The organism is Arthrobacter sp. 05L417, from assembly GCF_056397865.1.
Genome location: NZ_JBFTOG010000014.1, coordinates 57,672 through 112,487 on the forward strand (window position 1 = coordinate 57,672; position 54,816 = coordinate 112,487).

The window sequence follows — 54,816 nt, forward strand, 5'->3', positions numbered from 1 at the left end:
GGCCATGGGAGCCATGTTGCAGGCGCGGCGCCGTGGCGTCCGCGTACCGGAAGAATTGTCCATCATCGGCATTGACAACCATGAATTCGCCGAGGCCATGGGCCTGACAACCGTGGCCCAGGACCCCGTTGAACAAGGCCAACTGGGCACGCGCATGCTGTTGGACGAATTGGCCGGGGCCGCGGGTTCCGTGCGGTCCATGAAAGCACCCCACCGGCTGATCGTGAGGGAAACCACCGCACCGCCCCGCCCCAGGGACTAGCCCGCTCCGCGAGCCAAGACGACGCGAACAGAGCTAGGAAGCCCGGGCCAGCTGCCTGATGGGGATCCAGCGGGAAGCCAGCCTCCGATAAGCAGCGGCCGCTCCCGTCATGTCTCCCTCGGCCAGGCATTCGATGCCGAGCCTGACATCCATAGGCGATTCATCCGGGTACACCTTGTCCGCCACGGCGCCATAATCCAGCTCGACCATTGACTGCACATGGAACAACTCAAGCCATTCGGTGAGCTGGGTGAGGTCGTCCAGCATGTCCAGGTCCGGGGCGGCGAGGGCGAGGTTGGCTACGGCAAATCGTGCACGGTCCAAGGCATCCGTCAATGAGGCCCAGACCCTGACCGTCAGGATGCGGCCGCCTGATTCCACCACATCCTTGCGGTCCGATTCCTGGAACAGCGAGAACCAGCTGAAGGGGATGCCCCACGTTGAAGCCCTGGTGTGCACGCGCTTCGCGTCATGGCTGGCGTTGATTCGGTCGATGCGTGCCTGATGGCGGTCTCGCTGGTCCACAGGGATAAGAAGGTCCGCAAGCGGTCCGTGGATACCTTCCATGAGGGCGTTGGCCGCCAATCCTGCCCGGATGACCAGCTGGCTGGGGCAGTAAAGCAGCCGTCCGGCGTCGGGGTCGTTCCGATCTCCGGAAGGAACCCGGGTGATGCGGACCAGATCGGTGCTGCCGGTGGGGAAAGGGTCCCCGCCCTTGCGGGTGACCCGTCCGAGGGAAGCGAGCAGCTCGGCATTTTCGACGGCGGCCCGCGAACCGCTGCGGGTACCGCTCGCCACGAGCTGCTGCCGCTGGTCCTCGGGGAACGCCTCGAGCGGTTCGTAGACGCGCAACGCTGAAGAGAAGGGCAGCCCTGCCTGGCTTCCATATAGCTTTCCGCTCATAGCGGGCCCGCCTCCTCCGTCATTGTTGCTGCTCAGTCCGTAAGCTCCACGATCACAGGAGCGTGGTCCGAGGCGCCCTTGCCCTTGCGCTCCTCGCGGTCGATCGACGCTCCCGTGACGCGCGCGGCCAGCGCGGGGGAGGCCATGACGAAGTCGATGCGCATGCCCTCTTTCTTGGGGAACCGCAGCTGCGTGTAGTCCCAGTAGGTGTAGACGCCGGGACCTGGAGTGTAGGCGCGGGCGACGTCGGTGAAACCGGCCGCTTCGAACGCCCGGAAGGCCTCGCGCTCGGGTTCGCTGACGTGGGTGAGTGCGTTCGCCCTGAAATAGTCGATGTCCCAGACATCCTCGTCCAGCGGCGCGATGTTCCAGTCGCCCATGAGCGCCACCTGGGTCTCTGGGTTCTCCGTGATCCAGCCGGCGGCATGGCCCTTCAGGGTGTCCAGCCACTTGAGCTTGTACGGCATGTGTTCGTCATCCAGGGAACGGCCGTTGGGAACGTACAGGCTCCACACCCGGACCCCGCCACACGTTGCGGCAATGGCACGGGCTTCCTGGACAGGATCCTTGCCGGCCTTTCCGAAGGCGGGCTGGTCAACAAAGGTGCGTTCGACGTCGTCGAGCCCTACACGCGAGGCGATCGCCACACCGTTCCATTGGCTCAGGCCGAAGTGCGCAACCTCGTAGCCCATGCGCTCGAAGAGCTCCCACGGAAAGTTGTCATCTTTGCACTTGGTTTCCTGCATGGCCAGGACGTCGCAGTCACTGCGCTGCAGCCAAGCCTCGACGCGGTCGGCACGTGCGCGGAGCGAATTCACATTCCAGGTAGCTATCTTCACAGCCACTAACTTACCGAACTTGGGACCTGGCGCATCCCCTGGGGTGGATTGCTCCCGCAGGGGCTAATGGGCGAGCATCACCGAAGAGGAAGCGCGCCTGCGGAGTTTGATGCCGGAGGCGATCAACAGAACGCCACTGACCGCGGCATATGTCGCGAGGAGCGCCACCACGCCCAGGAATCCCGCGCCCGGATTGACGAGCACAAAAAGTCCAAAAACGGTGGTGACCAACCCGGTCAACATCCAGATCCACCAAGCCCTGACTGTCGTCCTGATGTCCCTCGCAAGGATGATCTGCGAAATCCCGAGGATCAAGGCCCATGCTCCGATGAGGAAGCCAAGCGACGCGGCGGTGATGCCAGGCCAAGAAACCGCCACGAGCCCGGTCGCGACGGAGATGAAGCCGCCAATCATGCTCCAGCGGGAGTGGCGCGCAGGGTCGTAGAAGTAGTGGGCCATGTCAGTGAGTCCGTCGGTGATGGCGTAGACACCGAACACATAGACGAGGGCAAATACCGTGGCGACCGGCAGGGAAGCAACCAAGAAGGCCAAGAGAAGGGCCAGGGCTCCCCGGAAAATGAGCGCCGTTCCAGAATGCTGGAACAACTTGCGTCCTGCGGTGTCGGACATAGGGTCAGTTTAGACCCGGCGCGGTAGCTGGTGAAGTGGCCAGCGGTCTTCGTCTACTGCACGGAACCACCGCTTAGTTATCGGCGGGTGTAGTGGGCGATGATCACGCCCTTGGTGGTGGTGACGGAGTCGGTGAGCTCGAACTCGGTCAGCGGGGCTGGGCCTTCGAACAGCCGCGTCCCGGTACCCAGGGTCAGTGGGTGGATCAGCAGCGTGAAGTTGTCTATGAGCCCGGCGGCGTGCAGGGAGCGGACAAGCGACGCGCTGCCGATGATCGTCAGATCGTTGCCCGGCTCGGCCTTGAGCTTGGCCACCGTCTCGGCGGCCTCGCCTGAGAGCAGAACGGAGTTCTGCCAGGCATCGGCGTTCTCCAGCGTCCTTGACACAACGTACTTCGTGGCTGCGTTCATGTACGCGGTGAACGGGTTGTCGTCGGCGCGGGTGCTCCAGGCGGTGATGAAGTCGGTCCAGGTCCGGTGTCCGAACAGCATGTCCGTGGGTTTCGCCATGCCCTTGCCCATCTCACGGCCCATGACCTCGTCGTTGTACTTGCCGCCCCACCCACCGTGGGTGAAGCCACCGCGGGTGTCCTCGTCCGGACGGCCCAGTCCCTGGATGACTCCGTCGAGGGTAATGGACAACGAGGCATTGATCTGGCGCATGACATGCTCCCTTGCTTCTGCGGACCGCTCTCTGCGGCCCGGTCACCCCCTATACGAATGGCGACCGGCCAAATCGACACCAGCATCCGAATTTTTTCTTAGCGCATCCCCTCGCGGCGAATGGCCACCGCAATCGCGGCCGCCCGTGTCTCGACGCCGAGCTTGGCGTAGATGTGCGCCAAATGCGTTTTGACCGTGGCCTCGGAAATGAACAGGCGTTTGCCGAGCTCACGGTTGCTGAGGCCTTGGATGAGGAGACTGAGCAGTTCGGCTTCCCGCGGGGTGAGGACCTCGTCCGGGTTGCGCAATTGCTGGAACAACTTGCTGGCCACAGGTGCGCTCATGACGCTCTTGCCTTGCGCCGCGCCCCGGACCGCAGCGAAGATCTCCTCCGGCGCGGCGTCCTTGAGCACGTAGCCCATGGCACCTGCGTCCACGGCCCTCACGATGTCGGCATCGGAATCATAGGTAGTGAACACCAGCACCGCTTGCTGCTTGCTCGCTTCACGCAGGCGCTTGATCGCCTCGATTCCGTCCATGCCCTGGCCCATGGCGAGGTCCATCATGACGACGTCGGCCGGGTGCTGTTGCGCTACAGCGAGGGCTTCCTCTCCGGATGCGGCTTCTGCGACGACGGTGATGTCCGGCTGGGTGCCGAGCAAGGCCTTGAGTCCGCTGCGGACCACCAAATGGTCATCGACGAGCAGGACCGAAACGGGGTTCATGGAGTGTCTTTCTTGATGGGCGCCTGGTTTGCCCTGCTGGGTTCCATAACGGGCAGCGGCAGTTGCGCGGCCACGACGGTTCCTTCTCCAGGGGAGCTCTCCACTGAAAATACTCCGCCGAGTCGTTCCACCCGTTGGCGCATGGCACGTAGACCGTAACCTCCCTTTTCCGACGGCGGAGGTACCGCAGCGGGATCAAAGCCGCGGCCGTCGTCGAACACGTCAAGGGTGACAGCCCCGGGAAGGAATCCCAGCGTCAAACTGGCGTGCTCAGCGTCGGCGTGGAGTTTGATGTTGGCCGCCGCGCTCTGGGTCACGCGCACCAGGGCATGGCGGACCTCGTCGGGTACCGGGCGGGGATCGCCGGTGACGTGGAGGACTACGGAGCCGAGGTATTGGCGCGCGGCCTGTTCGAGGGCCTGGGGCAGCGGTCCGTTCTCCAGCCCGGGAGCGGAAAGTTCGTGGACCAGGCTGCGGGTGTCGGCCAGGTTCTGCCGTAGGAGCGTCCCGGCCCTCTGCACTTCCGCTTTCGCTCCCTCTTCAGGCCACGACCGTTGCGCGGCTTCGAGCAGCAGCAGGCTGCTGGCGAGGCCTTGCGTGACGGTGTCATGGATTTCCCGCGAAACACGCTCGCGCTCCGCGGTGATCCCGGCTGCGCGTTCGCTGGCGGCCAGGCGTTCCTGTGCTTGGGAGACGTCGGCATGGAGTCGGCGTTGCAGCGCGGCGTCCTGCTCGATTCGGTCGTAGACCAACGTGAGCAGAACCGCAGCGGCTATGGGCCCGAGCAGCATAGCTACGTCGGTGTCGCCGCTGAGGCGGAACAGCCCGATGGCCGTTGCAATTGCCGTCAAACCCGCGGCCAGATAGGCGATCCAACCGCTGAAGGCCGCGCGCGACAGGAAAAACAAAGCCAAGGAGCACCACGCAAAACTCGGTGCGGCGATGACCAGCACAGCCCAGGCGAGCACGAGCGCCACCATCCACAACAGCCACGGCTGGCGCCGCTTGGCCAGCACCGCCACCACTGCATAGAGAATGCAGACCGCGGCCGCCAGGGCCACTGTCCAGAGATTGTCGGCCGGGCTGTGCCGCAGGACGTAGCGCACGCCGGATGCCACCATGAGCACGGCGAAGCTGAGGTGAACCACTGCATCAATCGGGCCCAGGGTGGGGCGGAAGGCAGCGGCGCGGGAGGCCGTCCCGTTCGGAGATTCCGGCATTCTTCCCATGCTAGGCGCGTTCCGGTCGCCGGTCTCTCCGCCTTTTGGCTGATACCGGGAGCGGAAAGGATGAGGCCAGGCGCGACGAGCGCCGGATGTGCGGAGGAAGCCCTGCCGGAAGCATGGAAATGTACCCGTTGCCGACCTCCCGGAGGACCACCATGAAGAAGTCCAACAAGATCTTCGCCGTCGCTGCCGCAGGAGCTTTGCTCCTGACCGGCGGGGCAACCGCCGTCGCGAATGCCGTGACGCCCGCCGCCGCAAAGATCGCGACTGCCACCGTCGACGTCAATCCCTCGGCGGAAAACGTTGTCTCCCAGAATCGCATCACCGTCGGGGCATCCAGCCAGGCTGTCAACGCTGCTTTGGCGAAGTGCCAGGCCGACAAGCTTCCGTTCGTCACGGTTGCGCTCGTGGACCGCTTCGGAACAGTGCAGGCCTTGCTCCGCGGCGACAATGCGGCCGAACACACCATCGAGGCCGCCAAGCAGAAGGCCTACACCGCAGCCGCCTTCGGTGCCCCGACGAGCGAACTGGCCAAGAGGATCAATGGCAACGGACCGTCGATCGCCGACCTCCCGGGCACTCTTTTCCTCCCGGGTGGCGTGCCGCTCAAGGTGAACGGCGTCTCGGTGGCGGGAATCGGCGTCGGCGGCGCACCGGACGGCGCCCTTGACGAAGCGTGTGCAGCAGCCGGTGCGGCGGTGCTTGCGGCGCAGTAGGGAAGCGGCGTCAAGTTGGGGGCGAGGGCGCCGGCCCCCGCCCCGCCCGCTTCGCGGTGCCCACCACACCCGGGCAGGGGCCGCCGCCCTCGCTTAGACAGCCTCCAAAACTGAGACGTAGTTCGCGATGCCAACGCCGCCCATGTTCTGTACGGCGCCGCGGCGGGCGTTGGGCAGTTGCATGGCGCCGGCGGTTCCGGTGAGCTGCATGGCCGCGATGACGTGCTGCGATACGCCGGTGGCGCCCACGGGGTGGCCCTTGGCCTTCAGGCCGCCGGAGACGTTGATGGGCAGCTTGCCGTCCTTGTAGACCCAGCCCTCCTGCACTGCCCTGGAGCCTTCGCCGCGCGGCGTGAGTCCCATGGCCTCGTACATGATCAGTTCGGCGATCGTGAAGCAATCGTGCACTTCGGCGAAGTCCAGTCCGTCGATCCCGATGCCCGCCATCCCCAGCGCGCGCTCCCAGGAGACCCGCGTAGCGGCGAACTCCGTGGGGTCGCGGCGCTCTGGCGGGAAGAAGTCGTTCGCGTGCCCGAAGCCCGCCAACCGTACGGGTTCGGTAGCAGGGCCCGACGCCGTGCCGAGGGATAGCACGACGGCGGCGGCGCCGTCGGACACGGGGGAGCAGTCGGTGCGGCGCAGCGGTTCGGCGACCATGGGGTTTTTCTCGGAAACCGTCCGGCAGAACTCCTCGCCGAAGTCCCGATGCATCTGCGCGTAGGGGTTGTCCATGCCGTTGCGGTGGTTCTTGGCGGCGATGGAACCAAGGATGTCGCCCAAGCCGCCGGCAAAACCAGAGCCTTCGATGCCCGCGGCATACCGCTTGTCGTAGTGCTTGGCCACCTCGGCGAACAGTCCCGTGAAGCCAGTGGTGGATGCCTTGCCTGCCATTTCGTAGGACGCGCCGAGGAGGGCTGCGCCAACGACGTCCGCCCCCGCATCCGTCATCTTCTCGGCCCCGATCACCAGGACGTTGCGGGCAGTGCCGGCCAGCACGGCCTTCACGCCCTGCTGGAACGCTGCGGAACCGGAAGCGCAGGCGTTTTCGGTCCTGGTTGCGGGCACGTTGGAAAGATCTTCGGACAGCTGGAGGGCAAGCGAGGACGTGAAGCCCAGGGGCTGCATGCCGGAGTTGAACTGGCCGAGGTATATCTCGTCGATGTCCCGGGGCTCAAGGCCCGAGTTCTGGATGGCCTCCGCGGACACCTGGACGATCAGGGACTCGAGCGTCTCGTCCGTGAGCTTGCCGAACTTGCTGTGTCCCCAGCCGGTGAGCAGGACATCTTTGCCGAACTGGTCTTTCAGGCTCATGCTGTGGCTCCTTCGAGAGCGGGTTCCTCCAAGGAGACCGTGAATGCGGCCTCCGTCTTGCTACGGATCTCCTCCACGGTGACCCCGGGCGCGAGGCGGCTCAGCGTGAGCTGCCGCCCGCCGTCTGTTTCTTGTACGTTCCGCACGAGATCAAATACCGCGAGGTCGCTGACAATCCGGTCCACAACCCCCAACCCGGTCAACGGCAGGGTGCATTCCCGGACGATCTTGGCGCTCCCGTCCTTGGCGTTGTGCTCGGTGAGGACCACGACGCGCGGGGTCCCGGCGACCAGGTCCATGGCGCCGCCCATGCCCTTGACCATCTTTCCCGGAATGGTCCAGTTGGCGAGGTCGCCGTTGCCGGAAACCTGCATGGCGCCGAGGATGGCAACCTTGACGTGTCCGCCCCGGATCATCCCGAAAGACGTCGCGGAGTCGAAGATGCTGCCGCCGGGCAGGACCGTGACGGTCTGCTTGCCGGCGTTGATGAGGTCGGCGTCTTCCTCGCCTTCATAGGGGAAGGGCCCCATGCCGAGCAGTCCGTTCTCGCTTTGCAGGACAACCCGCACACCTTCAGACAGGTTGTTGGCAACAAGGGTGGGAATGCCGATGCCGAGATTGACGTAATCACCGTCGTTGAGTTCCTGGGCCGCAATGGCGGCCATCTCGTCGCGGGTCCATGCCATGGTGGTACTCCTTCGCTGGGTTGTTTGCGGTCAGGCCAGGGCGTCAGCGCGCTGGCGGACGGTGCGCTGCTCGATGTCCTTCGCCCGGCCGCTCGCCTGGACCAGCCGTTGGACGTAGACGCCGGGCGTCACGATGTTGTTGGGGTCCAGCTCGCCGGGCTCCACGATCACTTCGGCCTCGGCGATGGTCACGATTCCCGCTGTCGCCACGACCGGGTTGAAGTTCCGGGCCGTGTAGCGGTAGATCAGGTTGCCGTCCGTGTCCGCGGTGTGGGCGTGGACCAGCGCGACGTCGGCGACGATCCCACGCTCTCGGACGTACGTGACGCCGTCGAACTCTTCGAGCGGCTTGCCTTCGGCAACCAGGGTTCCGACGCCGGTCCGCGTGTAGAAGGCGGGGATTCCGGCGCCTCCCGCGCGGAGTCGCTCCGCGAGGGTGCCCTGGGGAGCGAACTCGACCTCAAGCTGGCCGGAGAGATACTGCTCGGCGAAAAGCTTGTTCTCGCCCACGTACGAGGCGATGACCTTGCGGACCTGGCCGGCTTCGATGAGGACGCCGAGTCCCTTGCCGTCAATGCCCATGTTGTTGGAGACCACAGTCAGGTCCTTGACCCCCGAATCGCGGACGGCATCGATGAGGTCCGCAGGGATGCCGCTGAGCCCGAAGCCGCCGACGGCGATCGTCTGGCCGTCGCGCAGGACGTCCTGCAGTGCAACGGCTGCGCTGGGATGGATTTTGGCCATGGCGTTGTCCTCGTCTTTGAGTAGGGTCACTCGGCAGTTATCCACTTTGTGGACACTGTGCTGAGCTAGTCGTCTGGGCTGGTCGTTTGGCAAGGAGCATATGGTGGCCTGGGCGAAGGGTCAACGGCGTCCTATGGGCAGTGAGGCTGAATTCGCACAGTGTGGACGCTAGTCTTTTAAGTGTCCACATTGTGGAGGAAATCTTTGGAGAGGGGTGGAGTTGCCGACTCAGCAGCCACAAATCAAACCCGTGCAGGGCGCCCAGGTGGTGGGGCGGGTCGCCGCGCTCCTCAGGCTCGTGGGACGCAAGCCGGAGGGCATGTCCATCGCTGGCCTGGTCCGCGAGTCGGGGTTGACGCGCCCGACGGTACACCGCTTGCTCGCGTCCCTTGCCGCCGAAGGCCTGCTGGACCACGAGCAGGGGACCGGCAACTGGATCCTGGGGCCTGAGATTTTCCTGTTGGGGTCCGTGGCGGCGGCGCGTTTCCCGTTTGAGGGTTTGGCCCGGCCCAGCCTGCGCCGCCTGGCCGGGGAGAGCGGGGAAAGCGCCTTCTATTCCATCCGTCGTGGCCACGAAACGGTATGCGTGCTCCGCGAAGAAGGCAGCTTTCCCGTGCGCTCGTTCGTGTTGCACGAGGGCGTCAGGTTCCCGCTCGGCGTGGCGTCGGCGGGCACCGCGATCATGGCTTTCCTGCCGGACGAGGAGCAGGAACTCGTCTTGTCCAACTGGGGACAGCACGCTGGAGAATTCGCTACAGGCCATACCGAGAGCGTGGTGCGTCGGAACCTTGAGCAGACCCGAATGGTCGGGTATTCGGTGAATCCCGGGTTGGTGCTTGAAGGAAGTTGGGGGATGGCCGCCGCCGTTTTCGACCAACTGGGCCGGCCAATCGGCGCCTTGTCCCTCACGGGCATCGAGCCGCGGTTCCGTCCTGAACGCCAGGAATTCCTCGGCAAGTTGCTCATGGAAGAAGCGCACCGGATGAGCTCCGCTTGAGGCCTTCCAGATTAAGTTTTGAAACTCACCCATCCCCGCAGCCCGCACCTCCGAATAGCTGGCATAAGGACTTAGCCCCGCAAAGGTGAAGTGCTTTCACGCCGGAATCAACCGGCACCGAATGTCAGTCCGTTTGAAGGAGAAATGTCATGCTTGCTACAAAGCGCACGTCTTTTGCGATCGCCGGTCTCGCCGCTTCCGCCCTGCTGGGCCTCACCGCTTGTGGCGGCTCCGCCTCCACGGCTTCACCGTCGTCGGCCGCTCCGAGCTCGTCGTCCACCATGGCGGCGACCCCCTCCGCTTCTGCAAGCGCCGCGATGGACCCGAGCAAAGACCTGGTTGGCCCGGGCTGTGCAGCTTACGCTTCCCAGGTTCCCAGCGGTGCAGGTTCCGTTGCCGGCATGGCTCTCGACCCCGTAGCCGTGGCCGCTTCCAACAACCCGCTGCTCAAGACCCTCACGGCCGCTGTGTCCGGCAAGCTGAACCCCAAGGTGAACCTGGTGGACACGCTCAACGGCAGCCAGTTCACTGTCTTCGCTCCTGTGGACAGCGCCTTCGCCAAGATCCCCGCCGCCACCATCGACAGCCTCAAGACCGACGACGCTCTCTTGAGCAAGATCCTCACCTACCACGTCATCCCCGGCCAGTTGACCCCGGACCAGATCGTGGGAACCCACAAGACGGTTGAGGGTGACTCCGTGACCGTTACGGGATCCAAGGACGCACTCAAGGTTGACGGAGGCTCTGCCGTGATCTGCGGTGGCGTCCACACCGCCAACGCCACGGTGTACCTGGTTGACAGCGTCCTGATGCCGAAGTAAATATCAACACAGATCATGCCCCTTAGGATTCGTCTTGAGGGGCATGACCTTTGCAGCAAACCCGAGGGGAAATAGTGAAGCCGTCAATCGTGTGGTTCCGGGACGACCTCCGGGCCACGGACAACCCGGCGCTGCGGGCGGCAGCTGACGACGGTGCCGCCGTCGCGCTCTATGTCCTCGACGAGGAATCGCCGGGCATCAGGCCGCTCGGCGGCGCTTCCCGCTGGTGGCTGCATCATTCCCTGCTTTCCCTTCGCGAAGACCTCGCGGCCCTGGGCGTGCCGCTCTTGTTGCGCCGCGGACCGGCGGCCGAGATCGTCCGGGAAACCGCGACGGCGGTGGGATCTGGATCGCTGTACTGGAACCGCCGTTATGGCGAGCCAGAACGAATGCTCGACGCCGGCATCAAGACCTGGGCGCGAGAGTCCGGGATACACGCGGAGAGTTTCCAAGCCTCCTTGCTGCACGAGCCGTGGGCCGTCACCACGAAGCAAGGTGGACCCTTCAAGGTCTTCACGCCTTTTTGGCGGACCGTGTCCGGCTTGGATTTCCGAGAACCGCTGGAAGCCCCGGAACCGGGCCGGGGATTCTCCGGCCAACTGCCTGAATCCGAGGAATTGGACACCTGGGGATTGTTACCGCGGAAACCGGATTGGTCTGCCGGATTGTCCGAAAGCTGGCAGCCGGGTTCGGCCCAGGCCCATGAACTTCTTGATGACTTCCTGGAGCGTGGGCTGGCGGACTATTCGGTGAACCGGGATCGTCCGGACCTGCCGGGCAGTAGCCGATTGTCGCCCTTCTTGCGCTGGGGGCAGCTCAGCCCGTTCGAGGTATGGCATGCCCAGCAGGGCCGGCGTCGGGAACTGGGCGATGGCGCCGCCGTCTTCGCCTCGGAACTTGGGTGGCGTGAATTCTGCTGGCACCAATACTTCCATCACCCGGACCTGGCAACGGCCAATTTGCGGCCGGGGTTCGACCACTATCCGTGGGCTTGGCCCGGTGGCCAGGGTGCCGGCTCGCCAGATGCCGCCGCCCAGGAAACCACCTTCCTCCGCGCATGGCAGGAGGGCCGCACCGGGTTCCCCTTGGTGGACGCCGGCCAGCGGCAATTGTGGCACTCGGGATGGATGCACAACCGGGTTCGCATGGTCTCCGCCAGCCTCTTGGTGAAGAACCTTGGCGTGCACTGGCAAGTGGGCGAGCAATGGTTCTGGGACACCCTGGTGGATGCCGATCCTGCCTCGAATCCTGCGAACTGGCAGTGGGTAGCGGGTTCCGGTGCGGACGCTTCACCCTTCTTCAGGATCTTCAACCCGGAGACCCAGGCCGCGAAATTCGATCCCCACGGCAGCTACGTTGGCCAGTGGATCCCCGAGCTGTCCACGGCGGACTATCCGGAGCCGGTGGTTGACCTTAAAGCCTCGCGGCGGGAGGCGCTGGATGCCTACGGCTCGCTCCCGCGTTGAGCCGGGCCGCCTGGGCAGCAACTGAAGTCCTCTAGAAATTAGTAGGAAGTCCGAGTATATTCGGGATCAAAGACGTCCCGGAGCGCAGTTGGACATGTGCTTTCGAGGCCGATGGCGGGCATTCCCCCTATGCAAAGGAGCATTCCATGGTGCGCGAACTTTCCCACTACATTGACGGCCAGAGGATCGACGGGACCTCCACTCGCTTTGGCGATGTCTACAATCCTTGCACCGGCGAGGTCCAGGCACGGCTTCCCTTGGCCAGTGCTGACGAGGTCAGGAACGCCATAGCGAGCGCGGAGAAGGGCCAGCTCGAATGGGGCGCCATGAACCCGCAGCGCCGCGGCCGGATCCTGCTGAAGTTCGTGGACTTGGTCAACGAACACATGGACGAACTCGCCACGCTCCTTTCCTCCGAGCACGGCAAGACCTTCCCCGATGCCAAGGGTGACATCCAGCGCGGCATCGAGGTGGTGGAGTTCGCCGCCGGCGCGCCCCACCTGCTCAAGGGCGAATTCTCGGACAACGCAGGCACGGGCATCGACGTCCACTCATTGCGCCAGCCGCTCGGCGTCGTCGCGGGCATTACGCCTTTCAACTTCCCTGCCATGATTCCACTCTGGAAGTCCGGCCCCGCGCTGGCTGCCGGCAACGCCTTCATCCTCAAGCCTTCTGAGCGTGATCCGTCCGTGCCGCTGCGCCTGGCAGAACTTTTCACCGAGGCGGGATTGCCGGACGGCGTCTTCAACGTCATCAATGGCGACAAGGAAGCCGTGGATACCCTCCTCGAGGATCCGCGCGTGAAGGCCATCGGCTTCGTCGGATCCACGCCGATTGCCCAGTACATTTACGCCACCGCCGCGGCCCACGGGAAGCGCGCCCAGTGCTTCGGCGGCGCCAAGAACCACATGGTGATCATGCCCGACGCCGATCTCGACATGGCCGCGGATGCCCTCATCGGTGCCGGCTTCGGCTCCGCCGGCGAGCGTTGCATGGCGATTTCGGTGGCCGTATCCGTTGGCCAGGAGACGGCTGATCAGCTCGTCTCCAAGTTGCAGGACCGCATCAAGGCCCTGAAGGTGGGTCCCAGCCTGGCCGCGGATTCGGACTTCGGACCTGTCGTCGCCGCCTCGGCGAAGCACCGTATCGAGGGATACATCCAAGCGGGCGTCGACCAGGGCGCCACACTCGTCACCGATGGGCGCGACCTGAAGGTGGACGGATACGCCGGAGGTTTCTGGGTTGGCCCGACACTCTTCGACAACGTCACGAAGGACATGTCCATCTACAAGGAGGAGATCTTCGGCCCGGTCCTGAGCGTCCTCCGCGCAGCTGACTACGAAGAAGCGCTGCGGCTTTGCTCCGAGCACGAGTTCGGCAACGGCGTCGCGATCTTCACCCGCGACGGCGACGCCGCCCGCGACTTCGCGAGCCGCGTCGAGGTCGGCATGGTGGGCATCAACGTCCCCATTCCCGTCCCGATTGCCTACTACACTTTCGGTGGCTGGAAGGCCTCGGGCTTCGGCGACCTGAACCAGCACGGCGCGGACGCCTTCCGCTTCTACACCAAGACCAAGACGGTCACCACCCGTTGGCCCTCCGGCATCCGCCAGGGCGCCAGCTTCGTGATGCCGGCCGGCAGCTAATGGCGGAGGTTCTGTTCGAGAAGCGGGGCCACCTCGGCGTCGTTACTTTGAACCGTCCCCAGGCGGTCAACGCGCTCACAGCCGGCATGGTGCACGCCATGCTGGAGCAGCTCACGGCCTGGGTGGTCGACGACGACATCAAGACAGTTTTGGTGCACGGCGCCGGGGATCGCGGGTTATGCGCGGGCGGAGACATCGTGGCGATCTACGACGACATGCTGCGCCACGGCAACCAGACCGCCGACTTCTGGGCAGCGGAGTACCGCCTGAACTCGCTCATTGCCAGGTACCCGAAGCCGTACGTGGCTTTCATGGACGGGCTGGTCCTTGGTGGCGGGGTCGGGATCTCGGCCCACGGCTCCGTCCGTGTGGTCACCGAGCGGACCCGTACAGGCATGCCGGAAACAACGATCGGTTTTGTGCCCGACGTCGGCGGAACCCTTCTGCTGTCCCGCTCACCGGGCGAGTCTGGCACCCACGCAGCCCTCACGGGTGCCCACTTGAGCGGGGCCGACGCCCTGTTTCTTGGGCTCGCGGACCACTTCGTCCCGTCCGAAAGCCTGTCCGCGCTCGCGGAAGCGCTGGAAAGCTCGACGGCGGAGGCCGCCGTCGGGCGCTTTGTGCAGGAACCGCCGGCCTCGGCACTGTCCGGCCAGCGCGAGTGGATCGATGCCGCCTATGCCTCCGACGACGCTGAGGAAATTATCGCCAGGCTGCGCGACGCCGAGGGGGATGCCGCTGCCGCCGCGGACACGATCGAGACGAAGTCGCCCACGGCCGTGAAGGTCACCCTGGAATCGTTGCGGCGCGTCCGGGGGCTCTCCCTCGAGGAAGCCTTGGAACAGGAATACCGCGTTGGCTTGCGATGCCTGACCGGACCGGATTTTCGCGAGGGGATCCGCGCCCAAGTGGTGGACAAGGACCGCAACCCCCAGTGGAAGCCAGCCTCCCTGGCGGAGGTGTCGCCAGCCGCCGTCGAGGGCTTCTTCGCATCGCTCGGCGACCGTGAACTCAAACTTCATTCAAAGGAGTCCGACCATGTCTGAAAACGCAGCTTCCGGCACCATCGCTTTCCTCGGCCTTGGCCACATGGGCGGCCCCATGGCCGTGAATCTTGTCAAAGCCGGGCATCAAGTGGTGGCGTACGATCCCGTCACGGCAGCACTTGAGGCGGCCCGTGAACACGGCATTGCCACGGTGGATTCCGCTTCCGAAGCCGTTGCGGGGGCATCCGTTGTCCTGACGATGCTGCCCAGTGGCAAGCACGTCCTGGACGCTTACCGGGGAGTGGACGGGGCGCCCGGCCTGCTCTCCGTGGCTGCCCCGGACACACTGTTCCTCGACTGCTCCACCATCAACGTCGACGAGGCCCGCGAGGCAGCAGCCATTGCCCTGGACGCCGGCCACCGCTCCGTGGACGCGCCCGTTTCCGGAGGCGTGGTGGGTGCCGAAGCAGGAACCCTGACCTTCATGGTGGGGGCGCTGCCCGAGGACTTCGAAACGGTGAAGCCGATCCTGGAACTCATGGGCCGGAGGATCGTGCACTGCGGAGACCACGGAGCCGGGCAGGCCGCCAAGGTCTGCAACAACATGATCCTGGGCGTGTCCATGATCGCCGTTAGCGAGGCGTTCGTCCTGGGCGAGAAGCTGGGCCTGACGCACCAAGCGTTGTTCGATGTCGCCTCCAACGCCTCCGGGCAGTGCTGGGCGTTGACCACCAACTGCCCGGTTCCCGGACCGGTTCCCACGAGCCCGGCCAACCGCGACTACCAACCCGGATTCGCCGGAGCGCTCATGGCGAAGGACCTCCGGCTCGCGGTCAACGCGCTTGAGAGCACCGGAGTCGACGGGCAAATGGGGCACCTGGCATCGAAGATTTATGACGCTTTCGCCGCCGAAGGCGGAGCCGGGCGTGACTTCTCCGGCATCATCACGGACATCCGGGACAAGTCCGCCAAGTAGCCTTGGCGGATAGGACACAACTGGGCAACCGACAAAACTGAGCAACCGACAAAAGGGGCACGGCTTGGCGCAGCAGTATGAAAACATCCTGGTGGAACTCCGTGGACGGGTGGGTTTGGTGACCCTGAACCGGCCGAAGGCGCTCAATGCGTTGAACCAGGCCACCATGAATGAGATCGTGGCCGCCGTGTCGGACATGGACGCGGATCCCGGAGTGGGTGCCGTGGTGATCACCGGCTCGGAAAAGGCCTTCGCGGCCGGAGCCGACATCAAGGAGATGGCATCCAAGGGGTACATGGAAATGTACGCCGCCGACTGGTTCCGTGGTTGGGAAAACCTCACCCGCCTGCGCATTCCCGTGATTGCCGCAGTGTCGGGCTTTGCCTTGGGTGGAGGTTGTGAACTTGCCATGATGTGCGATTTCATCATTGCCGGGGACAACGCCAAGTTCGGCCAACCGGAAATCAACCTCGGTGTCATTCCCGGCATGGGCGGCTCGCAGCGGTTGACCCATGCCGTGGGCAAGGCCAAGGCGATGGACATGGTCCTCACGGGCCGGTTCATGGGCGCCGAGGAAGCGGAACGGGCAGGACTTGTTTCCCGCGTCGTGCCGGCCGATTCCGTGGTGGAAGAGGCACTGAAGGCCGCCGAAGTGATCGCATCCAAGTCCAAACCGGTTGCCATGGTGGCGAAGGAAGCCGTCAATGCCGCCTTCGAAACCGGCCTCTCCCAGGGCGTTTTGTTTGAGCGTCGGATCTTCCACTCATTGTTCGCCACCGAGGACCAAAAAGAGGGCATGGCTGCGTTCAACGAGAAGCGTCAGCCGGAGTTCAAACACCTTTAGGGTCCGCCCAAAACGGCGCTGGGCCCACGCCGGCAGGGTTCCCTAGCCGAACTTGTGAGGCGAGGGGGGCCGGTGGGGAGCAGTGGATGGCCCATTTGCGGCTCCGAGCTCGACCGGGAGTTCGAGCGCGTGGCCGTATTGGGACCAGCCGCCCGTGAAGAGCCGGCCGTGTCCAAGACCGGCATACTCCAAGGCCAAGAGATTGTGGCAAGCCGTCACCCCGGAGCCGCAATAGCTGATGACGTTCTCTGCAGACGTGATACCCGCCTTGGCGAAGATGCGCAGCAACTCGGCCTTGCTGCGCAGTTTCCCGGCGGGGCCAAGGTTCTCCCTGCACGGGACGTTCCTCGCGCCGGGCACATGCCCCGGCCGTGGATCGATGGGGTCCTGCCTGCCCTCGAAGCGGTCACGGTTGCGTGCGTCCACCGCGAGGTTCGTTTCGATCGAGAGTTCGTGGATCTCCGCCAGTCGGTTGCTCGGCCACGGTTTGGCAGTGAAATCACCCGCGGGCCTCGAAGGGTGTTCGGTTTCCAGGGGCCCTTCGTAGCTGCCCAGCCCACCATCCAGAAGAGCTGAGCTGTGGCCTGTGGCGCGCAGCATCCAGACCAAGCGTGCGGCGATGACCCCGCCGGCGTCGTCGTAAGCCACCACGATATTGTCGTCGCTGATTCCCAATTCCCGCATCCCCAGGGCGAAATCATGCGACGCGGGCAGCGGGTTCCGTCCTTCGAGTGGCGATCCCTCCGCCGAGAGCCATCGATCCAGATCGACAAAGACGGCGCCGGGGATGTGCCCGCGGTCGTAAGCTTCCCGGCCGGAGCGTCCGTCGAGGTACCAGCGCACATCGGCCAGCACCACGCGGCGACGGTTTTGAGACAACCATTCGAGATCGACAAAGGGTTCCACAGCTGAATTCTGCATAGCCACAATGCTAGGACCGAGTCTCACTATTTGATATATGAATCTCATAATGTGGTCGGCCGGTGCAATTAGAGCCTTGTGGCCATCGCAAGCCCGGCGTAGAGTCCAGCTGCCAATCGATGCGAGGAGTGGACCATGGGGCAGCTGGTTGTTCAGGAATTCGTGACGGCGGACGGTTTTGCAGCCGATGCCAACAATGAGTTCAGAGCCTACGAATTGCTCGAAGGAGGGACCGCCGAATTCGACCGCAACCAACTGGAGTGGCTGGACTCCGTGGACGCCATGGTGCTTGGCGGCTCGACCTACCGCATGTTCGCGGAGTTCTGGCCGACGCCGGCATCGGCAGGGGAAATCATCGCACCTGCGCTGAACGGGCTGCGCCGATACGTGTTTTCAAGGACCCTTGAGAAGGCGCCATGGGGCGATTTTCCGGAGGCCACCGTTGAAGGCGGTGATGCTGTGGAGGCGATCCGCAGAATCAAGCGCGAGACCGACGGCGCCATTGTCCTCTGGGGCAGCCTCACCTTGAGTGAAGCGTTCTTCAAGGCCGGCGAAGTGGATGTCCTGCGCCTCGTGGTCATGCCTGTGGCGATCGGGGCGGGACGCGGCGTGTATCCCGCCGGCCAGGCCCCGGCGTTGCTGAGCCTGACGGGCGCGAAGACCTACGATCAGGGGTTGATCGAACTCGAGTACAGGGTCCGCCCCAAGTAATCAGTCGGTAAAGTCGCCCGCGGCCTTGCGGAAGTCTCCGAGCACGCGGATCAGGTGCTCGACGTCGTCGTCCCCGAAGCCGGACTGGCCGAACACCTCGCTGTTGAGTGCCGTCGTCGCGCGCTTCGCGATGGTGCGGCCCTCCGCGGTGAGCTCGATCAGCGTGGTGCGCCCGTCAGTGGGGTGCGGGGAGCGGACCACGAGTGCCGCCTTTTCGAGGCGGTCGACGGCGTTGGTCACCGACGTCGGATGCACCTGGAGCAGCGCGCTGGCTTTGTTCATGGGCAACGCGCCGCTGCGCGCGAAACTCAGCAGCGCCAGGAGCTCGTAGCGCGCGAAGGTCAGGCCGAACGGCTTCAACACGCCCTCGATCCGCGCCAGCAGGATCTGCTGCGTGCGCATGATCGCGGTGATGGCCGCCATGGGCGCGGCGACTTCGCCCCAGCCGTGGCGTTCCCAGTTTCGCTGGGCGTCGGCGATGGGGTCGCGGGGGAGCGGGCTGCCCACGGTGCCTCCTGACATTGCTTGGCTGCCTATTCTTTCAGACTCGGGAACTCGTCCTCGGTGTACTCGACGCCCAGTCCGGCGGGCAGCGGCCCGTCGCCGTGGCGGGCCACCTCCGTGCCTCGAAGTTCGACACGCCGGATTTTGCCGGAAATCGTCTTGGGCAACTCGCCGAATTCGAGCCGACGGATGCGCTTGAACGGCGCCAGGTGCTGCCGGCAGTACCTGAGGATGTCCTCCGCCACGGCCGGGCCGGGCTCGTACCCGGCGGCGAGCACTACGAAGGCTTTGGGCACCGAAAGCTTGACTGGATCAGGAGAGGGCACGACGGCGGCCTCCGCCACTGCGGGGTGTTCGATCAGGACGCTTTCGAGTTCGAAAGGTGACAAACGGTAGTCGGAGGATTTGAAGACATCGTCTCCACGGCCCACGTAGGTAATGACGCCGTTCCCGTCCCGGCTGGCCATGTCGCCCGTGTGGTAGTAACCCTCGCGGAAAGCCTCGGCCGTCTTTTCCGGGTCGCCGAAGTAGGACTTCATGAGCCCCACGGGGCGGGGGTCCAAGCGCAAGCACAGTTCGCCGTCGTCGGCCTCTTCGCCGGTGGTCGGATCAACGAGCACCACGTCGTAACCAGGCAGCGGCCGTCCCATGGAGCCGGTCTTGACCGGTTGCCCCGGGGTATTGGCGACCTGGACGGTTGACTCCGTCTGGCCGAAACCGTCGCGGATGGTCTGACCCCAGGCCCTCTCCACTTGCCCGATTACCTCGGCGTTGAGGGGTTCGCCCGCCGAAACCACCTTGGTGGGCGGGGTTTTGAGCAGGGTCAGGTCAGCCTGGATGAGCATCCGCCACACGGTGGGCGGGGCACAGAAACTCGTGACGCCTTCGCGCCCCATCTGCTCCATGAGGGCCTTGGCATCGAAGCGATCGTAGTTGTAGACGAAGACGCAGGCCTCGGCGATCCACGGCGTGAAAACGTTGGACCACGCGTGCTTGGCCCAGCCGGGTGAAGCCACATTGAGGTGGACGTCTCCGGGTTCCAGGCCGATCCAGTACATCGTTGAGAGGTGCCCCACCGGGTATGAGGTGTGGGTGTGCTCCACCAGCTTGGCCCGCGACGTGGTGCCCGAGGTGAAGTAGAGGAGCATGGTTTCGTCGGCGGCGGTGGGGGCATCCGGGACGAAAACGGTCTCCGCGGAATCCGACTCGGCGTATTGAAGGGCGCCGGTGTTCTGGCTGCCGCCCACTTCAATGAGGGTGTAATCGCCCGGGACCTCGGCGAACTTGGCAATATTGGCGCTCCCGACGGCGGCCCAGCGGGCGCCGCCGCGTTCCACGCGATCCGTGATGTCGCGTGGGCCCATGAGCGTGGTGGTGGGAATCAGGACCACGCCGAGTTTGATTCCGGCCAGCATGAGTTCCCACAGTTCCACCTGGTTGCCAAGCATGATGATCATGCGGTCGCCGCGGCGGACGCCCTTGCCGCGGAGCCAGTTGGCGATCTGCGAGGACCGTGCGGAGAGTTCGGCGAAGCTTCGGCGGGTGGAGCTGCCGTCCTGCTCGACGATCACCAGCGCAGGGTTATTGGCCGTGCCAGGGTTGGCCGCGATCTGGTCGAACCAGTCGAGGGCGAAGTTGAACTCGGTGAAACGGGGCCACTGGAATTCGCTGTGTGCCTGGGCGTAGTTGGTGCGCAGCTCAAGGAGCCGGTCGCGGGCTGCACGGAAGTCGTCGGTGACTGTCATTGTCTGCCTTTCGCCCTGCGTGGATGGGTCAGCGCGGACCGGGAACGAGCTGGCCGTGTGATCCGCCTCACCTGCAATATACTAGGACATCCAAGGGTTTGGAAGAGGCGACGAGGTGCGGCCGCGTTCCGTCACGCCGGACACACTCTTGAGGGATTACGACGGCGGCGCCCCCGCCACGGCGCGGCAGGCCGCCGTCGTGCGCTGCAAAAAGTCGCTCAGCGTGACGGTGGGGCCCCGGTTAGGGCGACTGCTACTTCCACCACGTGTCGAAAATCGTGACCGGAACAGTGCGTTTGTGCCGCGTGCGCAGGTACTTCTGCTCGATGGTCTCCGCCACCTCGTCGGAGACTTCCCGGCCTTCGAGGTAGTCGTCGATTTGCTCGTACTTGATGCCGAGTTCGTCCTCGTCGGTGCGGCCGGGCTTGCCGTCCAGGAGGTCGGCCGTGGGGACCTTGTCCCAAATACGGGACGGGGCGCCCAGCTCCGCGAGGAGTGCACGGTTCTGCCGCTTATTGAGGCCGAAGAGCGGCAGGATGTCCGCGCCGCCGTCGCCGAACTTGGTGAAGAATCCAGTGACGGATTCGGCTCCGTGGTCCGTGCCGATCACCAGGTAATTGTGCTCGCCTGCGAGAGCGTACTGCGCGGTCATGCGGGCCCGGGCCTTGGTGTTGCCCTTGTGGAAATCCGAGATGCGCGCACCCGTGGTCTTTTCGAACTCATCCTCGAAACCGTCTACTGCGCGGGAGATGTTGAATGTCCACTCGGTCTTGGCCTGGATAAAGTCGAGCGCGGCCTGGGCGTCGTCCTCGTCGTGCTGGGCTCCGTAGGGGAGCCGGACCGCCACGAAGTTCGCTTCGACGCCCTCGGCCTCAAGCTCCTCGACCGCCAGTTGGGCAAGACGTCCGGCGAGGGAAGAATCGAGTCCGCCGGAAATGCCCAGGACAAAACCCTTGGTGTGCGTTGCCTTGAGGTATTCCTTCAGGAACGTAACGCGTTTGCGGACCTCCTCGGCAGGGTCGATCCGGGGCTGGACGCCCATTTCGGCAATGATCGTGGCCTGGAGTGTGCGCATGTCCCCAACACTAGTAACCAGCGCTTGAAACACTCAACTGTGTCACCTCAAGTGTCACGCCAATCGAGGAACGCTCGCTCAGATATGGGCGCCAATCGACGATCGCTCGCTCAGATGATGTGAGCGAGGGTCGCGCCAAAACGCGCTATAAGTGAGCGAGCGTCGGTGGGGATTACGACGGCGCGGCGCCCGTCGATGCCCTGACGGTGAGGTGCGTGGGCATGACCGCAAGGCGCCGGCTGGTGCCGCCGTACTGGGGATTCAGCCGGGACAGGAGCATGGAGACGGCTACCCGCCCGGCTTGTTCAATGGGAGACGCCATGGTGGTCAACGGAGGGTTGCAGAAATCGGCTCCGAAGATGTCGTCGCAACCGACGATGCTCATGTCGTCGGGCACCCGGATACCGCGTTCGCGCAAGCGCTGCAGCATCCCGATGGCCAGCAGGTCATTGAAGACGATGCATGCAGTGGCGCCCGTATGCACTGCGGCGTCCGCTGCGGCTGCGCCGGATGTGGTCTTGGGCGCGAACGGCCCCACGCTGAACGTGGTCAGCTTCCGTTCGGCGGTTTCTTCCTGGAACGCTTGCCACCGCTTGGCGTTGGACCAGGAGGTGGCCGGGCCCCCGACGAAGCAAATCCTCGTGTGCCCCAGCGAGACCAGGTGTTCCAGCGCCTGGATGATGGCCGACGGCGTATCGATCACCACAGTGGGTGCGATTGCCGGAGCCCGGTTGATGGTGACGAGGGGCTGCTGCGTCGCGGCCTCGGCCAGTTGCGCGTCCGTCAGGCGGGAGGCGGCAAGGATGAAACCGTCTGCTGAACGCCGCATTTTCTGCAGGGCATCCGCCTCCATTTCCGCGGATTCCTCGGTGTCCACGAGGAGTTGCGTGTAGCCGGCAGCCTTCAGCTGGTGCTGCGTCCCGCGGATGATGTCGAAGTAGAACGGATTGGTGATGTCCGGAACCAGGACGGCAACGGTCTGGGTGCGTCCGGAGCTGAGCCCGCGGGCCTGGGAGCTGGGAATGTAGTTCAATTGCGCAGCCGCTTCTTCGATCCGCTCGCGCGTCACGTGGTTCACCCGCCCGGGATTACTTAGGGCCCTCGAGACTGTCGATGTTGCCACTCCCGCAAGCTCCGCGACGTCGCGGATCGTGGGCTGCCTGCCCGGTGACTGGAGCTGGAGTTCTGCCATGTCTAGGTGTTCCTCATCTGCCGCAGCCCCTCAACAACGAGTGACTTGTCCCACAATTGCAGCACCAATGACAATTTTTGGCAATCGCTTGTCATCCTTGTTGCGCATGCCTAGACTCGGAGAAATCACCCGATGTGACGCGCACCACGCCAACGAGGCCATCGGGTCTCCAGGGAGGAAAACAATGAAGTTTGCATCGTCCGCCAAATTTGCCGCTGTTGCCCTAACAGCCGCCTTAGCTTTGACCGCCTGCGGAGGCGGCAGCACCAGCTCCGGGGGGAGCGCCGGTCCCGTTGACGGGAAGGGCAAGAAGCTGAGTGTCCTGGTCAACTCCAACGCAAACTATCCGGCACAGCAGAAGCAGTGGTTCACGGATATTGCCGCCAAGTTCAAGGCACAGACCGGTGCCGACGTTGAATTCGAAACGTTCGCGTCGGGAAATGACGAACTCACACGGATCCAGACCTCCGTGGTGTCGGGTCAAGGCCCGGACGTCTATAGCCTCGGTACCACGTTCACCCCCACGGCCTATGCAACCAAGGCCTTTGTGACGTTGTCCGATGACGACTGGAAGAAGGTGGGCGGTAAGGACCGGTTCAACCAGGCAGCCCTGGGCATCTCCGGCCCGGATGCACAGCACCAAGCGGGGATTCCGTTCGTCAGCCGGCCGTTCGTGATGGCCTACAACAAGGACATCCTGAAGGCGGCGGGGATCGATAAGCCCGCCACCAGCTGGGACGAGCTCGCAGCCCAGGCCAAGAAGATGACCAACCCGGCCACCGGAACTTTTGGGCTCGCTACCGGGTACAAGGACAACTTTGATCCGTGGAAATTCATCTGGGCTATGTCCGTCCAGGCAGGCAACCCGCTAGTGGACGGCAAGACACTCAAGCTCGACGACCCGACCGTCAAGAAGGCCTACGAAACCTACTTCGGCTGGCTCACCAAGGACAAAGTTGTCGATCCGGCCTCAGTTGGCTGGAGCAACAGCAACGCCCTGGCAGCATTCGCGAGCGGCAAGGCCGGCTATCTGATGATGACGACGTCGAGCTCCGTCCCGACGCTCGAGAAGTCGGCTGTCGCCGGCAAGTACGCCTACACAGCCATGCCGACGACCGCCCCGGGCCAGACGTCTCCGCAGGGCGACGCCGCGAATGCTGCCAGCATCCTCTCCGGTGACAACGTGGTTGTTGCTGATTACTCGAAGCAAAAGGACTTGGCCTTCGCTTACATCAACCTCATCACGTCCAAGGACGAGCAGCTGAACTACCAGAAGATCTTCGGAGATCTGCCCGCCAATGCCGAGGCGCTGAAGTCTCTGAATAACCCGATACTCCAACCGGTTGCCGATACCGCCGCCAAGTCCAAGGCAACGCCCTTCACCGGCGCTTGGGGCGACATTCAGTTGGCCCTCGTCAACGTAGTGGTCCAGTCGATCCCGGACCTCTCCAAGGGTTCCGTGGACGACTCGAGCCTCCAGGCGCGCCTCAAGGACGCACAAACCAAGGGCCAGGCCTCACTTGACCGGGCATCAAAGTAAGTAGGAACTGACATGTCCACCGATTCATTGACTGCGGGCAAGTCCACGCGCCGCAAGTCGTCCCGCGCTGCAAAGCCGGACCCGCAGTCGCCGGACGACACACCCCGGCGCCGCAAGGGGCTGAGCGAACGCAACCGCCCCTTGTGGATGCTGATTCCGGGCGGCCTGCTGATGGTGATCATCATCGTGGTGCCCCTCCTGCTCGGCATCTTCATGTCGGGGCTGGACCTGGACCAGTATTCGCTGCGCAAGTGGGTCAGCGCTCCGTTCATCGGAGTCCAGAACTTCGTCGAAGCGCTGACCGCATCGCCTCTGCTGCACGCCATCTGGCTCAGCGTCAGCTACTCCTTGCTCGCCATGGTGGTGACCATCCCGCTCGGCATCGCCGGTGCCGTCGCCACCCAGAACGCGTTCAAGGGCCGGGCTGTGATCCGCTCCGTGTTCCTGATCCCCTACGTCCTTCCATCCTTCGTGGTGGCGACGGTGTGGCGGACCATGTTCCAGCCGGGCAGCGTCGTCGACTCCGTGCTGCATTCGGTGGGCATCGACCCGGGCCTGTGGCTCAACGGTCCCCAGTCTTATTGGACGCTGATCCTGGTCCAGATCTGGGCATCGTGGCCGTTTGTCTACCTGCTGGCGTTGTCCGGGCTCCAGTCTGTGGACCATGAGGTCCACGAAGCCTCGGCCCTTGACGGTGCCCTGTGGTGGAACAAGCTCCGCTACGTGGTCTTCCCTTACCTCAAGGGTCCGCTCTCCTTGGCGTTCCTGATCGGCATGCTGCACCACATCAACAACTTCACCTTGCCGTTCGTCCTGTTCGGGGTACCTGCTCCTTCCGATGTGGAGCTGCTCCCGATCCTCACCTACGTCACGAGCTTCCAGAGCTTCAGGTTCGGGCTCAGCGCGGCCATGGCGTTCATTTCGCTGATCCTGATCGCGATCCCCTTGTTCGTCTATCTGCGGGCCGTCAAACTCGACGACGCCGAAACCCCCGGAGGCAAAAAGTGAGCACCGCAACTACCGCCGTCGGACGCCGAACGAGCGAGAACTTCCGCCCGGGCTCCAAACGCCAGCACGAAGTCACCAAGCTCCTGCCAGGGCCGATGCTCGCCATCATCCTGACGGTGTTGTGTGCCCTGGTGCTCATTCCGGTGGCGTACATCTTCCTGGCGTCCGTGAACTCGGACATCGGCGTGGCTCGGGGCGAGTTCTTCCCGTCCAGCTTCTCCTTTGAGAACTACTCCACGATCTGGACGAGCGTTGGACTGGCCACGGGCCTGGCCAACAGCGTTCTCGTGGCCGGTTCCACCGCCGTGGTCTCCGCGCTGATGTCGATTGCCACCGCCTACGTCCTGGTCCGCTACCAGTTCCGTGGCCGCCTGACGATCCTTCGCGGGCTGCTGGGACTCCAGTCGGTTCCCGGCACCCTCATGGTGCTTCCGGTCTTCGTGCTGTTCTCATCGTCCGCGACCTACCTGGGCATCCAGGTCATCGGCACGCAATGGGGCTTGTTCGTCACCTACCTGACGTTCGCGATGCCATTCTCCACTTGGGTGATGGTCACCTATCTGCGCGGCCTGCCGCGCGAACTCGAAGAGGCGGCAAGGATCGACGGCGCCAGCAACCTGGGCGTGCTGGTGCGGATCATCCTCCCGCTGAGCTGGCCCGGCGTCGTCGTTTCCGGTATTTTCGCCTTCCTGCTCGGCTGGAACGACGTCTTGTTCGCCTCAGTCATGACGCGGCCCGAAAGCCAGACGGCCGCCGTCGCGCTCCAGGTCTTCGGTGCCTCGCAGGAAGGCGGCGCGATTCCCTTCTACGGCCAGATGATGGCGGCCTCCCTGGTGTGTGCTGCCCCGGTGGTCATCCTGTATCTGATTTTCCAGCGTTACCTAGTGGGCGGCCTGACCGCCGGAGGAGTCAAGTAACTTATGAGCACGCCAGCTGTTGAATGGGAGCTCTCGGGCTTCGGCGACGAGATCGACGACGACCCCAAGATCCAGATTGCCGTGATGCAGGCACTGGGAGCCAACCACATTGAAGTCCGCAGCGCCTGGGGCACCAACATCGTGGATCTGGATGAGGCGCAGCTCCGTGAACTGAAGTCCTTGCTGGATGCCGCGGAGATGAAGGTTTCCGCGATCGCCTCGCCGATCGGGAAAGTGGACGTTTCCCTCCCCGTCGAGCACGAGGTGGAACGGCTCCGCCGCGCAGTCAACGCCGCACAGGTCCTGGAATCCCGCTACATCCGGATCTTCTCCTTCTACTACGGCGAGGACGTGGCGGTGGAGAGCATCCGGGAAGCGGTCATCGAACGCATGCGTGCCCTCGCGGACGTGGCGGAAGAGTCCGGCGTCGTCCTGCTGCACGAAAACGAGAAGGACATCTATGGGGACATCCCCGAACGGGTCCTGGACATCATCGAAACCGTCTCCTCTCCCGCGCTCAAGGTGGCCTGGGATGCTGCGAACTTCGTCCAAGTGGGCGTCAAGCCTTTCGAGGACGGCTACGCCAAGCTCCGCCCACACCTTGAATACCTGCAGGTGAAGGATGCCTTGTTCTCGAATGCCACGGTGGTCCCGGCGGGCGAGGGCGACGGCGATGTCCTCCGCACGGTTGAGGCCTTGAAGGCCGACGGGTACACCGGCTTCGCGAGCCTCGAACCGCACTTGGCCGGCGCCCATGGGCTGGGCGGATTCTCCGGCCCGACCGCGTTTGGCATTGCAGCGAGGGCGTTCGCGAAAGTCCTCAATGAAGCAGGAGTGGAGACGAAGTGAGCGATGTCGCAAACGCTCCAGGCACTCCCGGCGCCGAGATCCGCGCCGCAATCGTAGGGTGCGGCGTCATCGGCCGCACCCACTCGGCCGCGGTCCGCGAGTTCCCGGAGCTCGTCATCACGGCCCTTGTGGATGTAGTTGCCGAGGCATCCGAGGCGCTTGCCGCCAAGATCGAAGCCCAAGGCGACCCGAAGCCGGCAGTTTTCCCCACGCTGGCCGAGGCGCTCGCCGCCGCACCCGTGGACCTGGTCATCATTTCGACGCCCAGCGGCCTGCACATCCAGCAAGCGCTGGAAGCGCTCGACGCCGGCAAGCACGTCGTGATCGAAAAGCCCCTTGACGTTGACTTGAGCAAGGCGGACGAGATCCTGGCTGCGGCCAAGGCCGCCGAGGCCAAGGGTTTGGTGGCCACGGTGATCAGCCAGCACCGTTTCGATCCGGCCAGCCGGGTGGTGGACGAGGCCCGCCGAGCCGGACGCTTCGGTACTCTAACTTCTGCCGTGGCCTCGGTCAGCTGGTGGCGGAGCCAGGGCTACTACGATTCGGGCGCGTGGCGCGGAACCTGGGCCATGGACGGCGGTGGCGCCATCATGAACCAGGGCGTCCACACCGTGGATCTGCTCTTATGGTTCCTCGGCCGGCCCATCGAGATCAGCGCCAAAACCGCGCTTCTCGCCCACGAAGGCGTTCAGGTGGAGGACACCGCCGTAGCGACGGTCACCTTCGAGTCCGGTGCCCTTGCCGTGTTGCACGCGACGACGGCGGCGTACCCTGGCTTGACGGTCCGCCTCCAGGTGATGGGCAACAAGGGATCCGCAGTGATCGACAACGACGACCTCGCGTACTTCCACGCGTCCGACGCCGCCGATCCATCGGAAAGCAGCGCCATGGGCATCCTCGGCGGTGGCAACCAGGCCGCCGTCGAGCTCGCCAAATACCCGGACGATACCGTCGAGGCACTGGATCCCACGGTGTACCCGGCTGGACATGTCCGGCAGTACCGCGACATCATCGCGGCGATCCGCGCAGGACGCCCCGCCGGCGTCACCGTCCGTGACGCCGTGACCGCCTTGGCTACCGTGCGTGCCCTGTATGTCTCGGCCACCTTGGGCCGGCCTGTGCTGATCGACGATGTCATAGCCGGCAAGTACAACAACGTGGAGGTCCGCACCGGCGGGACCGCTTCCCACCCGGACGCCCGCGAAGAGGTATCGGCATGAAGTTCTCCGTCTTCACCGCATCCACGCCCGAGTGGTCGCCCCAGGAAGCCGCCACGAAGCTTGCCGCCCAGGGGTGGGACGGCATCGAATGGCGCGTCACGGACCAGGCGGAGGCGGCAGAACCGGGCTTCTGGGCAGGGAACCGTGCTACCTGGCCCATGACGGGCCTGGAAGATTCGATCCCGGAGATTGCCCGCCTCACCGCCGAATCAGGGCTGGAATTCTCCGGCCTCGGCGGCTACGCCCGCTGCGACAACCACGACGACGTCGATCGAGTCCTCGCGGCGACCGCAGCCTTGGGTGCCAAACAAGTCCGAGTGAACGTGCTGCCGCTCGGCAACTCGAACATGGGCGGCCAGGAACCCACCGGTCTGCCCTACCCGGAGCTCTTTGCGGCAACCCGGGAACACTACGAGTGGGTCGCTTCCCGCGCAGCACACCACGGCGTCAAAGCCCTCGTGGAACTGCACCATGGAACAGTGACGGCCTCGGCCTCCTCGGCCCGTCGGTTGCTGGAGGGTCTGGATCCGCAGCACGTCGGCGTTATCCATGACCTCGGCAACCTACTGATCGAGGGCTGGGAATCACCGTTGCCCGCACTCCAGCTCCTGGGCCCCTATTTGGCACATGTCCATGTGAAGAACGCGCGCTGGGTCCGCACCGGGTCGAAGGACGAATCGGGTGCGGCTGTGTGGGTCAACGAATGGGCTCCCCTGGCCGAAGGCCAAGCAAGTGTCCTCGCCTACTTCCGGGCGCTCGCTGAAGTCGGCTACGACTCGTGGGTCACGCTGGAGGACTTTTCCACCGAGCTTCCCTTGGAAGAACGGACGGCCTCGAACCTGGCGTACGTCCGCAAGGCAGCCGCGTTGGCGGGGTTCGCCGTCGTCGACCCCGCTTCGGCACCCTGACGGGTCCGGTCTTCGGCCCTTAAACACAGCAGCAGCCGCTTGCCTTCTGAGGCAAGCGGCTGCTGCGCTGTGTTTCTAGATGGTGCGCAGTGCCTTGGCCAGGTTGTCCTTCAGTTCCGCAGCGTTCTGCCGCACCACATAGGCCGGGCGGTCACGCTCCACGCGCCAGCTCTCATCAAGCTGCCCGATGTTCACGGTGTCGAAGCCGAACTCGTCGTAGAGCTTCGCCACGAGCTCGGCGGCCTCGGGGTAGTCGCTGGCGGTGGCCAATGCGCGGCGGTTCTCGGTGCCGGACGGGGTTCCGTCTGTGCCGATCTCCTTCGCCATGATGTGGTTGAAGCCCTTGGCGACCTTGGACGTGGGCAAGTGCTTCTGGAGCAGGCCGGACGTGGTGGCCTCTCCCTTGTCCAGCTCCGGGATGCGGCCGTCCCGCTCCCAGTAATAGTTGTTGGTGTCGATCACAATCTTGCCCGCGAGCGGCTCCACGGGAATGTCCTGGTAGCTCCTGAGGGGAACGGTCACGACGGCGAAATCGCCCGCCGCTGCTGCCTCGGCCGGTGTTGCGGCCCGGGCATGTTCGCCAAGCTCCGCCACCAGTTCCGCGAGGGTTTCCGGTCCCCGCGAGTTGCTGATCACTACGTCATAGCCGAGTTCGACCGCTTTGCGGGCGACTTGGCTGCCAATGTGTCCTGCACCGATGATTCCGATTGTTGTCATATTTCCGGCAACACCGCCTCCCGCGCAGATATTTCACAGGTTACGGCGAGTGACGCGGGTCTTCGCGGGGCGCTGGCGACGCGGAATTTTCTCGGCGTCACCCAAAGAGCCTCACGCCCCCGGGATTCCGGTGTCGCCAGGGATTCATCGAGGCGCAGGGCAGGATGCGCGTCGCGGACTTTCCATGACGCTCGCCATTCCCTTGCGTCGAACGGCTTTACGTAGAATGGGCACCATGACTGTCGCCTCTGATGCTGCCACCGCCACTGCCGCTGCCCGTGCCCGCCTCCTTGAATTGATCAAAGAACTGGCGGTTGTCCGCGGCAAGGTGATCCTTTCCAGTGGTGCCGAGGCGGACTACTACATCGACTTGCGGCGCATCACCCTCCACCACGAGGCTTCGAAGCTGGTCGGCCAGGTGATGCTCTCCATGATCGACGACGCCGGAATCGCCGTTGAGTGCGCCGGCGGCCTGACCATGGGTGCGGACCCGGTCGGTACTGCCGTGATGCACGCCGCCGCCGACGCCGGCCGTGCCGTCGATGCCTTCGTGGTGCGCAAAGCCCAGAAGTCCTACGGCATGGGACGCCAGGTTGAGGGTCCCTCGGTGGAAGGCCGCAACGTCGTGGTCCTCGAGGACACCTCCACCACCGGCGGCTCGGCACTGACCGCCGTCGAAGGCGTCCGCAAGGCCGGTGGCAACGTGGTGGCCGTGGCCGTCATTGTGGACCGCAACACTGGCGCCAAGGAAAAGATCGAGGCCGAAACCGGCGTGCCGTACCTCTTCGCTTTCGGCAAGGACGAGCTGGGACTCGACTAACTCTCCCAAGCCTGAGCGGGTTTCAAGGGGACCGTGTGCCCGTTGTCCGAAGCGCCTAAGCTGGCTGCGTGAACTATCGGGCGGGGAAATTCCCCCGGAATCAGCAGCGCTGGCAGGACCCGGGCTCCCTTGCCCGGGTTCTCCGCCAAGCCGCCGAGCTGAAGAGCTTTTCCCGCCGTTCCTTCCTGATCGGAGCGGGTGCTTCCACGGCCCTCGCAGCGGATATGCTGTTCACCCGCCAGGTCCAGGCGGAACGCCGCACCACCAAGATCCTTCCGGTGGGGGACGATTTTGCCGAGTCGTACTACCCCAACTCGAGTTGGATTCTCTTTCCGGGTTACAAGACCAGCTGGGAAGAGGCCCAATGGATCCTCAACTCGCTCCGCGGTTCGCTCCGGCAGCGGGGCCAGATGGCCGCCGTCGGATACTCCAACCTGGGGTTGGAAGTCGCTGACGTGGCGGACACAGTGCTGGCCTACATCAATGAGCGAAAGCTGAACACCCTCTATTTCTATGGCCACAGTTTCGGCGGGATGTTGGCCACCGAAGTGGCAGCGCTCCTGCGTGAACGGAACGGCATCGGCGTCAAGCTGATCCTGTTGGATTCTTCGCCGTTCAGTAAATACGACATCCTCGACCAAAGCTGGTTCGACGGCGTGGTGTTCTTGTACGAGAGCGGCTTCCAGGTTCCATCGGTGCTCCGCGGTGGCTATGAGCTGGGCGAGCGCGTGGTGAACAAGCACGAACGCACTTGGGGGCAGATCTGGGACCAGACCCTGGAGCAGCTCTCGCCGATCGCGCCGTCGAGCGTCCTGATCCAGAGCGAATCGGACTACATCTACCATTTCGACGGCACGCGGTTTGTCGACAGGCTGGGGGATACCCGCATGGCGTTCATTGGAAACCCGAATGATGACACGGTGAACTACGCGACGGCCCGGGCAGCGTGGGCCAAGACCTTCCCCCTGAACATCGCGTCCACGGGCCGCAGGACCGACGGCGCCCGACCCGCCCATGCGAGCCCCCAGTGGAATCCCTTTATCTACAATCCGATCATCGAGGACCTGGAAAACGATCTCTTTCCGCTGCCCCGGGCCGGCTCGCGGGTGGTGTTCTACTGACCGGCGCTCGCTAAAGACGCCGCTACCTGGGCCGCAGTCCATCCAGCTCGGAACCGCTGAGTCCAGCGTCGCGGAGGTAGTCCGCGGCGCTGCCGAACTCGTGCCCGAAACGGTCCAGGAAGTATTCCATCGCAGCTTCCGGGGATTGCAGCAGCATGAGCGAGGGACTGAATGCTTCCTCCGGAACCTCCGGGACTGCCAGCCGCCACGCCGCCGCCATGGTCTCCAACATCGTGGGGAGGGCAGCGGTGCTTGCGGCGTAGTCGGCCACGACAGCCGCGTGGTCAGCGCCCGTCGCGAGGAGTGCCAAAGCGGATACGACGCCGGTGCGGTCCTTGCCGAGCGAGCAGTGGATGAGCGTCAGCTTGCCTTGGGCCGCGGGGCGCAGCGATCCGGCCACCCAATCCGGGCGGGTGCGCACCCAGCCAAGGTAGAGCTCGCCAAGGTCTTCGGCCGTGTGGATCGATTGGAGCCCAGCAGAGGCGGTCCGTGGATCGAGGGGGTTCTCCACGAGCTCCACCGCGCCGTTGGCCAGTTGCCACGGCACGATGGCGCGCTCGTACTCGCTCCGGAGATCCACAACCGTCTGGATGCCGTGAAGTTCCAGGAAGGCGAACGTCGCCGCGGTGTCCATGCCAAACGGCTGGCTGCCCCTCAGGATACGGCCACCGGCCAGGGACCGGAGGTTCAGCACAGCCATGGCACCAGCCCCTTTTCCTTAAATTTGGTTCTTGAGGTCCGCTACCGAGTTCAGGACCTGGTTAGGCCGGAACGGGAAGGCCGCGATGTCCTCGCGCTGGGTGATGCCGCTGAGCACCAGGACGGTGTGCAGCCCGGCTTCCATGCCCGCGATGATATCGGTGTCCATGCGGTCACCGATCATTGCCGTTGTCTCCGAGTGGGCGTCGATCTGGTTCATCGCGGAACGGAACATCATGGGGTTCGGCTTGCCCACAATGTATGGCTCGCGGCCGGTCGCCTTGGAGATGAGCGCGGCGATGGCGCCGGTGGCGGGCATCGGTCCGTCCTTCGAGGGGCCGGTGGCATCCGGGTTGGTGGCGATGAAACGCGCCCCGGCGAGGATCAGCCGGATGGCCATGGTGATCGCTTCGAACGAGTAGGTACGGGTTTCGCCGAGCACCACGAAGTCCGGGTTCTGGTCGGTGAGGATGAAGCCGGCCTCGTGCAGCGCCGTCGTGAGCCCTGCCTCTCCGATCGTGTAGGCGCGGTTCCCGGACTCCGAGCCCTGCACTTGGTCCTTGAGGAATTGTGCCGTGGCCAAGGCCGACGTCCAGATGTTCTCCTCCGGGATTTCCAAGCCGGAAGAGCTCAGCCGGGCCGCCAGGTCCCGCGGCGTGAAGATGGAGTTGTTCGTGAGGACGAGGAATCGCTTGGAGGTGTCCACCCAGCGCTGGATCAGTTCAGCCGCTCCGGGGACCGCCTGGTTTTCGTGGACGAGGACACCGTCCATATCCGTCAGCCAGCATTCGATTTCATGTCCGTTGCGGTAAAGGGTTGAGCTCTTGGGGGCCTCGGTTGCGTTCTCCATGCTTTTCCTCCGCGTAGTGGCTGTTTCTCGTCCCAAGTCTTTCATCTTTCGGTCTCCGAGACACCCGGGTGTCCTGCGTTACAGCACTGGGTTTCGGCGCCGCGGGCAGTGCTGCCCGGGCTAGGGTTGAGTAGTGACTGACCGGCCCCAGAACCCTGCCCCCACCGACTCCACTCCCGTCGCGTCTGCCGAGGGTGAGTCCGAAGCGAAACCCGAGGTCGGCGTCGGGCCCTGGGAAGGCGACTGGCCGGAAGGCGAGCATTGGGACCCGGACCTCCTGGCGGACGGCGACCGCCGGAACGTGGTGGACAAGTACCGGTATTGGAAGCACGAAGCGATTGTCGCGGACCTGGACGCCCACCGGCACGATTTCCACATTGCCATTGAGAACTGGCAGCACGACCTGAACATCGGCACCGTGGTGCGTACCGCCAATGCGTTCCTCGCCAAGGAGGTCCACATCATCGGACGACGCCGGTGGAACCGTCGCGGGGCCATGGTCACCGACCGCTACCAGCACGTACGCCACCACCCCACCGTGGAGGACTTCGTGGAGTGGGCGCAGGGGGAGGGGCTGGCTATCATCGGCATCGATATCTTCCCGGATTCAGTGCCGCTGGAAACCTACGACCTTCCGCGCAACTGCGTGCTCGTGTTCGGGCAGGAAGGCCCCGGCCTGACTCCCGAGGTGCACGACGCCGCCGTCGCCACCCTTTCGATCGAGCAGTACGGCTCCACGCGGTCCATGAACGCGGCCTCGGCCGCTGCCATTGCCATGCACGCCTGGATCCGCCGGCATAACTTCGACCAGAGGGTTTCCTCAGAGGGCACCTCTTAGGGGGCACCGCAACAGTCCGCAAGTGTTACCCGTCTCCGTGACCGGAAACACGATGTCGGATTCTTCAGTCGCTAGGATGGTGCCTAGCCGTATAGGTCTACTCCAGGGTCAACAAAACCCACAGACGAAAATCAGCATAGGAGTCAGCATGCCCATCGCAACCCCAGAGATTTACTCCGAGATGATCGACCGCGCGAAGGCCGGTGGATACGCGTTCCCGGCAGTGAACGTCACCTCGTCGCAGACCCTGAACGCCGCCATCCGCGGCTTTGCCGAGGCCGAGTCGGACGGCATCATCCAGGTCTCCACCGGTGGTGCGGCTTACTGGTCCGGCGCCTCCGTCAAGGACATGGTTGCCGGCTCCCTGGGCTTCGCGGCTTTCGCCCGCGAGGTCGCCAAGAACTACAACGTGAACATCGCCCTGCACACGGACCACTGCCCGCAGGACAAGCTGGCTGATTTCGTACTGCCGCTGCTGGCTGCTTCCGAGGAAGCCGTCAAGGCCGGCAAGGACCCGATCTTCAACTCGCACATGTGGGATGGCTCGCACGAGACCCTGGAAGACAACCTGCGGATCGGCCGTGAACTCCTGGAGCGTGCGGCTGCGGCCAAGATCATCCTCGAGGTTGAAATCGGCACGGTCGGCGGCGAGGAAGACGGCGTCGAGAACGAGATCAACGAGAAGCTCTACACCACCACCGCAGACGCCCTCGCCACCATCGAGGCACTCGGAGCGGGCGAGAACGGCCGCTACCTGACCGCCCTGACCTTCGGCAACGTGCACGGCGTGTACAAGCCGGGCAACGTCAAGCTCCGCCCGGAACTGCTCAAGCAGATCCAGGCCGAGGTCGGTGCCAAGATCGGCAAGGAAAACCCGTTCGACCTCGTCTTCCACGGCGGCTCCGGTTCCACCGAGCAGGAAATCGCGGATGCTGTTTCCTACGGTGTCATCAAGATGAACATCGACACCGACACCCAGTACGCGTTCACCCGCCCGGTTGCCGGACACATGTTCTCGAACTACGACGGCGTCCTCAAGGTCGACGGCGAAATGGGCAACAAGAAGACCTATGACCCCCGCGTCTGGGGCGCCTCCGCCGAGGCCGGCATGGCCGCCCGCATCGTGGAAGCCGCGAAGCAGCTCGGTTCGGTCGGCAAGACCTTCTAATGTCCGACGAATTCCGCAAGAACCTGATGGGCCCGGAGCCCACGCTTCTTCCTGCCGAGACCGAGGTGTACCAGCACCTTGCGTTGGGGCAGGAGGCCCTGGACCTCGTAGCCAAGTACCCTACATCTTCGTTGCTGTGGGCAATCCTGGCCGAGGAAGCCTGGGCTGAAGGCAGGACCATCGATTCCTACGCATATTCCCGCGTGGGTTACCACCGCGGACTGGATTCGCTGCGCCGTAACGGTTGGCGCGGCGTCGGGCCCATCCCGTGGGAGCACGAGCCCAACAGGGGATTCCTGCGCGCTCTGTACTCCCTCGGCCGGGCATCTGCTGCCATCGGCGAAGCTGAGGAACCGGAGCGGATCCAGAAGTTCCTGAACGACTCCGATCCCGCCGCGAAGGCAGCGATCGAAGGCTAGGACAAACTGCGTTAAACGCCGACGGCGGCCGCCCACCGGGAAGGTGGGCGGCCGCCGTCGCGCTTTCCCCACCCAACTGACTCGCAGTTAACGTCGTTATGAGGCGTCAAAACGACAACAAATGCGAGGTAGTTGGGTCGGGCTTTAAAGGTCCTAGGAGACCGGGGTGAGGCCCGTCCGGGCCATGGCCTCGGCGTAGGCGCCATGGATGATGTCGAGGTATTCCTGCTGGCGCGCGGGGGAGCCGGCGAAGGAGCGTCCGCCCAGCGAGCGGACCTTGAATGTCTTGAAACCACGGCGGTGGATGCTCTGCGGCGCGGCCTTCATGAGCTGGTCTGCCAAACGATGGGCTTCATTGCCGTGGGCCACCAGGGCGGAGGTGCGCGGCGCGATCGCGAGCAGGCGGAGGAGCGGCTTGAGGCCTTCGGTGATGTTGGCGGGAGTCAGCTTGCCCGGTTCGCCGTCGGGCTCGATCCACGGGTAAACGTTCCACGGCATCATGAGTTCCGGACGCAGGCCCAACTGCCACTGCATTCCCAGCATGCGGGCCGTGGCATCCGCGTCACCCGGGACGATGAAACCCGAGCCCTCCGTGGTGCGGGTGTTGGAGAAAAGGCTGATGATGCGGCATTCGTCAACGCTGTGGGCGGGGTCCACGTAGAGGACTTCGCTGCCCGGCTTCTGTTCTTTGAGGGAATCGCAAAGCCCGGTGACCTCGGCAATGTGGGGTTCGAAACGTCGGTTCCAGAGCTGCTCTTCGGGTAATTCAGTCGCCAGGTCTTGCATATGGGCTTGGGTCTCCTACGTGTAGCAAGGCGCACTTATCCGGCCGGGAGCGGTTGGCCACGACCGGTCAGATTGGGTGCAGTGTTGGGGGCTGGTTAACTCTACCGGAACGGCGATGACCTGTGGGGTGAATCGGGAGATCTGTGGTGGGTCTCTCGACGGCGGGAGCCGGCTTCCGGCATGATGCGGCACCGCATTAACTGAAACGGCACCGCCCCGATGGATTCGGGACGGTGCCGTTCCGGAAGCGCTTGCTACTGCTTGTTCTCGTTCTGGTCGTCGTTTTCCTTGGTCCGGGAAACGACGGTGCCGTTCGATTCGTTGAGGATGAGCTTCACGTCCCGCTCGTTGTCAAAGTTGAACATCGCGTTGATGGATCCGGCCTTGGCGTCTGCAGAGGAGTCGCCGATCTGGCCGGTGTGCCAGTTGTCCTCGATGAAGCGAAGGATGGATGACTGGTCCGTCTGGGTGTGGTCCACGAAGTTCTTCTTCGCGAAGGGCGAGATCACCACGAGCGGCTGGCGGGGGCCGGGGCCGCAACGGTCGGCATAGCCTCCGGCCATCGGGACACCCTTGTTGTAGGCGTTGAGGCACCACGCGGCGTCGTCGGTGGTGTTCGAGGAGTTCTTCACGCCGGCCGCGACGTGGTCGTACCAGCCGTCAGAGTCATCGTAGGCCAGGACGATGGCAGTGTTTTCCCAGTTCTTCGAGTTCTGGATGGCGTTCACCTGCTGCGTGATGAACTTCTGCTCATCCAGGGGATCGGAGTAGCCGGCGTGGCCGTCCTGGTAGTTTCCCGCCTTCAGGAAGGAGACGGCAGGCATGTTGTCCGAGTTGACCACTTTGGCGAAGTCCGTGGTGTCGTACTGGTGGTTGGCCTGGCCGTTGTGTCCGATCTCGTCCACGCTGGCCGGAGCAAGGTGGTGCGGGTTGGACGTTGACTTGTAGTACTGGAACGGCTGGTGGTGCGGGTTGTAGTCCGTCACGGTGGCACCGGCAATGTTGGTGTGGGTGGTCATGCAGGCTGCAGGGGTGGTGTCCGTGGCCGGCGTCGTCGGGGCGAAGCCGCCCTGGAACCAGCCCCAGCTGACGCCCTTGTCGTTGAGCAGGTCGCCGATGTTCTTGCCCTGCATGCCGGCAAGGTTGTTCTTGCTCGCGTGGCTCTTGTTGGAGCAGTCGTCGTAGACCGGATCCGGGTCTTCCGTCATGGTGCCGACGCCGTTGGCGTCAGGGAACTTGACTGTGTAGTCGCTGCTCGCAGGTGTGACCGGCTGTCCGGTGGCGGTGAATTCGGTGACGCCGTGGGCCTGGCCGGACACGAGGTTGAGCGCGCCAGGGCTGGACGGGCCGAAAACGGTGCTGAAGTGGGAGTCGCTCATGGCGAAGTTCTGGGCATAGTTCCAGATCCCGGTCACAGTGTTGCCGTCGTAATAGTCCATGGTGAGGCCCGGACGGCCGAACTGGCCACCAGAACAGGTATCCATGCTGGTGTTCTCGACGAACTTGTTCATCAGGCCACCGTTGTAGGCCTTCTGCTCCGCGGTGTATTCATGGTCCTGGTCGCACGTGATTGCCTGGCCGGGCGTCAGACGCTGGGGCTGGACCGAGTTGGGATTGTTGGGTGCCAACAGCTTGTCGTTGGCGAGGGTGGCGATGTTCTTCGGCGTGTTCTTGGCCGCCGTGAACGCCGGAGCCGCTGCGCCGTTGCCTTGCTGGGTTTCGCCCGGGGTGTTGGCCGCTTGCGGATATGTCGCGAAGTAGTGGTCGAAGGAGACGTTTTCGCCGAAAATTACGACGACGTGCTTGATGGGAGTCGCGGTTCCCTTTTGGTCGCTATTGGCAGAGGCCGGCGTCAGGCCGAAACCGATCATGCCGGCAGCGATCGTGGATGCTGCGAGTGCTGTCGCCCCGCTGGCCAGCAAAAAGCGCTTGTTTCGAGTTTTCAAGGGGTTCCCTTCGGATTCACGAGCAGTGCCCTCCCAACTGACTCGCATTTGTTGTCGTTTAGAGGGCTCATAACGACAACAAATGCGAGTCAGTTGGGAGTGTTGGGGGTAAGGATTCACAAAGAATGTAGCCGCTCGCCTGGGGCCCGAAGGCCGATTTGGGAGCTCAAAGCGGACTGTTTGGGAAGAGTTCATATTCTGCTAACAGGGAACTTCGAGTGCGCCATCACTGTGTTCATGTCGCCCTCCGGTCGTGTGACAACGGGTCCCAGAGCCACATCGGCTAAACTTGGCTGGTAAGAGCCCCGGAACTCTTGCTGATCCCGCCGGTGAACTTTTGCGAAAGTCTGCGGGCAGGGCCGAAAGATTCGGGGCGTTCTCATGTACGGCGCTGAGCCTTGGTGATCCCGCCAGGACCGGCCCGAAAGAATGGGGGAGGATCCCATGCCAGCTATCGTGATCGTCGGAGCCCAGTGGGGCGACGAAGGCAAAGGCAAAGCAACCGACCTGCTCGGTGGCCGCGTTGACTACGTGGTCAAGCCCAATGGCGGCAACAACGCCGGGCACACCGTTGTGGTGGGCGGTGAGAAGTATGAGCTCAAGCTCCTTCCTGCCGGCATTCTGAGCCCGAACGCGATTCCGATCATCGGCAACGGCTGTGTGGTGAACCTTGAGGCGCTGTTCCAGGAGATCGACGGCCTGGAAGCCCGCGGCGCCGACACGTCCCGTTTGCGCGTCTCGGCCAACGCCCACCTCGTAGCGCCGTACCACCAGGTGTTGGACAAGGTCACGGAGCGCTTCCTCGGCAGCCGCGCCATTGGCACCACCGGCCGGGGCATTGGCCCGGCCTACATGGACAAGGTGGCCCGCCTGGGTATCCGCGTCCAGGATGTCTTCGATGAGTCGATCCTCCGCCAGAAGGTGGAAGGCTCCCTGCGCCAAAAGAACGAGCTCCTGGTCAAGGTCTACAACCGCCGCAATGTGGTGGTGGACGAGATCGTGGAGTATTTCCTGTCCTACGCCGAGCGCCTGCGGCCGCTGGTCATTGACAGCACCTTGGTCCTCAACAACGCACTGGATGAGGGCAAGGTGGTCCTCATGGAAGGCGGCCAGGCCACGTTCCTGGACGTCGACCACGGCACCTACCCGTTCGTGACGTCATCCAACCCGACCGCCGGCGGCGCGTCTGTTGGCTCGGGTATCGGACCTACCCGCATCTCGCGCTCCATCGGCATCATCAAGGCCTACACCACCCGCGTCGGCGCAGGTCCGTTCCCCACGGAACTCTTCGACGAGATGGGCATGTACCTGCAGAAGACCGGCGGCGAGTTCGGCGTCAACACCGGCCGCCCGCGCCGCTGCGGTTGGTACGACGCCGTCCTGGCCCGCCACGCCTCCCGCGTCAACGGCTTCACGGATTACTTCGTCACTAAGCTGGACGTTCTCACGGGCATCGAGCAGATTCCGGTCTGCGTGGCCTACGACGTCGACGGCGTCCGCCACGACGAAATGCCCATGACCCAGACCGAGTTCCACCACGCGGTGCCGATTTTCGAGTACTTCGACGGCTGGACCGAGGACATCACCGGCGCTAAGACGCTGGAAGACCTGCCCGAGAACGCCCGCAGATATGTGCTGGCCCTCGAGAAGCTCTCCGGCACGCGCTTCTCCGCGATCGGCGTCGGCCCGGACCGGGACCAGACGATCGTGGTGCACGACCTCATCGAGGACTAGTCACCAAAGCCGAATCACGACGACGGCGGGTCGCCCTTTCAGGGGCGGCCCGCCGTCGTCGTTTCCGCGCCAAACGAGCCAAAAAACAGGCGTGAAAAAAACTTTTGGAATCCGCGTAACCCTTTGGGGTGCCCCGACGATTACCTCTTTGAAAGGCCGAGCTGAAATTTGTCCCCCATCATGTTTCAGCTCGGCCCTTTTTCATGTCTGAGGGGGTTTCGTGGATGTGCAGAATGTCTTGGAGAGGCAGGCCTCCGCAACCGAAGGCTGGCCCTTGGGCATAGCGGGAGCAGCGGTTAAGCTAGGTGGGGTTGCCCGGCCCTGCGGCGTTTGGGCGGCACCGAGGATCTCGCTTGGATCCGGACGATCGCTCCTCAACGAAAGCCACGCTTCAGTGACCGACGCCTTGACCGATGCAGCATTGCTGGCCCTTCGAGGCCGGGAAGTTGAACTGTTCAGCGCCGTCTATCAGGCCTTCGCGGGCCAGGTGCTCGGCTACCTGACAGCAAAAGGTGTTTCGGATCCCGAAGCTGTCACACAGGACGTTTTTCTTGCCGTCCTGCCGCGCGTTGACACGATCACGGGCGGCGTCAGCGGTCTGCGCACCTTCGTATTCTCGGTGGCCCACGCCCGGATGGTGGATGACCACCGCCGGCAAAGCAGGGCGCCTGAGCACCACGAGTTTGAACCTGAGCGTGACACGCGCCAGTCGAGTTCGGCGGAATCCGAAGCGATGGACCGTGTGGCGCCCGGCGAAGTCCTGGCGCTACTGGATCTCCTTCGAGAAGATCAGCGGGAAGTCCTGACGCTTCGTATCGTTGCCGGTCTGACCGTGGACCAGGCAGCCGAAATCATGGGGAAAAGCCAAGGCGCAGTCAAGCAATTGCAGCGCCGGGCGTTGAATGCACTCCGCGAGCACTCGGTAGTAAAGGAATACGTGGCCCCATGATGCGTTGGGATTGCAAGGATATTGACCGCGACGCGGTCATCCTCGAGCTCATGCTTGAGGCTGGCCTCACGGACACCCCCGAACTCACGGACTCGTTGAAAGCGCTGGGATCGTTTGCGTCCATGCCCGCGCCGGTCCCAGGGCCCGCACTCGCGGCGATGCTGGCTGGCCCGGCAGCGGGTGACAACCCTCCCCTCGACGAGCTCGGCAAACGGCGTCAGTTGCGCAAGCATCGCCCCGTCGTCATTGGTGCAGCCGTCCTGACCGCCATGGGCTTGGGTGTTGGTGGCGTTGCGGCCGCGAGTGGCGGATTCAGCAAGGGAACCCCGGAATTCATGCAGACGCTGATCTCCGGCTGGGCGCCTGGTTGGACTAGTGCTCCGCCGTCGCTGGTTCCTCCAGCCCCCGCCCAGGACTCCCCGAAGGTCACGACGCACCCGGCTCCCGTCGATGTGCCGCCGGCGGCACCCCTGGCGGCAGGCCCTTCGGCCGACCCAGGGGCGTCCGCTCCGGCCAGCGCCGGCGAGGCGGTGCACGAGCCAGCAGCGCCAGAAGCCGTTCCCGCTCCCGGACGCCAGCAGGCCGAGGGGCAGTCCGAAGCCCCGAAGGCAGCAGCACACACGGAGCCTAAGAACGACCCCCAGGGAATCCTCCCGCCGTCCAACATCCCCTCCACCGCGACTGCGAAGGATCTCCAAAACGGGGTGCAACAAGCCGTGCAGGGCACCCAGGACGACGTGTCCCTGAGGCCTGCCGGGGCTTCGCTGCGTTGGCTCCTGGGACTGCTATCCCGCTAGTAGGCTTGAGCTATGACACATGTCAACGATCCGGCAGTCATTGACCGGCTTATGCGAACAAAGGGCCGCTGGGCAATCGTGGGACTCAGCACGAATGAGTGGCGCTCGGCGTTCGAAGTAGCCCTCTACGTTCGCGACACCATGGGCATGGAGATCATCCCGATCAACCAAAAGGGCGAAGACGTCCACGGCGAAACCGGCTACAAATTCCTTGCCGACGTGCCGTTCGAGAAGCAGCCCATCGACGTCGTCGACTGCTTTGTGAACTCCTCGCGCGTCGGTGCGGTAGTGGACGAAGCGATCGCCGTGGGAGCGAAAGCCGTATGGCTCCAGCTCGGAGTAATTGACGAGGACGCAGCGGAACGGGCCAAAGCTGCTGGCCTGGACGTTGTGATGAACGCTTGTCCAGCACAGATGGGCTGGCGGAGCGGCATCTAGTGGCAGCCGACGGCGGCGCCAGCACCGCAGGTCCAGTTAGCATCGCTTTCTGTTAACCGGCCGCTGGTATGTTTCGGGTGCAATCACCCTTCGAGACCAGGAATCCCCATGTGTGACGACCACCCCTCCACCGCCAGCCGACGCACCGCGCTCGGGCTCCTCGGGGCTTCCCTCGTAGCCGGGCTGGGAGCATGCGCCGCCCCCGGAACCCCGTCGGCAGAAGGCCCGACGGCGGCCCCCGGCGCGGCGGGCCCGTCGCCGTCGTCGTCCGCAAGCACCGCAATGAGCCCCACGCCGAGCCCCGCAGGCCCCGGGCGGCTACGGAACCCCTTCGACCCGGACTTCACGTTGCCGCCGATCCAAGGCGGACTGGCGCCCGTGATTACCAAGATCCCCACCAAACATCCCGTGGTGTTCCTCACGATCGACGACGGACTGGTCAAATCGCCGGAGAGCGTCCGGCTCCTCAAGGAGAACGACTACCCGGCGACCCTGTTCCTGACGAGCAACACGGTCCGCGACAACCCTGCATTCTTCAAGGCGTTCATGGCGCAGGGGAGCCTGGTTGAAAACCATACGGTCAGCCACAACGTCAACATGACCACGCAATGGGGTTACCAACGGCAGCTTGATGACATCGCAGGCATGCAGGATTTCGCCGTCCAGCAATACGGCCGCAAGCCCACCCTGTTCAGGCCTCCCGGAGGTGCCTATTCGACGGCTATGCGGCAAGCCGTGGCCGCCGCCGGCCTGAAGGCGATCATCACGTGGGAGGCAAAGGCCAATGCCGGGCGCATGGACTACCAGTACGGAAATTCCCTCCGTCCCGGCGACATCGTCCTGATGCACTTCCGCCCCGAATTCGCCGCGGACTTCGAGGCGTTCCGCTCGGCACAAGTGGCTGCCGGCCTGGAAGTGGTGCTTCTCGAGGACTTCCTGGGCGTTGCGTGACCTGGGCGTTGCGTAAGGCGGTCGGTCCGCTAATCGTCCTACTCCGCTAGTCTCGCTACATGGACGCTGCCACACTCCGCCAAATCTGCCTTGGCTTCCCAGGGAGTTATGAAGACTTCCCGTTCGGCCCGGAAACGTCGGTTTTCAAGGTCCGATCAGCCGTGTCCGGCGGATCCAAGCAGGAAGGCAAGATGTTCGCCGCGTCTGCTTTGGATGACCAGAACTTGGCAGTAAGCCTCAAATGCGATCCCGCCCTGGCCGCGCAGCTTCGCTCGGCCCATCCTGAAATCACCGGGGCCTGGCACATGAACAAGACGCACTGGAACGGGGTGCGCTTGGACGGTGACCTCCCCGACGCCATGATCCGGGACATGGTGGAGGACTCGTACGACCTGGTGGTTTCTTCGTTGACCCGCAAGCAGCAGGCGCAACTGGGCTGGGCCCGGCTGGCCAAGGACTGACACGCGCGGACCCTGTCTGCTGCTTCGGCTAGATTGTGAGTGGACCGCGCCTTCCATCCCTCGAAGCAATCAGGAGGAGCCAGATGCTGGAACAAAAGACCCTCGATGAGCTGTGGAATTTTGAGGACCCCGCGTTGTCGGAAGCCCGCTTCCGCGAAGCCATGACTGGTCCGGCCTACGACGCCTTTGAACGGGCCGAGCTCGCCACCCAATTGGGCCGGGCCATCGGACTCCAGGGCCGCTTCGAGGAGGCGGATGCCCTCCTGGACGCCCTCGACGCCGAAGAGGAGCCAACCATTGCGGTGCGGATCCTCCTGGAGCGCGGCCGCCTGCTCAACTCGGCGGGCCACCCGGCCATGGCCGTTCCGCTCTTTGAACAGGCCGCCGAGATGGGAGACCTTCTGGGTGAAGATTTCCTCGCTGTGGACGCACTTCACATGCTGGCCATCGCGGACTCCGGGCACCAGGAATCATGGACGCGCAGCGCGCTTGAGTACGCCTCCGCCGTCGACGATTCCCGCACCAAACGGTGGATGGTTTCACTGCACAACAACCTCGGTTGGGCGATGTACGACGACGGGCGGCGCACCGAGGCGATGGTGGAGTTCCAGCTCGCTGAGCAGTGGGCCGAGCGGGTAGGAACCGAGCAACAGCAGCAATGGGCGCGCGAGGCCATCGCCCAGTGCGCAAAATCCTTGAATTTACGGGGCTAAACGGCCCAAATGACCCCTCTGGAACGGAAGGATTGTCAGATCACATTTTGACAAAAGTTGATTGAAACTGCCCCAAAATATTGCTTTTCAATCACTCGTGGTGAAGTATGTCACACGAAGGGCGCGTCGCAGCGGCGGTGCCCGGACCGATCGACTGCCGGCCGAGGCGCCGTCAGAGTTCGGTACTACGAGTCTCTGGAGGGTTTTAGGATGAACGTTCAGCAGCAGTCCTTTGCACGGCGCGGTTTCCTCCGCGGCGCGCTTGCCGCGGCCGTGCTTGTGCCGTTGGCCGGCTCGATGGCCTCCTGCGCAGCCGGTGGCGGCGGAGGATCCACCGGTCCTACGGGGACCGTTTCAGATACCAATCCGTTCGGCATGGCAGACAAGTCCACCGTTGACGCCGTGATTTTCAAGGGCGGCTACGGAATCGACTATGTTGACTTCGCGGGCAAGGCCTTCGAAAACGCACATTCAGGTTCCACCGCCAAGATTTCCCCCTCCACCGATATCGCGCAGGAGCTCCAGCCGCGATTCGTCGGTGGCAACCCCCCGGACCTGATCGACAACTCCGGAGCCAAGGCAATCGGCTTCAGCACCATCCTGGCCCAGCTCGAAGACCTCACCAGCGTGGTCGAGGCCAAGAACCTCGAAGGCAAGGTCATCAAGGACACCCTCTACGCTGGAGTGCTCGCCCCGGGTACTTTCAATGGCAAGCTGGCCGCCCTGAACTACGTGCTGACTGTTTACGCCATGTGGTACTCGGATTCATTCCTCAAGGACAACGGCTGGACCGTGCCGAAGACCTGGGATGAGATGTACGCACTCGGCGAACAGGCCAAGGCCAAAGGCAAGTACCTGTTCGTCTGGGGCAAGGAAGCAGCCACCTACTACCAGGAAATGGCTATCGCCTCCGCCATCAAGGAAGGAGGCAACGACGTTCGCCTTGGCCTCGAAAACCTCAAGGCGGACGCTTGGTCCCACCCGGCGATCCAGAGCGTCTTCACCGCCTTGGGCAAGATCGTCAAAGCGGGCCACTTCAAGCCAGGTGGCTCGGGTACGCAGTTCACCGCAGCGCAGGCGCAGTGGAGCAACGCCCAGGAAGCCGTGTTCTACCCGTCCGGATCGTGGATCGAAAACGAGATGAAGGACCAGACCAAGTCCGGATTCAAGATGACCGGCGTTCCTGTTCCTACCGTGACCTCGGGATCCAAACTTCCGTACGAGGCCATGCACAGCGCTTCCGGCGAGCCCTTCGTTGTTCCCTCCCAGGGCAAAAACGTTGCTGGCGGCAAGGAATTGCTGCGTGTCATGCTGTCCAAGGATGCTGCCACCAACTTCGCCAAGACCAAGCTGGCCCCCACCATCGTCAAGGACACCGTTCCCGCCGATGGCTTCGGTTCCACCGCCCTGGTTTCCCAGACCAAGCTGCTCAGCGATGCTGGATCGAACATCTTCACGTGGAACTTTGTTGACCTCTATGGGATGAACAAGGACCAATTGGTTGTGTGGAACACGTTCCTCGATGGAAAGTCCGATGTCGCCACGCTGACGTCGGACCTGCAGAAGATTACCGACAAGGTCCGCAACGACAGCTCGGTCACGAAGATTGAAGTGAAGTGACTTTAGTGAAAGCGAAAACACTCCGGGTCGGCGACGGTGCGTCCGCCGTCGTCGTTCCGGATACCGCACCACCCGTCTACAAGAGGCGGCGCAAGCCCCTGACGTTCGACAAGATCAGCTTCTTTGTGGTCTTCCTTGGCGTACCCCTGGCCATCTACCTCCTGTTTGTGATCTGGCCATTCATCCAGGCCTTCGGCTACTCCCTGACCGACTGGTCGGGCTTCTCACCCAAGCAAAACTTCATCGGACTTCAGAACTACCAGAAGCTCTTCACGGACGACATCTTCATGAAGGCCATGGGGAACAACATCCTGTTGGTCATCTTCCTGCCCATCATTACCATCGTCCTCAGCCTGGTGCTGGCCACCTTGGTGACCGTGGGGGGCAGCAGCAAAGGCCAGATCAAGGGCCTGCGCAACTCCAGTTTCTACCGGGTTGTCTCCTTCTTCCCCTACACGATTCCCGCAATTGCCATCGGCATCATGTGGGGCCAGATCTACGATCCTTCCGGAGGCCTGCTGAACGGCATCCTCACGTCCCTGGGCATGGACCAGTTCAAGTCCTACGCATGGCTCGGCGACAAGAACACCGCCATGATCGCCACGATGTTCGTGATCGTGTGGGGCTTCATCGGCTTCTACATGGTGCTGTTCGTCGCGGGCATCAAGGGGATACCTGCCGAGCTGTTCGAGGCCGCCAGGATTGACGGGGCAGGGCGTTTCCGCACTGCAGTGTCCATCACTATCCCGCTGATCCGGGACAACATCCAGACCGCCTACATCTACATGGGAATCCTGGCGCTGGACGCCTTCGTCTACATGGCGGCCCTGAACTCCGGCGGTGGACCGGACAACTCCACCTTGGTGATGTCCCAGCAGCTCTTCTTCACCGCCTTCACCAAGGGCCAGTTCGGCCTGGCCAGCGCCATGGGCGTTGTGCTCGCCGTAGCCACCCTGATCTTCTCCGGCCTCGTGTTCCTGGTCAACAGGCTCACTGGTGGCGACAAGGATGTGTCCCTCTGATGACTACAAAAATTGCCAGCCAGGAAATGAAGTCCTTGCACTTCAACCCCCGCAAGCCAGCCATGACCAAGGGAGACAGAGTGGTGGGCGCCGTTTCGCATACGGCCCTCAGTATCTGGTCGCTCATCGTGATCCTGCCACTGCTGTGGACTTTCATGTCCTCCTTCAAGACATCGAGCGAGATCTTCGCCTCGCCGTTTGCTTTGCCCTCGCAGTGGCGTTTCGACAACTACGTCCGGGCGTGGACCGAGGCTGGAATCGGGAGCTACTTCCTCAACTCTGTGATCGTCGTCGGGTCCGCTTTGGTGATTGTCATGGTGCTCGGCGCCATGTGTGCCTATGTCCTGGGGCGTTATGTCTTCTTCGGCAGCAAAGCGATCTACTACCTCATGCTTGCCGGGCTCACCTTCCCGATCTTCCTAGCCATGGTGCCGTTGTTCTTCGTCATGCGGAACATCGGCTTGTTGAACACTTTGCCGGGCCTCATCCTGGTGTACGTCGGGTTCGCGCTTCCGTTCACGGTGTTCTTCCTTTTCTCCTTCTTCAAGTCGCTCCCTCACGAAATCACGGAGGCGGCCGCTTTGGACGGAGCAGGCGAGTGGCGGACGTTCTTCCAGGTCATGTTGCCGATGGCCAAGCCGGGACTCGCCTCCGTGGCCATCTTCAACTTCCTGGGCCTGTGGAACCAGTTCCTGATTCCGGTGGCCATCAACGCGGCCGGACCGCGCGTGCTGTCCCAGGGCCTCGCGGCCTTCGCTGGCCAGATGGGTTACGCGGTGGACTTCGGCGCCCTGTTCGCGGCCGTCACCGTCACGGTTGTTCCGGTGCTGATCGTCTACATCATCTTCCAGCGCCAGCTTCAGGGATCCGTGTCTCAAGGCACATCCAAGTAGCACAACCTAGCTAAATAAGCGCCCGACGGCGGTTCCCACCTTTGGTGCGGGCCGCCGTCGGGCGTTTCTGCCAGCTGCCGGCAGGCGCAGCGCCCGCCTTCAGAGCCGCTGGTAGCGGGAACGGAACAGGGAGTAGAGACCGTAGGCCATGAGTCCGAGGCTCACGAACACCAGGACCCATCCGCCAAAGGGCTGTTTGAGGAAGGCCTTGAGGGCCGAGTCGAGGCCGCCTTGTTGGGAAGGGTCGTGCGCCGCTGTGGCGATCAGGATGAGCAAGCCGACGGCGCCGAGCGCCACTCCTTTTGCGCAATAGCCCAGTACGCCCAGCACCGTGAACGCATCTCCCAGCAGTCCGGACGGCTTTCCCCTCAGGTTCTTTTCGTACTTGCGAGTGATCCCCAGGAAAATGTACGTGCCGGCGGCTGCCAGCAGCGCCACCCCGATGATCACCAGGAGGACGGTGCCGGGAGTGCTGGACATGAGGTCCGCACTGGCCGAGCGGGATTTCTCGCTGCTGCTGCTCGGACGGCTGAGCGCAAAGCTGCCGAAGGTCGCCGCCGCCACAGCGAAGACGATCGCCTGTCCGGCAGCCTTGAGCCGATTCATCCAAGGCTTTGAGCTGCCGCCCCCGCTCCACCCCATCACGGCGTCGCTCGCCATATAGAGCGCGAGGACACCGCAGGCCAACAGTCCTGCCCACAGAAGGACGACGCCGCCAGGCGTGGCGGCCAACTGGCCGACCGCACCGCTTTGGTCGGCTTGGCCGGATGCGCCCAGCGCGATCCCCAAAGCAATGGCCCCGATCAGGAGATGTATCAGTCCTAAGGCGACGAAGCCGGCCCGCGCCACTACCCGGACGGTCCGCGAATCCTTGGCGTCGTCTACCGCGTCTTCTACCGAGTCGGCGCCCCGGGAAACTGCGTTGCGGGCCTTGTTCGTATGATCGTCTGCGCCCATGTGAACTCCTTTGGTCTGCCCTCATCTTGCCACCGCGGGCTCCGGTGCGGGAGGGCGCGCGACTAGTGGATACGATGGGCGCATGTGGATCGCCTGGATCGAGTTCGACATCCTCCTCGGCGAGGTGCACAGCCTGAAGGAGAAACGCTCCCTCGTGCGTCCGCTGATCGCCGAGTTGAAACGGCATTTCGAGGTCTCTGCCGCCGAGACCGGGCACTTGGACCAGCACCGCCGTGCGCTCATCGGCGCAGGCGCCGTGGCAGCAGACCGCGCGCATCTCGTGGAGGTGCTCGACGCCGTCGAACGCTTCGTTGCCGCGCGCCCCGAACTGGAGCTCCTGAGCGCCCGGCGCCGGGACCTCCACAGCGAAGACTGAAAACACAACGCGGGGTCACTTACGGCCCATCCCGAGGGGATTCTTGGGCCGTAAGTGACCCCGCGTTGGGGGTTGCCAGGTGCTAGCCGAAGTACTTCGGCAGCGTGGCCTCGTGGGCTTCGTTGAGAGCGTCCACGGACAGTTCGTCCACGCCGTTGATCTCCAGCTTGCCGCCGGCAGCGTCGACGACGCCGATCCGGAGGTGGGCGAAGCCGCGGGCGGTGCACATGTCCTTGAAGCGTACTTCCTCGGAGCGCGGAACGGACACAATGGCCCGGCCCTGGGACTCGGAGAACAGCGCCGTGAACAGGTCCACGCCGTCGCGCTCCAGGAGTTCCTCCAGCGCAATCCGGGCGCCGACGCCGTAGCGCAGTGCGGATTCCACCAGCGCAGCGGCAAGGCCGCCCTCGGAGAGGTCGTGCGCGGCGTCGATCATGCCGTCGCGCGAAGCGTTGATGAGGATTTCGCCTAGCTGGCGCTCGATGGACAGGTCAACCTTCGGCGGCAAGCCACCGAGGTGTCCGCGCAGGTTGGACCATTCCGAACCGTCCAGTTCCGCGGCCGTGGTGCCCAGCAGGTAGATGGCCTGGCCATCTTCCTTCCAGCCGGACGGGGTGCGGCGCGCGACGTCGTCGAGCTTGCCCAGCACGGCGACCACGGGGGAGGGGTGGATCGGCACGGTACCGGTCTGGTTGTACAGCGAGACGTTGCCGCCGGTGACCGGGACGCCCAGTTCCATGCACGCGTCCGACAGGCCACGAATGGACTCGGCCAGCTGCCACATGACGTCCGGATCCTCGGGGGAGCCGAAGTTGAGGCAGTCGCTGACGGCCATCGGGACCGCGCCGGAGGTGGCGACGTTGCGGTACGCCTCGGCCAATGCCAGCTGTGCACCGTGGTATGGGTCGAGGTAGGTGTAGCGGCCGTTGGCATCGGTAGCGAGAGCCACGCCCAGGCCGGTTTCCTCGTCCACGCGGACCACGCCGGCGTCGTCCGGGAACGCCATGGCGGTGTTGCCGCCGACGTAGCGGTCGTACTGCTTGGTGATCCAGGCCTTGCTGCACATGTTCGGCGAAGCAATGAGCTCTGTGATGGCCGCGGCCAGTTCCCCCGAGGTGGAGGGTCGGCCGGCGTCCTGCACGGAGCCCGTGAAAGTATCGGCCTGCACGGAATCCTGCCACGAGGGGCGGGCAAACGGGCGGTCGTAGACCGGACCGTCGTGGGCAACGGTGCGCGGGTCGACGTCGACAATGACTTCGCCTTCCCACGTGATGATCAGGCGGCCGGTGTCGGTCACTTCGCCCAGCCAGGAGTACTCCACGGCCCACTTGTCCATGACAGCTTCGAACGCGGCGATGTTCTCAGGAGTGACAACAGCCATCATGCGTTCCTGCGACTCGGACATCAGGATTTCGCCCGGGGTCAGGGTGGGGTCACGCAGCAGGACTGAGGTCAGCTCAACCTGCATGCCGCCGTCGCCGTTGGAAGCGAGCTCGGACGTGGCGCAGGAGATGCCCGCAGCGCCGAGGTCCTGGATACCCTCAACGAGCGAACCCTTGAACAGTTCCAGGCAGCACTCGATGAGCACCTTCTCGGCGAAGGGGTCGCCCACCTGGACGGCGGGGCGCTTGGAGGGCTTGGTGTCGTCGAACGACTCCGAGGCCAGCACCGAGGCGCCGCCAATGCCGTCGCCGCCCGTGCGTGCACCGAACAGGACCACTTTGTTGCCCTTGCCGGAGGCGTTGGCCAGGCGGATGTCTTCGTGGCGCATGACGCCGACGGCCAGAGCGTTGACCAGCGGGTTGCCCTGATACACGGAATCGAACACCATTTCGCCGCCAATGTTCGGCAGGCCTAGCGAGTTGCCGTAGCCACCGATGCCAGCCACTGCACCGTGCATCACACGGGCGGTGTCCGGGTGGTCGATGGCGCCGAAACGCAGCGGATCCATCACGGCCACCGGGCGGGCGCCCATGGAGATGATGTCGCGGACAATGCCGCCGATGCCAGTCGCAGCACCCTGGTAGGGCTCCACGAACGACGGCGAGTTGTGGGACTCGATCTTGAACGTCACGGCCCAGCCGTCGCCAAGGTTGGTGACGCCGGCGTTTTCGCCGATGCCCACGAGCATGTCCTTCTTCATTTCCTCGGTCACCTTTTCGCCGAACTGGCGCAGGTGGTTCTTCGAAGACTTGTAGGAGCAGTGCTCGCTCCACATGACGGAGTACATGGCGAGCTCGGCGCCGGTGGGGCGGCGGCCCAGGACCTTGACGACCTCGTCGAACTCGTTCTGCTTGAGGCCGAGTTCGGCCCAGGGGAGCTCGGTGTCCGGGGTCTTCGCGGCGTTCTCGACGGTGTCGATGTTGAACTTCTTGCCGACGGTTTCAGCTGAGGTGGTCACTGTGCGCCTCCCACGATCTTGTTCAGGACGGAAGTGAAGAAGCCCAAGCCATCCGTGCCGGCGTTGGACTCCGGACCGAACCCGGGCTCCACCGCGTGCTCCGGGTGCGGCATGAGGCCCACTACGTTGCCGGCGGCGTTGCTGATGCCGGCAATGTCGCGGCGTGAACCGTTCGGGTTCCAGCCGACATAGCGGAACACGACGCGGCCCTCTGCCTCAAGGGCGTCCAGGGTCTTGTCGTCCGCGATGTACTGGCCATCCTGGTTCTTCAGCGGAACCGTGATTTCCTGACCGGCCTCGTAGTCCGAGGTCCACAAGGTGTTGTTGTTCTCCACGCGCAGGACCTGGTCGCGGCACAAGAACTTCAAGTGGTCGTTCTTGATCATGGAGCCCGGGAGCAGGTGCGACTCGGTCAGGATCTGGAAGCCGTTGCAAATACCCAACACGGGCAGCTTGGCGTCGCTGTTGGCAGCATCGATGATGCGGGACATCAGCGGAGCGAAGCGCGAAATGGCGCCGGCGCGCAGGTAGTCGCCGTAGGAGAAACCGCCCGGGATGACGACGGCGTCCACGTCGGCAAGGTGGGTGTCCGCATGCCAGAGCGCGACGGCGGTGCCGCCTGCGAGGCGGACCGCACGGGCGGCGTCGCGGTCGTCAAGGGTGCCGGGGAAGGTGACGACGCCGATTTTGGCCCCGCCCAAATGGGGTTCGACGGCCACGGGGGCTCCGCCGATCAAAGGAAGTTCAGTCATGTCAGGCCTCGACGACCTCGACGTTGACGACGTCTTCGATCACCGGGTTGGACAGCAGGGTCTCGGCGGCCTCACGGGCCTGGGCGAGGATGGCGTCGGTCACCTCGCCGTCGACGGTCAGTTCGAAGCGCTTGCCCTGTCGGACTGCGCTAAAGCTGGTGAAGCCGAGGCGGGGCAGTGCGCCCACGATGGCCTTCCCCTGAGGGTCCAGAATCTCGGGCTTGGGCATGACGTCGACGACGATCCGGGGCATCCGGTAACTCCTGTGCGTGAGCGTTGGTTAAACCTTGGTTAAAGGCTGCCGCGGAGTGGTGCCGTCTCACGCCGGAACTGCCTCTAAACAGCGTTCAGCAACAGTGTTTACCGGCAGGGTCTTACGGAATAAGGGGGGCGCTCCGCGAGCTTGCATGCCCATTCTACCGGCCAAATCGCTACATACCCTATTTGCGGGAGATCGGTGAAGAGGTGGCTACCAAGCAAAAGGTACGCGCCAATTCGCGGCGACCACCCGCCGTCGTCGGGGGTTTTCAATGCCCGACGGCGGCCCGGGGCACTGCACGACGGCGGCTCTGGCCGGGGGTGGTTTGCGTCACTAGGATTGCGGCATGGCCGAGAACGCTAAGTCGATGGTTTTGCCCGTGGTCCTTGCCGCTGTTTTTGCCGGCCTTGGGAGGATGGTTTTCCAAAGGATCATGGCAGACAGGGCGGCCCGGGAAAACCGCATTTCCGTCCCGCCTGACGCTTCGACACGGGCCAAAATCAGCGATGCGTTGCGAGGGATCCATTCTTAGTGCGGACTGTCCGCTGACAGCAACTGGAGCGCAATAGGGTACGCGCAAATGCGCTAATCCTCCGGGTTAAAGGTGCGTATTCGGGAGTAGTTTGGAATTGCTGTCAAGGAAATTCCCCGTCCAACTGGAGGAGCAATGACCGAACACGTCGCCGAAGTCTCCGCATGCAGCGTTGGCAGCTGCGGATTCAACCATCATGGCTGCACCGCCTTCGGAATCACGATTGGCGGAACCGCGGATCACGCATCCTGTGCCACCTTCATTGACACGACGCTCATGGGGGGCCTCCCCAAGGTCCTGGCGCATGTCGGTGCCTGCCAGCGCTCGGAATGCACCCACAACAACAACCTCATGTGCGAGGCCCACGATGTCCGGATCGGCCCTGGTGCCGAGGCGGCTGATTGCTTGACGTACCAACACGCCTGAGGCTCCTCTCAGCCCGCCTTCGCCTAAATATCTGAATATCCGCACAGCGGGCACGTCCCCTCCCGACGGGGGCGTGCCCGCTGCTGCGCGCGGATGTATTCTGATGCCAAATGACATGACAAAAAACGTGAAATGTGTCCTATGTAATATTCAGCTATCGCTCTGTACTCTATGAATCGGCTGGGCTTTACCTGATTACAAGAACTGTCAATCGGTGTCCATCCTTAGTTGATTGATCTTGACATGACCGCCACGATCGCCCGGAAAGGTGCAATCACTCGTGAATTCACAAGGAAAGAGCTTCATTGGAAGCGGGGGGCTTCGAAAAGCTGCGGCGCTAGCCGTCGGACTACCGGTTCTGCTCTCCTCAGTGGCGTTGACACCCGCTCAAGCTGCGCCCGCTTCCGGCTCATCGGTCTTCGGATCAACGGTCGCAGGGGTTGCCCGGAATGTCGACCCCAATTCTTATCAGGATGGCCGCTACGTTGTGGTGCTGGCAGAGAAGCCAGCGGCCACTTACGACGGCGGAACGCCCGGCTACGTGCCCACCAAGCCGCAGGCGGGCAAGAAGCTGGACGCCGGCAAGGCCGAAGTGAAGCAGTACCAGGCCCACCTGCAGCAGAAGCAGCAGGACGTGGCCAAGCAGCAGAGCGTGAGCATCAATCGCGACTACACCACCGCGATCAACGGCTTTAGCGCCACCCTTTCCGCGAACCAGGCCGTCAATCTCGCGAAGAACCCCGATGTCCTCCTCGTGGCCCCTGACACCCAGTCCGCTCCTGACTACTCCACCACCGATTTCCTCAACCTCAGTGGACCGAACGGGATCTGGAATACCCAGTTCGGTGGCCAGGACCAGGCCGGCAAGGGCACCGTGGTGGGCGTCATCGACACCGGCTACACGCCCACAAGCAAGTTCTTCGCAGGCGATCCCGTCCAGCCGCTGGTCGGGGACCCCCAGGTAGGCGTCCCGTATCGCACCAGTGACGGCAAGATCGCCATGCTGAAGGCCAACGGAGATACGTTCGTGGGCGAGTGCCAGAAAGGTACCGACACGGGGGCGGCCTTTGACGGCACCGCTTGCAATTCCAAGGTCCTCAGCGCCCACTACTTCGCAGATGCCTTCCTGCAAACGGTTCCG

The 54,816-nt window shown here is 63.8% G+C and carries 58 protein-coding genes (2 of these 58 running past the window's edge); 35 read left to right on the plus strand and 23 right to left on the minus strand.

What is annotated here, in order from left to right:
• Positions 1–262 carry the end of a LacI family DNA-binding transcriptional regulator gene (locus AC1DJW_RS12530; RefSeq protein ID WP_284754667.1) on the plus strand. 797 nt of this gene lie to the left of the window's left edge, so only the last 262 of its 1,059 coding nucleotides appear in the window; its start codon lies off the left edge, out of view; its stop codon occupies positions 260–262.
• Positions 263–295: 33 nt separating this feature from the next.
• Here AC1DJW_RS12530 and AC1DJW_RS12535 read toward each other — a convergent pair whose 3' ends face one another.
• The 6 genes from AC1DJW_RS12535 to AC1DJW_RS12560 form a co-directional block, all read right to left on the minus strand.
• Entirely contained in the window at positions 296–1,165 is an 870-nt protein-coding gene (locus AC1DJW_RS12535; protein ID WP_284754665.1) for a DUF8083 family protein, read from the minus strand.
• A gap of 32 nt (positions 1,166–1,197) precedes the next feature.
• The gene (locus AC1DJW_RS12540; protein ID WP_234752737.1) at positions 1,198–2,004 is read right to left on the minus strand and encodes an exodeoxyribonuclease III; all 807 of its coding nucleotides are present in this window, start codon (positions 2,002–2,004) and stop codon (positions 1,198–1,200) included.
• Positions 2,005–2,067: 63 nt separating this feature from the next.
• Entirely contained in the window at positions 2,068–2,634 is a 567-nt protein-coding gene (locus AC1DJW_RS12545; RefSeq protein ID WP_476901550.1) for an HdeD family acid-resistance protein, read from the minus strand.
• 77 nt (positions 2,635–2,711) lie between these two features.
• The gene (locus AC1DJW_RS12550) at positions 2,712–3,296 is read right to left on the minus strand and encodes a dihydrofolate reductase family protein (RefSeq protein WP_476901551.1); all 585 of its coding nucleotides are present in this window, start codon (positions 3,294–3,296) and stop codon (positions 2,712–2,714) included.
• Positions 3,297–3,394: 98 nt separating this feature from the next.
• Positions 3,395–4,021: a response regulator gene (locus AC1DJW_RS12555; protein ID WP_476901552.1), complete on the minus strand. Its 627-nt coding sequence runs from the start codon at positions 4,019–4,021 to the stop codon at positions 3,395–3,397.
• Positions 4,018–5,241, minus strand: a complete 1,224-nt coding sequence (locus AC1DJW_RS12560; RefSeq protein WP_476901553.1) for a sensor histidine kinase — start codon at positions 5,239–5,241, stop codon at positions 4,018–4,020. The genes AC1DJW_RS12555 and AC1DJW_RS12560 overlap by 4 nt, the downstream gene beginning before the upstream one ends.
• 161 nt (positions 5,242–5,402) lie before the next feature.
• Between AC1DJW_RS12560 and AC1DJW_RS12565 the strand changes: the two genes are divergently transcribed.
• Positions 5,403–5,963 carry a GlcG/HbpS family heme-binding protein gene (locus AC1DJW_RS12565; protein WP_390281612.1) on the plus strand — a complete coding sequence of 187 codons (561 nt, stop codon included), beginning with the start codon at positions 5,403–5,405 and terminating at the stop codon, positions 5,961–5,963.
• A gap of 93 nt (positions 5,964–6,056) precedes the next feature.
• On the opposite strand, the gene AC1DJW_RS12570 is transcribed toward AC1DJW_RS12565, so the two are convergent.
• The 3 genes from AC1DJW_RS12570 to AC1DJW_RS12580 are packed head-to-tail and all read right to left on the minus strand — an operon-like array spanning position 6,057 to position 8,704.
• A complete protein-coding gene (locus tag AC1DJW_RS12570; RefSeq protein ID WP_476901554.1) occupies positions 6,057–7,274 on the minus strand; it encodes an acetyl-CoA acetyltransferase in 1,218 nt (405 codons plus the stop codon).
• On the minus strand, positions 7,271–7,960 hold the full coding sequence (locus AC1DJW_RS12575; protein ID WP_476901555.1) for a CoA transferase subunit B: 690 nt from the start codon (positions 7,958–7,960) through the stop codon (positions 7,271–7,273). Before AC1DJW_RS12575 ends, AC1DJW_RS12570 begins: the two co-directional genes overlap by 4 nt.
• Before the next feature lie 30 nt (positions 7,961–7,990).
• Positions 7,991–8,704 (minus strand): CoA transferase subunit A, encoded by a 714-nt coding sequence (locus AC1DJW_RS12580; protein ID WP_284754734.1) that lies wholly within the window; start codon positions 8,702–8,704, stop codon positions 7,991–7,993.
• Positions 8,705–8,918: 214 nt separating this feature from the next.
• On the opposite strand from AC1DJW_RS12580, the gene AC1DJW_RS12585 reads away from it, so the two are divergent.
• From AC1DJW_RS12585 to AC1DJW_RS12615, 7 genes are all read left to right on the plus strand, one after another.
• The gene (locus AC1DJW_RS12585; RefSeq protein WP_459342179.1) at positions 8,919–9,701 is read left to right on the plus strand and encodes an IclR family transcriptional regulator; all 783 of its coding nucleotides are present in this window, start codon (positions 8,919–8,921) and stop codon (positions 9,699–9,701) included.
• A 149-nt stretch (positions 9,702–9,850) separates the two neighbouring features.
• Entirely contained in the window at positions 9,851–10,522 is a 672-nt protein-coding gene (locus AC1DJW_RS12590; RefSeq protein ID WP_459342180.1) for a fasciclin domain-containing protein, read from the plus strand.
• Positions 10,523–10,596: 74 nt separating this feature from the next.
• Complete coding sequence (locus tag AC1DJW_RS12595) at positions 10,597–11,988, plus strand: cryptochrome/photolyase family protein (RefSeq protein ID WP_476901556.1); 1,392 nt, start codon at positions 10,597–10,599, stop codon at positions 11,986–11,988.
• A 146-nt stretch (positions 11,989–12,134) separates the two neighbouring features.
• The gene (locus AC1DJW_RS12600) at positions 12,135–13,634 is read left to right on the plus strand and encodes a CoA-acylating methylmalonate-semialdehyde dehydrogenase (RefSeq protein WP_476901557.1); all 1,500 of its coding nucleotides are present in this window, start codon (positions 12,135–12,137) and stop codon (positions 13,632–13,634) included.
• Positions 13,634–14,680, plus strand: coding sequence for an enoyl-CoA hydratase/isomerase family protein (locus AC1DJW_RS12605; protein WP_459342182.1), 1,047 nt, complete (start codon positions 13,634–13,636; stop codon positions 14,678–14,680). The genes AC1DJW_RS12600 and AC1DJW_RS12605 overlap by 1 nt, the downstream gene beginning before the upstream one ends.
• Positions 14,673–15,596, plus strand: coding sequence for a 3-hydroxyisobutyrate dehydrogenase (mmsB, locus tag AC1DJW_RS12610; RefSeq protein WP_390281632.1), 924 nt, complete (start codon positions 14,673–14,675; stop codon positions 15,594–15,596). The genes AC1DJW_RS12605 and mmsB overlap by 8 nt, the downstream gene beginning before the upstream one ends.
• 64 nt (positions 15,597–15,660) lie before the next feature.
• A complete protein-coding gene (locus AC1DJW_RS12615; protein WP_284754642.1) occupies positions 15,661–16,440 on the plus strand; it encodes an enoyl-CoA hydratase in 780 nt (259 codons plus the stop codon).
• 42 nt (positions 16,441–16,482) lie between these two features.
• On the opposite strand, the gene AC1DJW_RS12620 is transcribed toward AC1DJW_RS12615, so the two are convergent.
• Positions 16,483–17,361 carry a sulfurtransferase gene (locus AC1DJW_RS12620; RefSeq protein WP_476901558.1) on the minus strand — a complete coding sequence of 293 codons (879 nt, stop codon included), beginning with the start codon at positions 17,359–17,361 and terminating at the stop codon, positions 16,483–16,485.
• Positions 17,362–17,496: 135 nt separating this feature from the next.
• On the opposite strand from AC1DJW_RS12620, the gene AC1DJW_RS12625 reads away from it, so the two are divergent.
• Positions 17,497–18,072, plus strand: a complete 576-nt coding sequence (locus AC1DJW_RS12625) for a dihydrofolate reductase family protein (protein ID WP_476901559.1) — start codon at positions 17,497–17,499, stop codon at positions 18,070–18,072.
• On the opposite strand, the gene AC1DJW_RS12630 is transcribed toward AC1DJW_RS12625, so the two are convergent.
• From AC1DJW_RS12630 to AC1DJW_RS12645, 4 genes are all read right to left on the minus strand, one after another.
• A complete protein-coding gene (locus AC1DJW_RS12630) occupies positions 18,073–18,579 on the minus strand; it encodes a MarR family winged helix-turn-helix transcriptional regulator (protein ID WP_284754639.1) in 507 nt (168 codons plus the stop codon).
• A gap of 26 nt (positions 18,580–18,605) precedes the next feature.
• Positions 18,606–20,321 (minus strand): AMP-binding protein, encoded by a 1,716-nt coding sequence (locus tag AC1DJW_RS12635; protein ID WP_476901560.1) that lies wholly within the window; start codon positions 20,319–20,321, stop codon positions 18,606–18,608.
• Positions 20,322–20,574: 253 nt separating this feature from the next.
• Positions 20,575–21,396, minus strand: a complete 822-nt coding sequence (gene nadE, locus AC1DJW_RS12640) for an ammonia-dependent NAD(+) synthetase (RefSeq protein WP_476901561.1) — start codon at positions 21,394–21,396, stop codon at positions 20,575–20,577.
• Positions 21,397–21,568: 172 nt separating this feature from the next.
• A complete protein-coding gene (locus AC1DJW_RS12645; protein ID WP_390281644.1) occupies positions 21,569–22,588 on the minus strand; it encodes a LacI family DNA-binding transcriptional regulator in 1,020 nt (339 codons plus the stop codon).
• A 184-nt stretch (positions 22,589–22,772) separates the two neighbouring features.
• Between AC1DJW_RS12645 and AC1DJW_RS12650 the strand changes: the two genes are divergently transcribed.
• From AC1DJW_RS12650 to AC1DJW_RS12675, 6 genes are all read left to right on the plus strand, one after another.
• Positions 22,773–24,128 (plus strand): ABC transporter substrate-binding protein, encoded by a 1,356-nt coding sequence (locus AC1DJW_RS12650; protein ID WP_284754635.1) that lies wholly within the window; start codon positions 22,773–22,775, stop codon positions 24,126–24,128.
• 12 nt (positions 24,129–24,140) lie between these two features.
• Positions 24,141–25,136, plus strand: coding sequence for a carbohydrate ABC transporter permease (locus tag AC1DJW_RS12655; protein ID WP_284754634.1), 996 nt, complete (start codon positions 24,141–24,143; stop codon positions 25,134–25,136).
• 95 nt (positions 25,137–25,231) lie between these two features.
• Positions 25,232–26,053, plus strand: a complete 822-nt coding sequence (locus AC1DJW_RS12660) for a carbohydrate ABC transporter permease (protein ID WP_284754733.1) — start codon at positions 25,232–25,234, stop codon at positions 26,051–26,053.
• Positions 26,054–26,056: 3 nt separating this feature from the next.
• Entirely contained in the window at positions 26,057–26,902 is an 846-nt protein-coding gene (locus AC1DJW_RS12665) for a sugar phosphate isomerase/epimerase family protein (protein ID WP_390281649.1), read from the plus strand.
• A complete protein-coding gene (locus AC1DJW_RS12670; RefSeq protein WP_476901562.1) occupies positions 26,899–28,122 on the plus strand; it encodes a Gfo/Idh/MocA family protein in 1,224 nt (407 codons plus the stop codon). The genes AC1DJW_RS12665 and AC1DJW_RS12670 overlap by 4 nt, the downstream gene beginning before the upstream one ends.
• Positions 28,119–29,030 carry a sugar phosphate isomerase/epimerase family protein gene (locus AC1DJW_RS12675; protein ID WP_390281653.1) on the plus strand — a complete coding sequence of 304 codons (912 nt, stop codon included), beginning with the start codon at positions 28,119–28,121 and terminating at the stop codon, positions 29,028–29,030. Before AC1DJW_RS12670 ends, AC1DJW_RS12675 begins: the two co-directional genes overlap by 4 nt.
• A gap of 75 nt (positions 29,031–29,105) precedes the next feature.
• Here AC1DJW_RS12675 and AC1DJW_RS12680 read toward each other — a convergent pair whose 3' ends face one another.
• Positions 29,106–29,747, minus strand: a complete 642-nt coding sequence (locus tag AC1DJW_RS12680; protein WP_476901563.1) for an NADPH-dependent F420 reductase — start codon at positions 29,745–29,747, stop codon at positions 29,106–29,108.
• A 235-nt stretch (positions 29,748–29,982) separates the two neighbouring features.
• On the opposite strand from AC1DJW_RS12680, the gene pyrE reads away from it, so the two are divergent.
• Complete coding sequence (pyrE, locus tag AC1DJW_RS12685; RefSeq protein WP_234752707.1) at positions 29,983–30,567, plus strand: orotate phosphoribosyltransferase; 585 nt, start codon at positions 29,983–29,985, stop codon at positions 30,565–30,567.
• A 68-nt stretch (positions 30,568–30,635) separates the two neighbouring features.
• The gene (locus AC1DJW_RS12690; protein WP_476901564.1) at positions 30,636–31,688 is read left to right on the plus strand and encodes a thioesterase domain-containing protein; all 1,053 of its coding nucleotides are present in this window, start codon (positions 30,636–30,638) and stop codon (positions 31,686–31,688) included.
• Positions 31,689–31,710: 22 nt separating this feature from the next.
• On the opposite strand, the gene AC1DJW_RS12695 is transcribed toward AC1DJW_RS12690, so the two are convergent.
• Positions 31,711–32,388 (minus strand): tyrosine-protein phosphatase, encoded by a 678-nt coding sequence (locus AC1DJW_RS12695; protein WP_476901565.1) that lies wholly within the window; start codon positions 32,386–32,388, stop codon positions 31,711–31,713.
• An 18-nt stretch (positions 32,389–32,406) separates the two neighbouring features.
• On the minus strand, positions 32,407–33,237 hold the full coding sequence (locus tag AC1DJW_RS12700; protein ID WP_284754626.1) for an HAD-IIA family hydrolase: 831 nt from the start codon (positions 33,235–33,237) through the stop codon (positions 32,407–32,409).
• 133 nt (positions 33,238–33,370) lie between these two features.
• Here AC1DJW_RS12700 and AC1DJW_RS12705 point away from each other — a divergent pair, with 133 nt between their 5' ends.
• The 3 genes from AC1DJW_RS12705 (at position 33,371) to AC1DJW_RS12715 (ending at position 35,662) form a co-directional block, all read left to right on the plus strand.
• Positions 33,371–34,075 carry a TrmH family RNA methyltransferase gene (locus AC1DJW_RS12705; RefSeq protein ID WP_459342190.1) on the plus strand — a complete coding sequence of 235 codons (705 nt, stop codon included), beginning with the start codon at positions 33,371–33,373 and terminating at the stop codon, positions 34,073–34,075.
• A gap of 76 nt (positions 34,076–34,151) precedes the next feature.
• On the plus strand, positions 34,152–35,243 hold the full coding sequence (gene fbaA / locus AC1DJW_RS12710) for a class II fructose-bisphosphate aldolase (protein WP_284754623.1): 1,092 nt from the start codon (positions 34,152–34,154) through the stop codon (positions 35,241–35,243).
• The gene (locus AC1DJW_RS12715; RefSeq protein ID WP_284754622.1) at positions 35,243–35,662 is read left to right on the plus strand and encodes a DUF3151 domain-containing protein; all 420 of its coding nucleotides are present in this window, start codon (positions 35,243–35,245) and stop codon (positions 35,660–35,662) included. The genes fbaA and AC1DJW_RS12715 overlap by 1 nt, the downstream gene beginning before the upstream one ends.
• Positions 35,663–35,815: 153 nt before the next feature.
• Here AC1DJW_RS12715 and AC1DJW_RS12720 read toward each other — a convergent pair whose 3' ends face one another.
• Positions 35,816–36,448 (minus strand): uracil-DNA glycosylase family protein, encoded by a 633-nt coding sequence (locus AC1DJW_RS12720; RefSeq protein ID WP_284754621.1) that lies wholly within the window; start codon positions 36,446–36,448, stop codon positions 35,816–35,818.
• 254 nt (positions 36,449–36,702) lie between these two features.
• Positions 36,703–38,394 (minus strand): phospholipase C, encoded by a 1,692-nt coding sequence (locus AC1DJW_RS12725; RefSeq protein WP_476901566.1) that lies wholly within the window; start codon positions 38,392–38,394, stop codon positions 36,703–36,705.
• A 444-nt stretch (positions 38,395–38,838) separates the two neighbouring features.
• Between AC1DJW_RS12725 and AC1DJW_RS12730 the strand changes: the two genes are divergently transcribed.
• From AC1DJW_RS12730 to AC1DJW_RS12775, 10 genes are all read left to right on the plus strand, one after another.
• Positions 38,839–40,128 (plus strand): adenylosuccinate synthase, encoded by a 1,290-nt coding sequence (locus tag AC1DJW_RS12730; protein ID WP_059388506.1) that lies wholly within the window; start codon positions 38,839–38,841, stop codon positions 40,126–40,128.
• Positions 40,129–40,522: 394 nt separating this feature from the next.
• Entirely contained in the window at positions 40,523–41,077 is a 555-nt protein-coding gene (locus AC1DJW_RS12735; RefSeq protein ID WP_390281665.1) for an RNA polymerase sigma factor, read from the plus strand.
• Positions 41,074–41,874, plus strand: coding sequence for a hypothetical protein (locus AC1DJW_RS12740; protein WP_390281667.1), 801 nt, complete (start codon positions 41,074–41,076; stop codon positions 41,872–41,874). The genes AC1DJW_RS12735 and AC1DJW_RS12740 overlap by 4 nt, the downstream gene beginning before the upstream one ends.
• Before the next feature lie 12 nt (positions 41,875–41,886).
• Positions 41,887–42,312, plus strand: coding sequence for a CoA-binding protein (locus AC1DJW_RS12745; RefSeq protein ID WP_236814520.1), 426 nt, complete (start codon positions 41,887–41,889; stop codon positions 42,310–42,312).
• A 108-nt stretch (positions 42,313–42,420) separates the two neighbouring features.
• Complete coding sequence (locus AC1DJW_RS12750; protein WP_284754617.1) at positions 42,421–43,263, plus strand: polysaccharide deacetylase family protein; 843 nt, start codon at positions 42,421–42,423, stop codon at positions 43,261–43,263.
• 59 nt (positions 43,264–43,322) lie between these two features.
• The gene (locus tag AC1DJW_RS12755) at positions 43,323–43,724 is read left to right on the plus strand and encodes an MmcQ/YjbR family DNA-binding protein (RefSeq protein ID WP_284754616.1); all 402 of its coding nucleotides are present in this window, start codon (positions 43,323–43,325) and stop codon (positions 43,722–43,724) included.
• Between the two features lie 83 nt (positions 43,725–43,807).
• Positions 43,808–44,437 carry a hypothetical protein gene (locus AC1DJW_RS12760; protein ID WP_390281670.1) on the plus strand — a complete coding sequence of 210 codons (630 nt, stop codon included), beginning with the start codon at positions 43,808–43,810 and terminating at the stop codon, positions 44,435–44,437.
• Between the two features lie 210 nt (positions 44,438–44,647).
• A complete protein-coding gene (gene ngcE, locus AC1DJW_RS12765) occupies positions 44,648–46,057 on the plus strand; it encodes an N-acetylglucosamine/diacetylchitobiose ABC transporter substrate-binding protein (protein ID WP_284754614.1) in 1,410 nt (469 codons plus the stop codon).
• A gap of 5 nt (positions 46,058–46,062) precedes the next feature.
• Complete coding sequence (locus AC1DJW_RS12770; protein ID WP_459342923.1) at positions 46,063–47,079, plus strand: carbohydrate ABC transporter permease; 1,017 nt, start codon at positions 46,063–46,065, stop codon at positions 47,077–47,079.
• Positions 47,079–47,972 (plus strand): carbohydrate ABC transporter permease, encoded by an 894-nt coding sequence (locus tag AC1DJW_RS12775; RefSeq protein ID WP_390281674.1) that lies wholly within the window; start codon positions 47,079–47,081, stop codon positions 47,970–47,972. The genes AC1DJW_RS12770 and AC1DJW_RS12775 overlap by 1 nt, the downstream gene beginning before the upstream one ends.
• Positions 47,973–48,071: 99 nt before the next feature.
• On the opposite strand, the gene AC1DJW_RS12780 is transcribed toward AC1DJW_RS12775, so the two are convergent.
• On the minus strand, positions 48,072–48,929 hold the full coding sequence (locus AC1DJW_RS12780; protein WP_476901567.1) for a DUF1206 domain-containing protein: 858 nt from the start codon (positions 48,927–48,929) through the stop codon (positions 48,072–48,074).
• A gap of 82 nt (positions 48,930–49,011) precedes the next feature.
• On the opposite strand from AC1DJW_RS12780, the gene AC1DJW_RS12785 reads away from it, so the two are divergent.
• Positions 49,012–49,305, plus strand: a complete 294-nt coding sequence (locus AC1DJW_RS12785) for a DUF503 domain-containing protein (protein ID WP_476901568.1) — start codon at positions 49,012–49,014, stop codon at positions 49,303–49,305.
• Positions 49,306–49,387: 82 nt separating this feature from the next.
• On the opposite strand, the gene purL is transcribed toward AC1DJW_RS12785, so the two are convergent.
• Genes purL through purS form a run of 3 tightly spaced genes read right to left on the minus strand, consistent with a single transcriptional unit; the run spans position 49,388 to position 52,711 of the window.
• Positions 49,388–51,706 carry a phosphoribosylformylglycinamidine synthase subunit PurL gene (purL, locus tag AC1DJW_RS12790; protein ID WP_284754606.1) on the minus strand — a complete coding sequence of 773 codons (2,319 nt, stop codon included), beginning with the start codon at positions 51,704–51,706 and terminating at the stop codon, positions 49,388–49,390.
• Positions 51,703–52,458 carry a phosphoribosylformylglycinamidine synthase subunit PurQ gene (gene purQ / locus AC1DJW_RS12795; RefSeq protein WP_284754603.1) on the minus strand — a complete coding sequence of 252 codons (756 nt, stop codon included), beginning with the start codon at positions 52,456–52,458 and terminating at the stop codon, positions 51,703–51,705. The genes purL and purQ overlap by 4 nt, the downstream gene beginning before the upstream one ends.
• 1 nt (position 52,459) lies before the next feature.
• Positions 52,460–52,711 (minus strand): phosphoribosylformylglycinamidine synthase subunit PurS, encoded by a 252-nt coding sequence (gene purS, locus AC1DJW_RS12800; protein WP_028265707.1) that lies wholly within the window; start codon positions 52,709–52,711, stop codon positions 52,460–52,462.
• 352 nt (positions 52,712–53,063) lie between these two features.
• Between purS and AC1DJW_RS12805 the strand changes: the two genes are divergently transcribed.
• The 3 genes from AC1DJW_RS12805 to AC1DJW_RS12815 all read left to right on the plus strand — a co-directional run.
• A complete protein-coding gene (locus AC1DJW_RS12805) occupies positions 53,064–53,249 on the plus strand; it encodes a hypothetical protein (protein ID WP_059388516.1) in 186 nt (61 codons plus the stop codon).
• Positions 53,250–53,384: 135 nt separating this feature from the next.
• Positions 53,385–53,675, plus strand: coding sequence for a DUF1540 domain-containing protein (locus AC1DJW_RS12810; protein ID WP_059388517.1), 291 nt, complete (start codon positions 53,385–53,387; stop codon positions 53,673–53,675).
• A 280-nt stretch (positions 53,676–53,955) separates the two neighbouring features.
• Positions 53,956–54,816 carry the beginning of a S8 family serine peptidase gene (locus AC1DJW_RS12815; protein WP_476901569.1) on the plus strand. The gene runs 2,313 nt beyond the window's last position, so the window shows 861 of its 3,174 coding nt (coding positions 1–861); it begins with the start codon at positions 53,956–53,958; its stop codon lies beyond the right edge, outside the window.

Bases quoted from the DNA above. Each gene is read 5' to 3' on its own strand.
- AC1DJW_RS12675 (WP_390281653.1), top strand. From the start codon at position 28,119: ATGAAGTTCTCCGTCTTCACCGCATCCACGCCCGAGTGGTCGCCCCAG.
- AC1DJW_RS12740 (WP_390281667.1), top strand. From the start codon at position 41,074: ATGATGCGTTGGGATTGCAAGGATATTGACCGCGACGCGGTCATCCTC.
- AC1DJW_RS12590 (WP_459342180.1), top strand. From the start codon at position 9,851: ATGCTTGCTACAAAGCGCACGTCTTTTGCGATCGCCGGTCTCGCCGCT.
- AC1DJW_RS12805 (WP_059388516.1), top strand. From the start codon at position 53,064: ATGGCCGAGAACGCTAAGTCGATGGTTTTGCCCGTGGTCCTTGCCGCT.
- AC1DJW_RS12745 (WP_236814520.1), top strand. From the start codon at position 41,887: ATGACACATGTCAACGATCCGGCAGTCATTGACCGGCTTATGCGAACA.
- AC1DJW_RS12665 (WP_390281649.1), top strand. From the start codon at position 26,057: ATGAGCACGCCAGCTGTTGAATGGGAGCTCTCGGGCTTCGGCGACGAG.
- ngcE (WP_284754614.1), top strand. From the start codon at position 44,648: ATGAACGTTCAGCAGCAGTCCTTTGCACGGCGCGGTTTCCTCCGCGGC.
- AC1DJW_RS12655 (WP_284754634.1), top strand. From the start codon at position 24,141: ATGTCCACCGATTCATTGACTGCGGGCAAGTCCACGCGCCGCAAGTCG.
- purS (WP_028265707.1), bottom strand. From the start codon at position 52,711: ATGCCCCGGATCGTCGTCGACGTCATGCCCAAGCCCGAGATTCTGGAC.
- AC1DJW_RS12605 (WP_459342182.1), top strand. From the start codon at position 13,634: ATGGCGGAGGTTCTGTTCGAGAAGCGGGGCCACCTCGGCGTCGTTACT.
- AC1DJW_RS12720 (WP_284754621.1), bottom strand. From the start codon at position 36,448: ATGCAAGACCTGGCGACTGAATTACCCGAAGAGCAGCTCTGGAACCGA.
- AC1DJW_RS12715 (WP_284754622.1), top strand. From the start codon at position 35,243: ATGTCCGACGAATTCCGCAAGAACCTGATGGGCCCGGAGCCCACGCTT.
- AC1DJW_RS12660 (WP_284754733.1), top strand. From the start codon at position 25,232: ATGCTCGCCATCATCCTGACGGTGTTGTGTGCCCTGGTGCTCATTCCG.
- AC1DJW_RS12730 (WP_059388506.1), top strand. From the start codon at position 38,839: ATGCCAGCTATCGTGATCGTCGGAGCCCAGTGGGGCGACGAAGGCAAA.
- AC1DJW_RS12575 (WP_476901555.1), bottom strand. From the start codon at position 7,960: ATGGCATGGACCCGCGACGAGATGGCCGCCATTGCGGCCCAGGAACTC.
- mmsB (WP_390281632.1), top strand. From the start codon at position 14,673: ATGTCTGAAAACGCAGCTTCCGGCACCATCGCTTTCCTCGGCCTTGGC.
- AC1DJW_RS12785 (WP_476901568.1), top strand. From the start codon at position 49,012: ATGTGGATCGCCTGGATCGAGTTCGACATCCTCCTCGGCGAGGTGCAC.
- pyrE (WP_234752707.1), top strand. From the start codon at position 29,983: ATGACTGTCGCCTCTGATGCTGCCACCGCCACTGCCGCTGCCCGTGCC.
- AC1DJW_RS12635 (WP_476901560.1), bottom strand. From the start codon at position 20,321: ATGACAGTCACCGACGACTTCCGTGCAGCCCGCGACCGGCTCCTTGAG.
- purQ (WP_284754603.1), bottom strand. From the start codon at position 52,458: ATGACTGAACTTCCTTTGATCGGCGGAGCCCCCGTGGCCGTCGAACCC.
- AC1DJW_RS12580 (WP_284754734.1), bottom strand. From the start codon at position 8,704: ATGGCCAAAATCCATCCCAGCGCAGCCGTTGCACTGCAGGACGTCCTG.
- AC1DJW_RS12680 (WP_476901563.1), bottom strand. From the start codon at position 29,747: ATGACAACAATCGGAATCATCGGTGCAGGACACATTGGCAGCCAAGTC.
- nadE (WP_476901561.1), bottom strand. From the start codon at position 21,396: ATGCGCACACTCCAGGCCACGATCATTGCCGAAATGGGCGTCCAGCCC.
- AC1DJW_RS12810 (WP_059388517.1), top strand. From the start codon at position 53,385: ATGACCGAACACGTCGCCGAAGTCTCCGCATGCAGCGTTGGCAGCTGC.
- AC1DJW_RS12780 (WP_476901567.1), bottom strand. From the start codon at position 48,929: ATGGGCGCAGACGATCATACGAACAAGGCCCGCAACGCAGTTTCCCGG.
- AC1DJW_RS12550 (WP_476901551.1), bottom strand. From the start codon at position 3,296: ATGCGCCAGATCAATGCCTCGTTGTCCATTACCCTCGACGGAGTCATC.
- AC1DJW_RS12560 (WP_476901553.1), bottom strand. From the start codon at position 5,241: ATGCCGGAATCTCCGAACGGGACGGCCTCCCGCGCCGCTGCCTTCCGC.
- AC1DJW_RS12545 (WP_476901550.1), bottom strand. From the start codon at position 2,634: ATGTCCGACACCGCAGGACGCAAGTTGTTCCAGCATTCTGGAACGGCG.
- AC1DJW_RS12695 (WP_476901565.1), bottom strand. From the start codon at position 32,388: ATGGCTGTGCTGAACCTCCGGTCCCTGGCCGGTGGCCGTATCCTGAGG.
- AC1DJW_RS12565 (WP_390281612.1), top strand. From the start codon at position 5,403: ATGAAGAAGTCCAACAAGATCTTCGCCGTCGCTGCCGCAGGAGCTTTG.
- AC1DJW_RS12775 (WP_390281674.1), top strand. From the start codon at position 47,079: ATGACTACAAAAATTGCCAGCCAGGAAATGAAGTCCTTGCACTTCAAC.
- AC1DJW_RS12650 (WP_284754635.1), top strand. From the start codon at position 22,773: ATGAAGTTTGCATCGTCCGCCAAATTTGCCGCTGTTGCCCTAACAGCC.
- AC1DJW_RS12535 (WP_284754665.1), bottom strand. From the start codon at position 1,165: ATGAGCGGAAAGCTATATGGAAGCCAGGCAGGGCTGCCCTTCTCTTCA.
- AC1DJW_RS12570 (WP_476901554.1), bottom strand. From the start codon at position 7,274: ATGAGCCTGAAAGACCAGTTCGGCAAAGATGTCCTGCTCACCGGCTGG.
- AC1DJW_RS12600 (WP_476901557.1), top strand. From the start codon at position 12,135: ATGGTGCGCGAACTTTCCCACTACATTGACGGCCAGAGGATCGACGGG.
- AC1DJW_RS12620 (WP_476901558.1), bottom strand. From the start codon at position 17,361: ATGCAGAATTCAGCTGTGGAACCCTTTGTCGATCTCGAATGGTTGTCT.
- AC1DJW_RS12625 (WP_476901559.1), top strand. From the start codon at position 17,497: ATGGGGCAGCTGGTTGTTCAGGAATTCGTGACGGCGGACGGTTTTGCA.
- AC1DJW_RS12555 (WP_476901552.1), bottom strand. From the start codon at position 4,021: ATGAACCCCGTTTCGGTCCTGCTCGTCGATGACCATTTGGTGGTCCGC.
- AC1DJW_RS12645 (WP_390281644.1), bottom strand. From the start codon at position 22,588: ATGGCAGAACTCCAGCTCCAGTCACCGGGCAGGCAGCCCACGATCCGC.
- AC1DJW_RS12700 (WP_284754626.1), bottom strand. From the start codon at position 33,237: ATGGAGAACGCAACCGAGGCCCCCAAGAGCTCAACCCTTTACCGCAAC.
- AC1DJW_RS12755 (WP_284754616.1), top strand. From the start codon at position 43,323: ATGGACGCTGCCACACTCCGCCAAATCTGCCTTGGCTTCCCAGGGAGT.
- fbaA (WP_284754623.1), top strand. From the start codon at position 34,152: ATGGTGCCTAGCCGTATAGGTCTACTCCAGGGTCAACAAAACCCACAG.
- AC1DJW_RS12750 (WP_284754617.1), top strand. From the start codon at position 42,421: ATGTGTGACGACCACCCCTCCACCGCCAGCCGACGCACCGCGCTCGGG.
- AC1DJW_RS12760 (WP_390281670.1), top strand. From the start codon at position 43,808: ATGCTGGAACAAAAGACCCTCGATGAGCTGTGGAATTTTGAGGACCCC.